Origin of the sequence: Corynebacterium sp. HMSC061H03 (assembly GCF_001838215.1) — a bacterium.
In the GTDB taxonomy this organism is placed as follows: domain Bacteria; phylum Actinomycetota; class Actinomycetes; order Mycobacteriales; family Mycobacteriaceae; genus Corynebacterium; species Corynebacterium jeikeium_D.
The window spans coordinates 1-57,671 of sequence record NZ_KV836061.1 but is presented as its reverse complement, the minus strand read 5'-3'; the positions used below and the strand labels follow the sequence as shown (position 1 = coordinate 57,671).

45 protein-coding genes and 1 tRNA gene (1 of these 46 running past the window's edge) are annotated in these 57,671 nt (G+C 58.1%); 19 read left to right on the top strand and 27 right to left on the bottom strand.

The window, feature by feature from the left end; genetic code table 11:
- Window positions 1–319: the start of an arginine--tRNA ligase gene (gene argS, locus HMPREF2787_RS03885; protein WP_371441142.1), read on the bottom strand. Its footprint begins 1,283 nt before the window's first position; 319 of the gene's 1,602 nt are visible here — the first part of the coding sequence; the start codon lies at window positions 317–319; its stop codon lies off the left edge, out of view.
- A gap of 263 nt (window positions 320–582) precedes the next feature.
- Here argS and HMPREF2787_RS03880 point away from each other — a divergent pair, with 263 nt between their 5' ends.
- From HMPREF2787_RS03880 to HMPREF2787_RS03865, 4 genes are all read left to right on the top strand, one after another.
- Window positions 583–1,371, top strand: a complete 789-nt coding sequence (locus HMPREF2787_RS03880) for a (Fe-S)-binding protein (RefSeq protein WP_042388597.1) — start codon at window positions 583–585, stop codon at window positions 1,369–1,371.
- The gene (locus tag HMPREF2787_RS03875) at window positions 1,371–2,951 is read left to right on the top strand and encodes a LutB/LldF family L-lactate oxidation iron-sulfur protein (protein ID WP_070858442.1); all 1,581 of its coding nucleotides are present in this window, start codon (window positions 1,371–1,373) and stop codon (window positions 2,949–2,951) included. The genes HMPREF2787_RS03880 and HMPREF2787_RS03875 overlap by 1 nt, the downstream gene beginning before the upstream one ends.
- A gap of 2 nt (window positions 2,952–2,953) precedes the next feature.
- Window positions 2,954–3,682 (top strand): LutC/YkgG family protein, encoded by a 729-nt coding sequence (locus tag HMPREF2787_RS03870; RefSeq protein ID WP_076771929.1) that lies wholly within the window; start codon window positions 2,954–2,956, stop codon window positions 3,680–3,682.
- Between the two features lie 92 nt (window positions 3,683–3,774).
- Window positions 3,775–4,797: a pirin family protein gene (locus HMPREF2787_RS03865; protein WP_070858441.1), complete on the top strand. Its 1,023-nt coding sequence runs from the start codon at window positions 3,775–3,777 to the stop codon at window positions 4,795–4,797.
- Between the two features lie 196 nt (window positions 4,798–4,993).
- On the opposite strand, the gene HMPREF2787_RS03860 is transcribed toward HMPREF2787_RS03865, so the two are convergent.
- The 10 genes from HMPREF2787_RS03860 to HMPREF2787_RS03815 form a co-directional block, all read right to left on the bottom strand.
- Window positions 4,994–5,066 (bottom strand) — tRNA-Arg (locus HMPREF2787_RS03860).
- A gap of 93 nt (window positions 5,067–5,159) precedes the next feature.
- Window positions 5,160–5,951, bottom strand: coding sequence for an ABC transporter ATP-binding protein (locus tag HMPREF2787_RS03855; protein WP_070858440.1), 792 nt, complete (start codon window positions 5,949–5,951; stop codon window positions 5,160–5,162).
- On the bottom strand, window positions 5,951–7,126 hold the full coding sequence (locus HMPREF2787_RS03850) for a FecCD family ABC transporter permease (RefSeq protein WP_038628438.1): 1,176 nt from the start codon (window positions 7,124–7,126) through the stop codon (window positions 5,951–5,953). The genes HMPREF2787_RS03855 and HMPREF2787_RS03850 overlap by 1 nt, the downstream gene beginning before the upstream one ends.
- Window positions 7,127–7,156: 30 nt before the next feature.
- Window positions 7,157–8,359, bottom strand: a complete 1,203-nt coding sequence (locus HMPREF2787_RS03845; RefSeq protein ID WP_070429338.1) for an ABC transporter substrate-binding protein — start codon at window positions 8,357–8,359, stop codon at window positions 7,157–7,159.
- Window positions 8,360–8,528: 169 nt separating this feature from the next.
- Complete coding sequence (locus tag HMPREF2787_RS03840; RefSeq protein ID WP_070437896.1) at window positions 8,529–8,981, bottom strand: MarR family winged helix-turn-helix transcriptional regulator; 453 nt, start codon at window positions 8,979–8,981, stop codon at window positions 8,529–8,531.
- 70 nt (window positions 8,982–9,051) lie between these two features.
- Complete coding sequence (locus HMPREF2787_RS03835) at window positions 9,052–9,543, bottom strand: MarR family winged helix-turn-helix transcriptional regulator (protein ID WP_070595719.1); 492 nt, start codon at window positions 9,541–9,543, stop codon at window positions 9,052–9,054.
- 14 nt (window positions 9,544–9,557) lie between these two features.
- Window positions 9,558–12,215, bottom strand: a complete 2,658-nt coding sequence (locus HMPREF2787_RS03830) for an ATP-binding protein (RefSeq protein WP_070858439.1) — start codon at window positions 12,213–12,215, stop codon at window positions 9,558–9,560.
- Window positions 12,216–12,218: 3 nt separating this feature from the next.
- On the bottom strand, window positions 12,219–13,394 hold the full coding sequence (locus tag HMPREF2787_RS03825; protein ID WP_049190081.1) for a metallophosphoesterase family protein: 1,176 nt from the start codon (window positions 13,392–13,394) through the stop codon (window positions 12,219–12,221).
- A 2-nt stretch (window positions 13,395–13,396) separates the two neighbouring features.
- On the bottom strand, window positions 13,397–14,455 hold the full coding sequence (locus HMPREF2787_RS03820; RefSeq protein ID WP_070858438.1) for a hypothetical protein: 1,059 nt from the start codon (window positions 14,453–14,455) through the stop codon (window positions 13,397–13,399).
- Window positions 14,455–17,694: a DEAD/DEAH box helicase gene (locus tag HMPREF2787_RS03815; protein WP_070858437.1), complete on the bottom strand. Its 3,240-nt coding sequence runs from the start codon at window positions 17,692–17,694 to the stop codon at window positions 14,455–14,457. The genes HMPREF2787_RS03820 and HMPREF2787_RS03815 overlap by 1 nt, the downstream gene beginning before the upstream one ends.
- A 326-nt stretch (window positions 17,695–18,020) precedes the next feature.
- Here HMPREF2787_RS03815 and HMPREF2787_RS11360 point away from each other — a divergent pair, with 326 nt between their 5' ends.
- From HMPREF2787_RS11360 to HMPREF2787_RS03800, 4 genes are all read left to right on the top strand, one after another.
- Window positions 18,021–18,155: a hypothetical protein gene (locus tag HMPREF2787_RS11360; protein ID WP_255468811.1), complete on the top strand. Its 135-nt coding sequence runs from the start codon at window positions 18,021–18,023 to the stop codon at window positions 18,153–18,155.
- Between the two features lie 118 nt (window positions 18,156–18,273).
- Window positions 18,274–19,797, top strand: a complete 1,524-nt coding sequence (putP, locus tag HMPREF2787_RS03810) for a sodium/proline symporter PutP (RefSeq protein WP_070858436.1) — start codon at window positions 18,274–18,276, stop codon at window positions 19,795–19,797.
- A gap of 97 nt (window positions 19,798–19,894) precedes the next feature.
- Window positions 19,895–20,536, top strand: a complete 642-nt coding sequence (locus HMPREF2787_RS03805; RefSeq protein WP_070858435.1) for an HNH endonuclease family protein — start codon at window positions 19,895–19,897, stop codon at window positions 20,534–20,536.
- A 108-nt stretch (window positions 20,537–20,644) separates the two neighbouring features.
- Complete coding sequence (locus HMPREF2787_RS03800) at window positions 20,645–21,145, top strand: hypothetical protein (protein ID WP_049172012.1); 501 nt, start codon at window positions 20,645–20,647, stop codon at window positions 21,143–21,145.
- Window positions 21,146–21,322: 177 nt separating this feature from the next.
- Here HMPREF2787_RS03800 and HMPREF2787_RS03795 read toward each other — a convergent pair whose 3' ends face one another.
- On the bottom strand, window positions 21,323–23,494 hold the full coding sequence (locus HMPREF2787_RS03795) for a DEAD/DEAH box helicase (RefSeq protein ID WP_083326652.1): 2,172 nt from the start codon (window positions 23,492–23,494) through the stop codon (window positions 21,323–21,325).
- A gap of 711 nt (window positions 23,495–24,205) precedes the next feature.
- On the opposite strand from HMPREF2787_RS03795, the gene HMPREF2787_RS03790 reads away from it, so the two are divergent.
- Window positions 24,206–25,138 carry a bile acid:sodium symporter family protein gene (locus HMPREF2787_RS03790; protein WP_070858433.1) on the top strand — a complete coding sequence of 311 codons (933 nt, stop codon included), beginning with the start codon at window positions 24,206–24,208 and terminating at the stop codon, window positions 25,136–25,138.
- On the opposite strand, the gene HMPREF2787_RS03785 is transcribed toward HMPREF2787_RS03790, so the two are convergent.
- The 5 genes from HMPREF2787_RS03785 to HMPREF2787_RS03765 all read right to left on the bottom strand — a co-directional run bounded on the left by HMPREF2787_RS03785 (window position 25,135) and on the right by HMPREF2787_RS03765 (window position 31,253).
- Window positions 25,135–26,517, bottom strand: coding sequence for an MFS transporter (locus tag HMPREF2787_RS03785; protein ID WP_070858432.1), 1,383 nt, complete (start codon window positions 26,515–26,517; stop codon window positions 25,135–25,137). The two genes, HMPREF2787_RS03790 and HMPREF2787_RS03785, sit on opposite strands and share 4 nt — an antisense overlap.
- A 52-nt stretch (window positions 26,518–26,569) precedes the next feature.
- A complete protein-coding gene (locus tag HMPREF2787_RS10845; protein ID WP_005509735.1) occupies window positions 26,570–27,571 on the bottom strand; it encodes a DNA cytosine methyltransferase in 1,002 nt (333 codons plus the stop codon).
- A 164-nt stretch (window positions 27,572–27,735) separates the two neighbouring features.
- Window positions 27,736–28,665, bottom strand: coding sequence for a NaeI family type II restriction endonuclease (locus HMPREF2787_RS03775; RefSeq protein WP_070601566.1), 930 nt, complete (start codon window positions 28,663–28,665; stop codon window positions 27,736–27,738).
- 110 nt (window positions 28,666–28,775) lie between these two features.
- Window positions 28,776–29,915, bottom strand: coding sequence for a trypsin-like serine protease (locus tag HMPREF2787_RS03770; RefSeq protein ID WP_070603707.1), 1,140 nt, complete (start codon window positions 29,913–29,915; stop codon window positions 28,776–28,778).
- A 255-nt stretch (window positions 29,916–30,170) separates the two neighbouring features.
- Window positions 30,171–31,253, bottom strand: coding sequence for a S1 family peptidase (locus HMPREF2787_RS03765; RefSeq protein WP_246824187.1), 1,083 nt, complete (start codon window positions 31,251–31,253; stop codon window positions 30,171–30,173).
- Window positions 31,254–31,530: 277 nt separating this feature from the next.
- On the opposite strand from HMPREF2787_RS03765, the gene HMPREF2787_RS03760 reads away from it, so the two are divergent.
- On the top strand, window positions 31,531–32,085 hold the full coding sequence (locus tag HMPREF2787_RS03760) for a hypothetical protein (RefSeq protein ID WP_070603706.1): 555 nt from the start codon (window positions 31,531–31,533) through the stop codon (window positions 32,083–32,085).
- Between the two features lie 28 nt (window positions 32,086–32,113).
- On the opposite strand, the gene HMPREF2787_RS03755 is transcribed toward HMPREF2787_RS03760, so the two are convergent.
- The gene (locus HMPREF2787_RS03755; RefSeq protein ID WP_070601567.1) at window positions 32,114–32,944 is read right to left on the bottom strand and encodes a hypothetical protein; all 831 of its coding nucleotides are present in this window, start codon (window positions 32,942–32,944) and stop codon (window positions 32,114–32,116) included.
- 198 nt (window positions 32,945–33,142) lie between these two features.
- A complete protein-coding gene (locus HMPREF2787_RS03750; protein ID WP_246824186.1) occupies window positions 33,143–33,964 on the bottom strand; it encodes a (2Fe-2S)-binding protein in 822 nt (273 codons plus the stop codon).
- A gap of 129 nt (window positions 33,965–34,093) precedes the next feature.
- On the opposite strand from HMPREF2787_RS03750, the gene HMPREF2787_RS03745 reads away from it, so the two are divergent.
- From HMPREF2787_RS03745 to HMPREF2787_RS03735, 3 genes are all read left to right on the top strand, one after another.
- Window positions 34,094–34,960 carry a hypothetical protein gene (locus tag HMPREF2787_RS03745; protein ID WP_070858431.1) on the top strand — a complete coding sequence of 289 codons (867 nt, stop codon included), beginning with the start codon at window positions 34,094–34,096 and terminating at the stop codon, window positions 34,958–34,960.
- A 105-nt stretch (window positions 34,961–35,065) separates the two neighbouring features.
- The gene (locus HMPREF2787_RS03740) at window positions 35,066–38,902 is read left to right on the top strand and encodes an ABC transporter ATP-binding protein (protein WP_168168049.1); all 3,837 of its coding nucleotides are present in this window, start codon (window positions 35,066–35,068) and stop codon (window positions 38,900–38,902) included.
- 103 nt (window positions 38,903–39,005) lie between these two features.
- The gene (locus HMPREF2787_RS03735) at window positions 39,006–42,674 is read left to right on the top strand and encodes a multifunctional oxoglutarate decarboxylase/oxoglutarate dehydrogenase thiamine pyrophosphate-binding subunit/dihydrolipoyllysine-residue succinyltransferase subunit (RefSeq protein WP_070858429.1); all 3,669 of its coding nucleotides are present in this window, start codon (window positions 39,006–39,008) and stop codon (window positions 42,672–42,674) included.
- A 352-nt stretch (window positions 42,675–43,026) separates the two neighbouring features.
- Here HMPREF2787_RS03735 and HMPREF2787_RS03730 read toward each other — a convergent pair whose 3' ends face one another.
- Window positions 43,027–43,782, bottom strand: coding sequence for a type 2 periplasmic-binding domain-containing protein (locus HMPREF2787_RS03730; protein ID WP_070858428.1), 756 nt, complete (start codon window positions 43,780–43,782; stop codon window positions 43,027–43,029).
- A 43-nt stretch (window positions 43,783–43,825) separates the two neighbouring features.
- Here HMPREF2787_RS03730 and HMPREF2787_RS03725 point away from each other — a divergent pair, with 43 nt between their 5' ends.
- Window positions 43,826–45,049, top strand: a complete 1,224-nt coding sequence (locus HMPREF2787_RS03725; RefSeq protein ID WP_070858427.1) for a magnesium and cobalt transport protein CorA — start codon at window positions 43,826–43,828, stop codon at window positions 45,047–45,049.
- Window positions 45,050–45,092: 43 nt separating this feature from the next.
- Here the strand turns inward: HMPREF2787_RS03725 and HMPREF2787_RS03720 are convergent, their stop codons facing one another.
- Window positions 45,093–45,575 carry a YflT domain-containing protein gene (locus HMPREF2787_RS03720; RefSeq protein ID WP_042388577.1) on the bottom strand — a complete coding sequence of 161 codons (483 nt, stop codon included), beginning with the start codon at window positions 45,573–45,575 and terminating at the stop codon, window positions 45,093–45,095.
- Window positions 45,576–45,894: 319 nt separating this feature from the next.
- Here HMPREF2787_RS03720 and HMPREF2787_RS03715 point away from each other — a divergent pair, with 319 nt between their 5' ends.
- Window positions 45,895–47,028: an Mrp/NBP35 family ATP-binding protein gene (locus HMPREF2787_RS03715; protein ID WP_070858426.1), complete on the top strand. Its 1,134-nt coding sequence runs from the start codon at window positions 45,895–45,897 to the stop codon at window positions 47,026–47,028.
- A 248-nt stretch (window positions 47,029–47,276) separates the two neighbouring features.
- Here the strand turns inward: HMPREF2787_RS03715 and tatB are convergent, their stop codons facing one another.
- The 4 genes from tatB to sigE all read right to left on the bottom strand — a co-directional run bounded on the left by tatB (window position 47,277) and on the right by sigE (window position 50,376).
- A complete protein-coding gene (gene tatB, locus HMPREF2787_RS03710; protein ID WP_070858425.1) occupies window positions 47,277–47,849 on the bottom strand; it encodes a Sec-independent protein translocase protein TatB in 573 nt (190 codons plus the stop codon).
- A gap of 110 nt (window positions 47,850–47,959) precedes the next feature.
- Window positions 47,960–49,279 carry a S1C family serine protease gene (locus HMPREF2787_RS03705; RefSeq protein WP_048732851.1) on the bottom strand — a complete coding sequence of 440 codons (1,320 nt, stop codon included), beginning with the start codon at window positions 49,277–49,279 and terminating at the stop codon, window positions 47,960–47,962.
- Window positions 49,279–49,671, bottom strand: coding sequence for an anti-sigma factor family protein (locus HMPREF2787_RS03700; protein ID WP_246824185.1), 393 nt, complete (start codon window positions 49,669–49,671; stop codon window positions 49,279–49,281). The genes HMPREF2787_RS03705 and HMPREF2787_RS03700 overlap by 1 nt, the downstream gene beginning before the upstream one ends.
- Before the next feature lie 51 nt (window positions 49,672–49,722).
- Window positions 49,723–50,376, bottom strand: a complete 654-nt coding sequence (sigE, locus tag HMPREF2787_RS03695; RefSeq protein ID WP_049171940.1) for an RNA polymerase sigma factor SigE — start codon at window positions 50,374–50,376, stop codon at window positions 49,723–49,725.
- A 158-nt stretch (window positions 50,377–50,534) separates the two neighbouring features.
- On the opposite strand from sigE, the gene HMPREF2787_RS03690 reads away from it, so the two are divergent.
- Window positions 50,535–51,209 (top strand): O-methyltransferase, encoded by a 675-nt coding sequence (locus tag HMPREF2787_RS03690; protein ID WP_049189280.1) that lies wholly within the window; start codon window positions 50,535–50,537, stop codon window positions 51,207–51,209.
- Window positions 51,210–51,547: 338 nt separating this feature from the next.
- On the opposite strand, the gene glgC is transcribed toward HMPREF2787_RS03690, so the two are convergent.
- Entirely contained in the window at window positions 51,548–52,765 is a 1,218-nt protein-coding gene (glgC, locus tag HMPREF2787_RS03685; RefSeq protein ID WP_070858424.1) for a glucose-1-phosphate adenylyltransferase, read from the bottom strand.
- A gap of 112 nt (window positions 52,766–52,877) precedes the next feature.
- Here glgC and glgA point away from each other — a divergent pair, with 112 nt between their 5' ends.
- The 3 genes from glgA (at window position 52,878) to budA (ending at window position 56,680) form a co-directional block, all read left to right on the top strand.
- Window positions 52,878–54,074, top strand: a complete 1,197-nt coding sequence (gene glgA, locus HMPREF2787_RS03680) for a glycogen synthase (RefSeq protein ID WP_070642254.1) — start codon at window positions 52,878–52,880, stop codon at window positions 54,072–54,074.
- A 202-nt stretch (window positions 54,075–54,276) separates the two neighbouring features.
- A complete protein-coding gene (locus HMPREF2787_RS03675) occupies window positions 54,277–55,800 on the top strand; it encodes a glycoside hydrolase family 5 protein (RefSeq protein WP_070603695.1) in 1,524 nt (507 codons plus the stop codon).
- Window positions 55,801–55,930: 130 nt separating this feature from the next.
- Window positions 55,931–56,680 carry an acetolactate decarboxylase gene (budA, locus tag HMPREF2787_RS03670; protein WP_083326651.1) on the top strand — a complete coding sequence of 250 codons (750 nt, stop codon included), beginning with the start codon at window positions 55,931–55,933 and terminating at the stop codon, window positions 56,678–56,680.
- 3 nt (window positions 56,681–56,683) lie between these two features.
- Here budA and HMPREF2787_RS03665 read toward each other — a convergent pair whose 3' ends face one another.
- Entirely contained in the window at window positions 56,684–57,559 is an 876-nt protein-coding gene (locus HMPREF2787_RS03665; RefSeq protein ID WP_048732862.1) for a methyltransferase domain-containing protein, read from the bottom strand.
- Window positions 57,560–57,671: the final 112 nt, after the last annotated feature.

Below are 57,671 nucleotides of genomic sequence, written 5' to 3'. Positions count from 1 at the left end.
TCACGTCGAGGTTGGAGTTGAAGTCGGCATGACCCCACTTCTCCCCCGCTGCCAGGACGTCCTCGACGATCTTGCCCTGGGCATCGGAGGCCAGGCGGATGTTAATAAAGCCCGGGCCTGCGATGGTTGCTTCATCGATACCCTCAGAGGCGCCGAGCGCTGTGGCAATTTCAGTTGCCAAGTCACGCGGCACCATACCGACACGCTTGCCCAGCTGCATAGCGATATTGGTTGCATAGTCGCCGTGCTCAGGGTTACGCGGACGCTCGACAGTCGGGTTTTCCGGCACGATAGAGACATCGGCATCGTGGGAAGTCAAAACCTCGACGGTGACTTTTCGGACTAGTACAGCAAGATCAGCAGGATTCACGATTGCCTATCCTATTAGGTCAATCGCAGTCGTGGAAACATCAGCCACCAAAAGATTCATTTGAGGGGCATCTGCAGGTCGTGGAGTCCGACTGCAACTAGCCATTTTCACGATCCAGGCGAATTTGCGTTGAGAACAGATTTAATCCGGGCCTAGGCGTAGCATTCAGGTAGGAAATTATTGCCTTATCCTCAACCCATTTTGGAGCGACCGTGAAAGTAGCACTTTTCGCGACCTGCATCGGGGACATGATGTTTCCGGATGCAGTGAGTGCGACCGCCAGAGTTCTCACGCGCCTAGGATGCGATGTGGTCTTTCCACCACAACAAACCTGCTGCGGCCAAATGCACGTCAACACCGGGTACCAGAAGGAAGTCCTTCCTCAGCTGGACACCTACGCTGATGCTTTTGCAGATTCCTCGATTGATTACGTTGTCGCCCCGTCCGGTTCCTGCGCCGGCGCCGTTCGCCACCAGCATCCGATGATTGCGGGCCGCTACGGTACCCGTGCCCAAGTCCACGCGGCACAGGCCTGCGCGAACAAGACGCTGGATCTCTCCGAGTTCATCACCGATGTCGCTGGTGTGACTGACGTCGGTGCTTACTTCCCCCACTCAGTGACCTACCACTCCACCTGCCACAGCTTGCGGGTACTCAAGGTGGGTGACCGTCCGTGGCGGCTGCTCAGCGCAGTCGATGGAATCGATCTGCGCGAGCTGCCTGGCGCGGCGGAGTGCTGCGGTTTTGGCGGCACCTTCTCGGTGAAGAATGCGGAGACCTCCGCTGCAATGGTTGCCGACAAGACAGCCAATATTCGCGCTACGGAAGCGGAGTTCGTCACCGCTGGCGATGCTTCCTGCTTGCTCAATATCGGTGGCGCGTTGCGTCGCCAGGACTCTGGCGTGCACGCCATCCATATGGCCGAGATTCTGGCCTCCACCAAGGAGACCCCGTTTGATGTGCACAACCGCCAAGAAGCTTCCCTGCGAGGTGAACAGTAATGGTCGCAGTTAACGTCGGCATGCCAGCCCTTCCTCCCCGCGCGCCGCACAACGTCGGGCATCTGCGCGGTACGCGCGGGTTCACGGCCGCAGCGCACGAGGAGCTCAAGAACACTCGCATGCGCGAAAATGTCGGTCATGCCACGCGTTCGATTCGTCAGAAGCGCGCGCATGTCGTAGCCGAGAAGAATGACTGGGAGCAGCTGCGGCTCGCGGGCAGCCACATCAAGCGCGATGTTATGGCGCGTCTGCCGGAACTGCTGGAGCAGTTTGAAGAGTCAGTTACGAATGCCGGCGGTCACGTCCACTGGGCGCGCGATGCCGCCGAGGCAAACCGCATCATCACGGACTTGGTGAAAGAGACCGGCGAAGAAAAGGTCGTCAAGATTAAGTCGATGGCCACACAGGAAATCGGCTTGAACGAAGCACTTGCCGACGCCGGCATCACCGCCCGCGAAACCGACCTGGCGGAACTCATCGTTCAGCTTGCCGACGACATGCCGAGCCACATCCTGGTTCCTGCTATCCACCGCAATCGCGAAGATATCCGCGAGATCTTCCTCAATGGAATCCCCGGAGTCGACCCGGACCTGAAAGCCAATCCGGCCGATCTCGCCGAGGCATCCCGTAAGTTCCTGCGCGAGCAGTTTATGGAGGCCAAGGTTGCGATTTCCGGCGCCAACTTCGGTGTGGCCGAAACCGGTACTGTGGCCGTCGTCGAGTCAGAGGGCAACGGCCGTATGTGTCTCACGCTGCCGGAAACACTGATTTCGGTGATGGGTATTGAGAAGCTGCTTCCCACCTTCCAGGATCTGGAAGTCTTCTTGCAGCTACTGCCACGGTCGTCGACAGGCGAGCGTATGAATCCCTACACCTCTCTGTGGACGGGAACGACCGACGGCGACGGCCCGAAGAATTTCCACATTGTGTTGCTGGACAATGGGCGCTCGGCCACTCTTGCAGATCCGATTGGGCGTGAAGCGCTGAAGTGCATTCGCTGCTCGGCATGCCTGAATATCTGCCCTGTTTATGAGCACGTGGGCGGTCACGCTTACGGTTCGGTCTACCCGGGTCCGATTGGTGCGATTTTGTCCCCGCAGCTCACTGGCATGGATTCCTACGATGATCCGAATGCTTCGCTGCCCTATGCGTCTTCGCTGTGCGGGGCTTGCTTTGAGGTCTGCCCGGTGCGAATTGACATCCCTGCGGCACTGCTGGAGCTGCGTCACCGTAAGGTCACGGAGCACCGCCCGCCGGTGGAGGGCAAGCTGTTTGCCACGCTCGGGTTCATCATGGGCAATCAGAAGCTGTGGAACATGAGCGCAAAGATGGCCTCCCTCGCCCGCGTACTCGGTTTGAAGGACGGCGAGATTCACGCCCTGCCGCTCTTCCTCAGCGGGTGGTCGGATGCGCGTGATACCCCGGTTCCGCCGAAGAAGCCGTTCCGCTCACTGTGGGGTTCGAAGGATTTCTCGGCGCAGCTGGCACGCGAATCGGCCCATCAGGTTCCAACGAAGATTAATGGGCTGTCGGGTTCTGATCAATCTGACTCGTCCGACACATCCGGCAAGGAGGCCTAGCGATGTCCCACTCCTCAGCATCCGCAAACATTGCCAAGAGCGAAATCCTCGAGCGTATCCGCAATGCTCAGAAAATCGCCTTCGAAGGCCGTGATTTGGCCTCTGACGTGGGCATCATCCCTGGCGAGCCCGGCGCGCATTTCGACATCCCACGCGACTACGAGCGCTCCTCCGACCTGACGGCCAAAGAGATTATTTCGCTTGCCGACGAACGCATCGCCGATTACAAAGCCGACGTGCGCCGCTGTGGCAGCTCGGCAACCGACATCAATGAGGCTGTGAAGAAGGCAATTGCTGATGTCGGGGCGTCGTTGATTGGTATTCCCGAGGGTCTAGACCGCGAGTGGGTTGCGGGGTTGGAGTCTGGTGGAGGTAAGGCCACTACCGAGATTCGCGTCGATACCGGTTTCACCGCCGAAGAGCTGGACGAGCTCGATGCGATTGTCACCAGCTCTGCTGTCACCTGCGCCGAGACCGGCACCATTTTCCTGGACGGTTCGGCTACTTCTGGCCGCCGCGCGCTGACCTTGGTGCCGGATATTCACATCTGCGTTGTCCCTGCTTCCACGGTCGTCTACGGCATTCCGGAGGCATTTTCCCGTCTACGCGAGAGTGATCCCACCGCTCCGATCACCATGATTTCGGGGCCTTCTGCGACCTCGGACATCGAGCTTGCCCGAGTCGAAGGTGTCCACGGGCCGCGCACGCTGATTGTGATTATTGCTGAGTAGAGACAGTCGGGTCGGTCCTTGGCTAGCATTTTTGATTGACACGCCAACATTTTGTTGTGGATGATGAATTTAGCTAGCCAAAGGAGCCTGTCATGAGCGCAATCATTCAAAAATTCTCCGTATCCGATAATCCGCAGCTTCCAGGTATGGACCCATTCCTGTTTGCCGTCCACCACTATGACCTATATCCACAGGCCAAGGGCCAAACTATGGCTCCCGATGCCTCTCTGCTCGGCCGTAATATCGGCATGGACTTTTCCGGCAAGGACGGCTGGTCCATGTACCACGGCACAACCGTCCCCGGCTTCCCCTCCCACCCACACCGCGGCTTTGAAACTATCTCGATTGTCGAGGAAGGTTACGTCGACCACACCGACTCCGAAGGTGCACAGGCTCGTTACGGCGATGGCGACACTCAGTGGCTGACCACCGGCGCAGGCACTGCGCATGCTGAAATGTTCCCGCTTCTGCATAACGACGGCCCCAATCCTCACCACATGTTTCAGATTTGGCTGAACCTGCCGCCCGAAGGCAAGGGGGCAAAGCCGCACTTCCAGATGTTCTGGGCAGAAGACACTCCGCATGTCACCGGCACTGATGACAATGGCCACGGCTACGACATAAAGGTCATCGCGGGCGCATTCGGCGATACTCAGCCGCTTGCTCCACCACCGGAATCCTGGGCCGCTGCACCAGATTCCGATGTAGCCGTGTGGGTGCTGCGTTTGCAGCCGAACGCACAGCTAACGTTGCCACCAACCAAACATGCCGAGACAATTCGGACTCTCTACTCTCTACGCGGCAGCCTCACTATCGAGGGCGAAACGCTGGTGCAAGAGGGCGCAGTGCTGCGCTCAACCGAGGCACTGGACATTTCTGCAGGTGACGAGGGGGCCTTCGCGCTCATGCTCCAAGGCCGACCAATTGGCGCTCCCGTGTATCAGCATGGCCCGTTTGTCGCGAATAGCCGCGAAGAGCTCGTTGAGGCATTCGATGCCTACCAGCGTGGCGAGTTCGGCGCATGGCGGTTTGATTCCAACGATCCGGTTGCACCCTTTGAAGAGGGGCGCTTTGCCCGCTATCCGGACGGTACGGTTCGTCGCCCGGTCAATTAACCGGGATCCCCCGACGGGCTGCACATGTGAAACTGTGTGAGTTTATGACACTTTCAGGCCATTTTTTTGGGTCATTTTTGTCATAAACGCAGTCAGTAACTCGGATTGGCCCGCTTCCGCCAGGTACACCCGAAACAAAAATCCCTCAAGCAACCAGGCGAATCTAATCGAACCTAACCGCTTAAGGGATAAGACGTGCCCCCGAGAGGAGTCGAACCTCCGACCTTCGGTACCGGAAACCGGCGCTCTATCCACTGAGCTACGGGGGCGTGTGGCACAAGTACAACAAGTGCAACGAGAAGAGATGTTACCACTTGGCTGGGGCGATTAGCGAAATGCCCCGCACCCCAGCCAAATCCGCACTATGCGGCCTCAGAAACCTGGTCTTCCTCAATAGGACACACCACAGGAACGCCTCCATCATTAAGCACGCGGGCTCGAATTCCATAGACGCGGGCCAAAAGATCCGGTGTGAGAACGTCAGCAGGACTCCCCTGGGCAACCACGTGGCCGTCGTGAAGCATGACAAGCTCATCGCAGTAGCGGGCTGCGAGATTGAGATCGTGGATTGCGACGAGTGCCAAGGAGCTCCGTGAGGCGACCTCCGCGCGGACGAGCTGTAGGAGTTCCACTTGGTGACGCAGGTCGAGGGCGGAGGTGGGTTCGTCGAGAAGCATGACCTCGGGATCGCGAACAAACATCTGCGCGACCGCGACGAGCTGCCGCTGACCGCCGGAGAGCTCGCCGACGAAGCGGTCGGCGAGGTGTTCGATACCAACCTTTCGGAGAGCTACCGCCGTGTGCTCAATCTCTGAGCCACGTACCCGCAGACGCCCGGCGCGCCGCCCGGAGACCAGTACCGATTCGAATGCGGTCAGCGAGGCGCTGGCCGGTAGATCCTGCGGTACGTAGCCGACGACTTCGCGCAGTTCGGAACCGATAACCCGTTCATTGTCACGGGTCAGAACAATCTCCCCGGACATGGGCTTTCGAATCCCCGCCAGCGTGGTCATCAGTGTGGACTTGCCCGCAGCGTTTGGCCCGAGCAAACCCGTCACCGTACCTGGCTTCAGCGTGCGTATTGACGCCCCGCGCAGCACCTTTCGCTTGCCATAGCCTGCAGCTACGTCATTGACATCGAGAAATACGCCCATTAGTTCCACACCGTCCTCTTACGCAGAAAAACCAAGCCAACAAAGAATGGGACACCGACGATTGCGGTAATGATGCCAATCGGCACTGCCACACCCGGCACCACCGTGATGGATACCGCATGAGCTGCCGCAAGCAGCGCCGCGCCTGCCGCCATCGATGCCGGGGCAAAGAAGCGCTGTTCTTCACCGACCAGCATGCGTGCAATGTGTGGGCCGACCAGTCCGATGAAGCCGATGATGCCGGCGAAGGCCACTGCGGTTGCTGCCAGCAGCGAGGCTACAATCAGCGTCGCAATGCGCAGCCTATCCACATTGATGCCCACGGCTTTTGCTCGGGCATCGCCAAGCCGCAACACCGTCAGCGCCCACGCATAGCGGATAGTGAACGGAATAGCGATTAGCAGCGCCGCCGCAATGATGCCGTTGGCCACCCAGTTCGCGCGCTGTAGCGAGCCCATCGTCCAGAACACAATCTGCTGGAGCGCCTCGGTAGTCGCGCGGTATTGCAACAGCGCCAACAGCGCTTGGAATAGAAACACCAGACCAATGCCGAGCAGAATCATCGATTCCTTACCCGAGCCGCGCCATACCGACGCCGCCGCCACAATCGCCACAGCGACGACGGATGATACCCAGGCCACGGCCGCCAGGTTGAACTGCGCATGCGGAATAATCACCCAGCCCAGCACAATCGATGCCGCCCCACCGAACGCCGCTGCAGCCGAGATACCGAGCGTAAACGGCTCCGCCAGAGGGTTATCGAGGATTGTCTGCATCTGTGCACCGGCAAGCGACAGCGCTGCACCAATCAGCACTGCCATCACCGATGCAGGCAGACGCAGCTTCCACAGCACCGTACGAGTGGTTTCGTCCACATCATTCGGGCTCACGATGCCACGGACGACGTCCCCCACGCTCAGTGCCATCGGCCCCACAATCGTCGCCACCACAAACGCGCACACGGCCAGCCCCACCAGCACCGCAATGATGGCGATTTTCCGTGCCGAGCGTCGTCGGTACTGTCGCGCAGAGTCGTAGGTCGTGCTTGACGACGGACACTCGTGCTGTTCGGTGGCGGGCTGCGACTCTTGACCTCCACTGCCGTTGGTGGAGGTGGACTCGCGGGGTTCGTCGTCAAGCCCTGACGCGGGAGCGTGCAGATTGGTGTAAGTCATCGGATTCCTTCTTCGATGGTGGAAGATGGGTTACTTGGTCGGCTCCAGCGCGGTGAAGAAGGTGCCGCTGAGTTCGAAGGGCAGGTAGTCCTTGTGGAACTTGGCGAAGTCAGCGACCGGGTCGAGGTCAGCGAACTCCTCTGGGTGAATCCACTTGGCGAATTGCTCGAGCGCGAAGACGTTGTACGGCGAGTCGTAGAACTGGTGGAAGGCGGCGTACAGATCACCCTTCTTCGGCGCGGTCAGGGTGTCAAAACCCGGAGTCTTCAGCAGGCCTTCCAGAGTGCGCTGTGCGGTCTCTGGGGTGGCGGTGTAGCCGAGTTCGACGTGTGGCAGCACTTCCGGCTTCTTCGGATCGAGCGCCCAAGAACCACCGGTGGCGATGATCTTCTCCGGCTGGACGGACAGGACCTTCTCTGCGGTCACGTCGCCCGATTCGGTGTCGAGGAGGCTGTCTCCGAGGTTCTCACCGCCGGCTGCTGTGACAAGGTCACCGAGGTTGGACTTGTTGACGGTCGAGCAGCAATCCTTGAGACCGGCTGCTCGCCAGACGAAGGTCTTTGGCTTGTCTTCGAGCTTGGCGGCACGTTCGGTGATCTCGTTGACGCGCTTTGTGTAGAAGTCGGTGAACTTCTTGGCATTGTCCTGCTCATCGACGATCTGGCCGAGGAGCTCGACGGACTTGGCGGTATTCTCCAGGGGCTTTTGCCGGAAGTCGGTGAATACGTACTTCAGACCTGCCTGATCGAGCTTGGTGAGGAAACCGGACTGCTCCGCGGCCTTCTTGTGGTCAAGGGTCATGACGACCACGTCTGGGTCGTGGGAGATGAGGTTTTCAACTGTGACATCGCCCTTGGCGATATTGCCGATGGTCGGCATGTCTTTCAGCTCGGGGTTCGTCTCGAAAAGCTTGGTTTCAAACGACGGTGCGCCCGAATGCAAATCGCTGCCCATGGCGACAACGTGGTCACCCGGGTTTTCTTGGTCAAGCATCGCGGTGACAAACATGGCGCGGCCTTCACCGAGCACGACTCGTTCTGGCTGCTTGTCGAAGGTCACAGTGCGACCTGCGACATCAGTGACAGTGAGTTCTCCTTTGTTGTCGGCAGCCTCGTTCGACTCTGCGTCCGCACCGCATGCTGTAGCGACGAAGCTCAGCGCTGCACACCCGATTGCGGCCAGAGTTTTGGTCTTTGGCGCGGTTTTAGCCTTGGCGAAAATATTGACTCTCATGCGTTTCAGTTTCTGCCTTGTTTATTTCTGCGTAATTTTTGGTACTTAGGGTGCACAAAGAGAAGTGAACAGTCACCCCTTTGCTTTAGGCACGCCTTACCTTACAGCTTGAAACGTAGAGAAAAAAGCGCCCTGCTAGTGGTTGTTTTACTAGCAGGGCGTGGAAGTCTTACTTCCTTTCGAGAACCGACTGGAAGCACCTCAGCATCACTTCGCGGTCTTCATTAGCAAGTGGTGAAATAACTTCCTGGCGAACAGTGTCTACATAATCCGGCGCCGCCTCGGCAAACACGTGCCGACCAACGCCTGTTAAGACGACGACATAATCCGAGTCCGGGTCTTCGCCGTGGTCTTCGGTGTGAATAAATCCGCGCTTTTCCAACCTGTTGGTATGCAGCAGCGCGCGGGGATGGTTCCACTTCAGTCGATCACAAATCTTGTCAACATGCAGAATCCCATCCTCTACCTCATGCAGAGCGATGAGCAGGGTAAAGTCCGCGAACGTCAGCCCGGTTCGAGTGCGTAGGCTTCGCTCGATATTGCGCTCTACCTCGCGAAAAGCAGCTACCATCGACTGCCAAAAGAGCTGTTCATCATCACTCAGCCATTCAAATGAGTTCATACTGCTCTAGGCTAATGGTGAGAGCCTCGTAGCGGAGACAAATGAGAAAACACTCACAAAAAACTTCTGGCTACTCTGCTTTTCCGTCGACTGAATCGGTGACCGTAGCATTGGCGGTCTCTGCAATCTTATCGAGCACAGCGGAAATCCCCTGATAGTCGATATTCTCACCGAGCACATCAAACAAAACATGGCGCACAAGCTTCACATGGTTCGGCGCCGCCTTCTCAATCACGGTTCGACCGTGTTCAGTAAGCGTGACATCAATACCACGGTTATCGCAGGCGCAGCGTTCCTTAGTTACTAGCCCGCGTCGCTCCATGCGAGTAATTTGATGCGACATTCGGCTGCGGTCCCATTCCAGGGATTCGCACAGGGTGCGCATGCGCACTACATTGTCTTCAGTCTCGGAGAGAACAACCAGAACCGAAAAATCTGCAGTGGAAATATCGAGAGAATCTTGCAGCTGAAGGTCGATTGACCTGTCAACGGCCCGTTTAGCGTTCAGAATTGAGCGCCATAACCGCTGCTCTTCATCACTTAACCACGGAACATCTTGCATATGTACAGAGCCTACTATCTTGAAACCAAATCCTGAATTTTCATAAACTCCGCTCCTGTCACACGATCAAAGCGGGCTTCATCGCACGTCAGGACTAATACCTGCATATCGCGCCCCGCTTTGGCAAGAGCATTATTCATCCGCCGCAAACGGTGTTCGTCTGAATAACCTAATGCATCATCAATAATCACCGGAGCGCCCTGCCCGCCCTCCATGACACCGGCAACGGCCAAGCGCAGCAGAATGTCCAGCTGCTCCTGCGCTCCACCAGATAGCTCATCGACATCGAACTTGCCATCGGCATTGGACCGTGACTCAATCTGCAAGTCCTCATTCATCGTGAACTGAGTTCCCGCACCGAACACACCGCCACCGTACTCTTCGAGCTTGCGCAGCAAGGGGTCAGCCAGCGCATTCCGCGATGCCACGCGTGCCTGTGTCATTACCTCCATGAGAGTCTTGGCGGCAGCTGCACGTCGACGCATTGAATTCCGATCTCGCTGTGTTCGCTCCACTACTCCCTCAGCTGCTGCCAGTTTCTCATTCGCGCTGTCGAAATAGTCCAAGTGCACCCGAATCTCTTGCCGACGCTTTTCCAGCTCAGCCAGGCGATTCTCAACTGCATCCCGTCGCTGCTTAGCGCCCGCGAGCGATGCTTCCACGTCGTCGGCATCCCGCTGCGCCAGCTCCTTCTGAGCCGCAGCCAGTTGCTCTTCTGCCGCCTCATAGTCCTTGCCTCGGTTTTCCACCGCAGCAAAGATCTCGGCGTCCGAGGCTTTTTCTCGCGTCGCCGTGAGCGAATCTTCGCGGACCTTCAGAACGGACCGAGCCCCTTCAAGCTCGCTGCTGGCCTTCGTATAGTTGGCGTATGCAGGACGCTTCTCCAGCTTCGACAAGCGCATATCAGCACTGTCGCGCTCCGACTCGGCATCCCTACGCCCCACTGCAGCTTCTTCCAGCCGGGACTTTGCCGATACCAAGTCAATCTCCGTCGGCGCTTCCTCGCCCGCAAGTTCCCGATACCGCTCGCCGTGTACTCGTGCTTCTTCCTTCGCATCGTCCAACTCTGCTGTGAGCTGGTGATACTCCACGCCGTCGGACACCGCAGTTATGGATGTCTCCACCTGGAATTTTGCTTTTTCCGCTTCACGACGTCGTGTGTGTGCCTTTTGTGCTTCCGCGACAGAATCAGCGCCTGCCGCCTCAAGCTGTTCTTTGAGCGATGTCTCTGCTTTTTCTAGCTTGCGCTGCTGCGAATCTGAGCCGTCTCCGGGCTGGATAGCAACCGTGACGTCGCCGACTTCGATGGCCAATGGCTTAGTTACCGCCCGTTGAACTGTCTCAGCCTCCGGAGCTAGCCCCACTTTCTCGCCCTCGACCGTGACCTCCTGCGCGCTACTAGCCGAGAGCTGCACACTCGGGCTCGACGCCTCCAGCACAGCGGTGGCTGTTGCAACTTCGCGTTCGCAGGTCAACAGTTTTTCCATTACCTCCTCGGTAACGGAATTCCGAGCAATTACCTCGTTGTGCTCTGCCAATTGCGCGCGGAGCGCATCGAGTTTTTCCACTCGTTTCGACAGGGCTTCAACCAAACCGCGCTTCTCTCCCAATGCAACTTCAGCTGCGGCCAGTTCTTCTGCCTTTCGAGCTTCGCGGTACGTGTTTACAACCGCATCGCGATCTTCCTGCGCCTTCTTTAAAGCTGCGACCTCCTTATCGAACGCTTCCTTAAGTTCAGCAACTCTCTTCTCTGCGACGGAATGCTGGTCCTTGGCATCTTGTGCCTGCTGAATGAAGGTTTCCCGCTCTTGCTGAGCCTGTTTAGCTAAGTCCAGCTGCTGCTTCGCCGCTGCGGAGACCTCCTGTGCCTGGGACACGGCAACCCTGAACTTTTCGAGTTCTTCGAGTGCCTGCGCCCAATGCTCGACTTCGTTTTTGGCTTCTGGCAACGATGCCCGCTGCGTGTGTTGGCTTTCTTCATTACGAGCAGCTTCCTCATTGAGCGCTTCGAATTCTCGGACCTTTTTCGCCGCTTCGTCGCGCACCTGCTGGGCTTCCGCCAGCTCCTTGTCTACGTCGGTAAGCTGCTTGCGCTCTTTGCCATTTTTTTGGAAATAGTTGCCGTATTCAGCTTCAACGGCTTCAAACAGACCTACCTCTTCTGCGGTTTCCGCGCGCTGCCCCGATGCCGACTGCAGTGCGCTTGTGACCTGCGCATAACCGCCCAAGGAGAGTGTCTTTTGCGCTTGTCCCTGTTCAGCAACGAAAACCTGCCACAGGTTCTTGGTGTCTGCATTGTGCATTCGGGCGGCCAGCCACTCTTCCGCCTGGTCATCTTTAAGAACCTCGGCTGTCGGAGAGTGGACGGTGACGATTGTGCCGGTGTCCTTGGTGCTACCAAAGATCTTGTCCAGCGTAAATTCGTAGCCGTCAAGCTCCAGCCGGAGCTTAACCTGCGGCTTTTCCTGGCTGGAGTGACTGTTCAGACTAAGCGCTTCGCTTGACCTGGACTTCCATTTTGTCGTCAGCGCAACGTGAATAGCTTTGGCGATTGTCGTCTTACCCGACTCGTTTTCACCGGAAATCACTACCACGCCCCGCTCGGCTAGCCCTGTGATTGAGAGTGAATCAATCGCACGTACATTGTGTAATTCGATGTCGTGAAAACGCATGATTTATTCCTTCTCTCCGGCCAGGCGCGCCAGCAAGCGAAGCGCATCGGCTGCTGCGGTGGTTTCAGATTCTGATAGCGGGCTGCCGCTCTCGGTTCGCCCTTTGCTCAAGACCGTTAGTTTTTCTGCAGCTATGAGCGGATAACCGGTGAGATTGAGATTAGAGATATCCCCCTCGGACGGAACCACCGTCAAATCGGAACCACTTTCCCGGCGATAAAGTGCAGCGAAAAGCTGTTGATACTGCTCAAGTCGATTTTCAAAGGTAGTCGACTCCGACAGTGTCACGGTTCCTCGCAATGAATACTTCACCGCTGTGTCTGTCTTCGCCTCGATACCGTCCAGTTCAGCAAAGAACTCATCGAGGTCTTCCGCGCCAGTGATATCCATGTCAATGGCATGAAAAGCCCACTGCCCCACTCGGTGGGAGGCCACGGTAACTGAGCCCTTTTCGGGGCCGCTCTCTACAATGTCGACGACGAGTGCATTGCCGGAATCCCGTTCTTTGTCGTCGTACGCTGTGGTTTCGTGTGCGCCGGAGAAATAAACTCTGCCAGCATGATCGAGTTGGCTCGTGGAGTGGGAATCCCCCAGCGCAACATAGTGCAACGCCCCGCGCTCAATAGCTTGTTCCAAGCTGGTCAGATCAATGGTGGCTCCTGCATCAGCACCAAAGCCTTCTACTTGGCCGTGTGCGACCATCACTCGGATTCCATCGGCGGGCTCAAGCTCCGTGGCTATTTCCGCCACGATGTCGTCTGCCGAATACTTGCCGCGCACTGGCACGCCGATGAGTTCCACCCCGTCACGGATGGCAATGGGCGCGCTGTCGCGAATTACGTAAACTCCTCGGTCTTCCAAAGATTCGAAAGCACTACGTCGATAAATGGAAGAAGCATCAAGCGCATCATGGTTGCCGGGTAGGAGATACACCGGCACGGGTAGCTTGGCGATTCGCTCAAGAGCCCGCAAGAACACCTTGTCCGGCAATGTGTTGGAATCGAACACGTCTCCAGCGACGACAATGAACTCAGCGCCTTCGCTGGTCGCCAACTCGCCGATGCGATCGATGGCGTTGAGGCGACTTTCGTGGAACCTAGCTTGGGCTTCACCGCCGTCGAGCTCTAGGAACCACCGAGTCATTCCCAGTTGCCAATCTGAGGTGTGAATGAATTTCATGACTAGCGCTCCTTTTGTCCCAGGCTCAGCGATTCCTGCAGATGTTGCCAACAATCTTCCAAATCGGCGACTGCACGAATGGTCTCTCTCGAAATTACGCAGGTTGGCTGCAATGCTTCATGCAGCAAACTGCGGTCGGTAACTGTTAGTGGGTCAATAACCTCGAGCGAAGGAACATTGACTCGTTCCAAGTCATTGCCCCAGTAATCGGCTTCGACAGCGAAAAGTTCGGCAACCTTCTTCTGCTCGTTGTCACCGCTATCTTTTCCACCAGCGTCATTCGACTTCTGGGCGGTTTTATTGGGATTCTCCCGAACCGCGCCACCAAGCCCGAGGCGCTTCGGCGCAGTCCGGTTTCGCAGCTGTGTTAGTTCCTGAAGCCGGCGTTGCAATTCGCGCTGCGGATAATCGCGCAGCTGTAGTAGCGACAGCGGATCGCGGTCGATATCAGCGACAAGTTGAGCGGCAACTGCAACGGTGTGCTTACACACAGGTGCCGGGTCCGGGCAGGTGCATTCGCTGTAAATGTGCTCTTCGCCATCGCACAACAGCATTTCCATCTGCTCATACGGCAACTCGCCGTGCTCAAACTCTGTGAAGGCCGACGGATTGTTCACCAACCACCGCAGTACGTCGTCAGTTTGTTTCTGCTCCCGCCGTGGGAACCGAATAAAGACTGAAAATGGTTCCGGCTGGCTGCCCTGCACTTCACCGATGATGTAGCCATCCGCGATTCGAAGCCCCAGCACATTGCCGTCGAACCTGTACTTCTCACCTCTGTGAACACGACCCGAATCAGCGCCACGGATGATGAACTCCCACACCCACCGGGCAAAAGTAGTACGTGGCTCGACCGCCACGCGCGCTGCGGTTCCACGTCGCTGCTGTCCGGTAAATGCACCAGCCCAGTCCTGGGTGGCCAGGAGCTTTTCAATCGTCGAGCTGGTTGCTGGCGCGCTTCGCGCCGTAGTCCTTTTACGACCACGCTTTCCAGAGGGCCCCTTGCCAAACTCGGCAAAGATGACATTGTCGCCCCATGTCACGTCTCCGTCACCGGCCATCAGTACCACCTCTTCTGGACTCTAAACGGGGTCACATTGTTGGGAATCGAATCGTCATCCGAGGTTGTGGAGTCCGATGCCGTGCCCTCCGGGTTCACCCCATCAGTCACCGTCCCACCGGACTTTGACTCCGCTGCGTCCATCGATTCACGCAGTGCCTGAATCTTGTCCTTGTCCAATTGCCACAGAGACCGCAAACGGTGAAAGTCCATCTCCGTCAGCTTGGTTTCACCAGCACGCACAACTGCATCCGCCAGTTCTGCCTTCTCGAAAATCAGCTCGTCGATACGCTCTTCCAACGTTCCCACACTGACCAGCTTGTGCACGTGTACGTCTTTACGCTGACCGATGCGGTAAGAGCGGTCCGTGGCCTGGTTTTCAACTGCTGGATTCCACCACCTGTCAATGTGAATGACGTGGTTGGCGGCAACCAGGTTGATGCCAACACCTGCCGCGAGAGTAGACAGCAAAATGATTGGTGGGCCGTCCGGGGCATTAAACTCTGCCACTACTTTCTCGCGCTGTGCCGGAGTCATTGCCCCTTGGATAAACGGAATGTCCACGCCCAGGCGCTTGCTGAAATGAGGGGCGAGCATCTTGCCGAACTCCACGAACTGCGTGAACACAAGCGCGCGTTCACCGTTTTGGACAATCTCATCGACGAGCTCTTCCAGCCGTGCAACCTTGCCCGAGCGATGCTGCCCATGATTAAGCAGCCCTGAGCCGTCGTGCTGGTAGTGCGCTGGGTGGTTGCAAATCTGCTTCAACTTCATGATGCCGCCGAGGATGATGCTCTTTCGCCCGAAGTTGCCAGAGCGATTCCGCTTCGAGCGCTTGAGCTTGTCCTCGATGTCCTTCACAGCTTCCTGATACAAGAAAGCCTGCTCCGTCGTGAGAGGAACCATCTCCACCTGCTCATTCTTCTTGGGCAGGTCCGGCGCAATAGCTGGATCCGACTTGAGTCGGCGCAGAATAAAAGGTGCTGTAATCGACTGCAATTGCAGTAGCATTTCCGCATTCCCATCACGCTCGATGGGAATCGCAAACTTGTTGCGAAATGCATTCGCCGACCCCAGCATGCCTGGATTACAGAAATCCATGATGGTGCGCAGCTCGCCCAAGTCGTTTTCCACCGGAGTACCAGTCATGGCGATGTTGTGCCGCGAGCCCAGGCTCCGCAGCGCTCTGGATACCTGGGCGTTGGGGTTCTTAATTGCCTGCGCTTCGTCAGCAATCACATGATCCCACTGCACTTGGGACAGTTCGTTCACATCGCGGGTAGCAACACCATAGGTCGTCACAACAACATCGTGTTTCCCGATAAATTCCTGTAGTTCTTCACCATGAGGACGGTTTGAACCATGCAGCAGCCCAACCTTGAGCTCTGGAGTGAACTTTGCCGCTTCTGCTGCCCAATTGCGCAGCACACCTGTCGGAACGACCAGAAGCGAAGCCTTGTGCTCTTGATCCTTCGCATCCGCTTGACGACGGCAGCGCTCATACTCCAACAGCGCCAGAATTTGCACAGTCTTACCAAGCCCCATGTCGTCAGCGAGAATGACACCAAAGCCGCGGTTGGACATATCCGCCAGCCACTCCACACCGCGCTGTTGATACTCCCGCAGCTCACCGACAAAACTCGGTGGCACCTCGACCGACTCTGCGAGGGCCGTGGAACCGTCTGAGTACTTCGACACCAACGCCTTGAGCCAAGAGGGATCCCTGGGGGCGACTGGCACTGCTGCTGGAGCTTGAGACTCCAAGCCACCGTCGAAGACCAGCTCTTTCAGGGTGGCTTGCCCCTTACCGGTCTCCTCCCCGGCCTTGGTCTGCTCCACCAAAAACTTCAGGGCTTCTCTAGCTACCTCTGGGTTCGCGTGCACCCAGTGGTCTCGCAGATGCACTAGCCCCGTACTCGATGCAGCGAGCTCACGCATTTCCGCTTCCGTCAGTACGGCATCCCCCACGGCCAGCTTCCACTCGTAATCCACCAGTTGGTCAAATCCGAGTTTCGGTTCCGAACGGCGCCCAGCAGGCCCCGTCGGATCTAACTGGACGACTTCAGTGTGCAACTGCAGGGTGGTCTCCACTGACTTCCAGTTCGGCGGCAGCATCACATCGATATCGACCTTTGCCAGCTGCGAGATGCCATCAGTCATAAGCTCTATCAGCTGCTCTGAGGTCAGCAGCAGATCTAAGCCCGGGTGGCCCGCTGCTTTCGCATATTTGAGCGTCGGGAATGCCTCTTGTGCAGCCAATAGCTGCGGGCGAAGTAGCGACAGCACGGACCGGCGACACATTTCTGGGTTCAGGCGCTCTGGAGCTGCGACACCGATGCGGTAGTACATCCGCAATGGCCATAGAGTCTCATGTTCCACCGCAGCTGAACGAGGATTGAGGCGAGTTACTGAGCCGCCTTCGTCATCCGCTCGATCCCGCAACTCCAACAGCTGCGGAAGATCCACATCCGGCAAGTCTTCCAGCTGGCCTTCAAAACCAACGGGTTCCTGCACCATTAGCTGCAGGCGAACATCCTCACCATCGGCCGACAGCCTCCACTTTGCCAGCGACTGCGCCACCCCCGGTGTCGCACGCCCCAGGGACTCCGACTGCAACAACGACCGCACGAAACTCTGACGCTGTTCTGCCGGTTCATCCAAATCGGCCAGGAGCGCGTTGGTGACCCAATGAAACATCCGATTGATGAAATCCTCAGCCACCGTGGCACCTCCGTTATCAATCAACACCGGTGGTGTACGGGAAATGACCTGACTCTGCCAGGCAATCTCACTCAACCCCTCCGACATCCGCCACGTCGGCCACCACTCATTGTCTTCCCACGTCAGCGCCACCAGTGCCCGCCCAGAGCGTGCGAAAGCATCCAATCCCTGTACAACATCTACAAAGAACCTAAGATCCGGCGCCATCGCCGCCGAGGAAACTTCCTCCTGCAATTGCACCAGTGCTGTCACAGCAGCCCATGGCGGGAACACCCATGTGGGTACCGTTTTCTCTACTGCCCGCCCCTTCGGTGTGCGCAGTTTTAGGGTCAGCTGCGCTCGACTCCCCCGGTCCAGGACTGCAAAAAGCCGACGCTGATGCGCCGGGACTTCCAGCAAATCCACGTCCGCAATAATCCGGTGCCCCTCTGGCCGCTCCACCCATAGGTGAAGACCCGAATCATCCTTCCAGACCGCGTGCAGCAGCAACGGCACCGCTGACTTAGCAACTTGGCCCATTACTTCCTCCCCACTGCTTGCTCAGCCATCACCGTCTAATCACCCGGCGACTTCGCCACCAGATATTTCTTCAATGAAGATTCTGCCACGCACCCCGGAGCAGCTTTTCCATCACACCACAAAATTAGCACGCGTGTTCGAATTATGCATCTTGCAAAAATTACTTCACCTCCACCCAAATACCCCTTTTCCCAGGTAATTTGTCGCACTTAACCGATTTTTAAAGCCTTTTTCAACGCTTCTTATCTTGCAATGCAGCGCATCACATGCAAACGTCGTATGAGCTACAAGAATTAAAAATGTGTGACTCGTGCAATAGTTCTGCCATGGTTCGCAAGTGCCAGTGGGCTCCGCTGACTGTCGTAGACAGCCTGGAAGCTGAAGTTGTGTTTCATTGCGAATCGCAGGTTCCGCTGTTTCTGTCGGCCACTTTCTGGCTCGATTTTGCTGCGACGCTGTGAACGTCGTCAAGCGGACGGACTCAATTGAAATTGAGTGATGCGCCAGGAAACTGTTTCCGGCGTGCTGGGCAGTGCGTGAGTCCGACTGTACGCCTAATAAATAATGAGGAGTTGCCCTGTGGACCAACAAACATGGTTCATCATCGCACTAGTCATTTATCTGCTGTTGATGGTCTACATCGGTTGGACCGGATGGAAAAAGACCGCAGAGTATGACGAATACATGATTGGCGGTCGCGGTCTGCATCCGTTCGTCGCAGCACTGTCAGCGGGTGCATCGGACATGTCCGGCTGGCTGCTAATGGGTCTGCCCGGCGCGATTTACCTTTCAGGCCTGAATCAGACCTGGATTGCAATCGGCCTGGTCGCAGGCGCATGGTTGAACTGGAAGTTCACCGCACCGCGCCTGCGTAGCTACACCAAGATTGCTCGTAACTCGATTACCGTGCCGTCGTTCCTGGAGAACCGTCTGCACGATACGTCGAAGGTGCTGCGCGTTTCCGCAGGCCTGATTATTCTGCTGTTCTTCACCTTCTACGTCTCCTCGGGCATGGTCGCAGGTGGCCGCTACTGGGAGTCGACGTTCGGTGGCAGCTACCTCGTCGGCATGCTGCTGGTTGCGGGGATCACTGTCGCATATACCCTGTTCGGCGGCTTCCTTGCTGTCTCCTACACGGACGCGGTGCAGGGCATCATCATGTTCATTGCGCTGCTGACGGTTCCGACTGTCGGCATCATCTACCTGATTAACAACGGCAACTCCTTCTCGGACATCTTCAGCTTTGCTGCTAACAACCCGTACCCGGGCAGCGAGGGACAGCCGGTTGAGACCTTCTTCGATCCGTTCGCCGGCATTCCGCTAATCACTATTATCGGTCTCCTCGGCTGGGGTCTGGGCTACTTTGGCCAGCCGCACATTATCGTCCGCTTCATGGCTCTGCGCAGTGCAAAGGACGCAACTGAGGGGCGCCGCTGGGGCGTTGGCTGGCAGGCACTGTGCATGCTCGGCTCGGTCCTCGTGGCCCTGACCGCAACTGTTTTCTTCGCTACGAACCCAGATGCTTCGGTCACTGATGCGTCTTCCTACGAGACCATCTTCCTGGACATGACCCGCATCCTGTTCCACCCGCTGATTGCAGGCCTGATTCTGACTGCAGTGCTGGCAGCAATCATGTCCACCATTTCCTCGCAGCTGCTGGTGTCTTCCTCCGCGCTAATCGAGGACCTGTTCAAGGCAACGGTCAACAAGTCCCTGCGTCCGAAGACCTACATGGCTCTCTCCCGCGTCGCCGTCGCGCTGATCGCCATCATCGCCGCAATCATCGCTGCTAACCCGAACAGCTCCATTCTGGATCTGGTTGGCTTCGCGTGGGCTGGCTTCGGCTCGGCATTCGGCCCGGTGCTGCTGGCCGCCCTCTACTGGTCGCGCCTGAACACGCCAGGTGCTGCTGCCGGCATGATCACCGGTGCGGTTGTCTCCTTCGCATGGGGCATGAGCTCGCTCAGCGACACTCTCTACGAGATCGTCCCGGGCTTCGCCGCTGCAACTGTCGTGATGATCATCGTCACGCTGGCCACGAAGGAACCGAATGAGAAGATCAAGGAAGAGTTCGACCACGCAGCAAAGCAGGCTCTGGTCTAACGCTTCGATCTAAGCTTGGCCTCCGCTAGCCCCACAGGCTAGCCCCGGCGCATACCTACAAGGGAACCGAAAAAGTATTTTTCGCGCCCAACTAGGTATGCGCCCTTTTTTATTTGCCATCCTAGCCGCTGTCTTGACCGCCGCCTTTGTCTCATCCTTTGCACTTACGCGAGTTCTCGTCACCTCCTCCCCCGCGGGCTCGGAGACGGAAGCCGTCGTCAAGCAACTGCGCACCGTACGCGTCGTCGCCGACCGCCCCACCGTCACCGGATACAAGCGCGAGCGCTTCGACGTCTGGGCAGGTTCTGCCGATTGCAATACACGCCATAAAGTGTTGGCGGCGTGGTTCGGGGGCTCTGCGTGTTCGCTTGACGACGGCTCCCCGCGCGAAATCCCTGACCCTTACACGGGTGACCCGGTTGGTGCGCATGAGGTCGATATCGACCACATTTATCCGTTGGCAGCGGCGTGGGATTTCGGAGCCTACGCCTGGGATCCCGAGAGGCGTCGGCAATTTGCCAACGATATCGAGACCAACCTCGTGCCCACGCGAAGCGCGGTCAACCGGGATAAAGGAGATGCCAGCCCGGCGGAATGGCTTCCCGAGGATGCGAAGGCGTGTGACTACTCGCATCGTTACTTAGCGGTGGCCATTAAATGGGACCTGCCCGTATCGTCGGCAGACTGGAAGGCGATGGCCACTGCGTGTGGAATCCGCGCGAGGAAAGGCACGAAATAGAGAAAATAGTGCGAGCACGTTAAGTTAAGGACTGGTCTTAATAAAGAAATATCCAGGCCACTCCTCGCTTGAACGCGAGGCCTACATTCAGTCGTGGAAAGGTAATACGTGCAAAACGTAGTTCTTATGGTTCACGTCCTGGCGGCAATTCTGCTGCTTGGACCGGTGACTGTCGCAATTTCGATGTTCCCGAAGCTCGCGCTTGCAGCCCGCGGCGGAGAGGCAGGAACGGTCGGCGCCGCGCGCACCATGCACGCCATTTCGCGCACCTACGGCATGTGGTCGCTGCTCGTGCCGCTGCTCGGCTTCGGTGTCATGTTCACCGATGTGTCGACCTACATGAAGTCCGGGGCAATGCACGCCGCAATCCTGCTGGCTATCATCGCCTGGGCACTGCTGTTCTTCCTGGTCATTCCGCGTCAGCGTCTGATGATGGCCGGCCTCGGCATCGCTGACGAAGACGAGGACGCTGACGATCCGGAGTTCATCGAACGTCGCAAGAAGGCTGAAGAGCTCGACTGGGACAAGCAGAAGGGCCAGCTGGCTATGTTCTCCGGCATCTTCTCCCTGCTGTGGGTTGTCGCCGGCATCCTGATGTTCTTCATCTAGAGCTCACGCTCAGACACAATAAAACTGCCGGTGCGCCTGTACGTTTCGGCCCGACTTTTAGGGCTTGGAAGTACATGCGCACCGGCAGTTTTTTTTATTTTCTAGGTCAGCGCCAAGGGCGGTCGTCGGTTGTCGCCTGACGACGCTCCCCCCCCCAGCTCACCTCACCTAGCAGGTTTAGCGGCGTCCGCCTCGGTAACCACCGCGACGGTCATCACGGCCACCACGGTAGCCACCGCGACCGCGACCGCCACCACGACGGTCATCGCGACCGCGACCACGGCCACCGAAATCGTCACCGTCATCGAAGTTTCCACGGTAGCCACCACGGCCACGGCCACCACCACGACGGTCATCGCGACCGCGACCACCACGGTATCCTCCGCGACCGCGGCCGCCATCACGACGATCGCCACGGTAGCCACCACGGCCACCGCGGTAGTCATCGCTGTCGTCGACCGAGGTGCCGTCGTCAAGCTTCAGCCCAATGAGCTGGCCGGAGATGCGAGTATCGGAGAGGTTGTTGATGACTTCTTGCGGCAGGTTGGCCGGCAGTTCGACCAGTGTGTGGTCGCCACGGATGTCGATGTGTCCGAAGTCCTTGGAGGACAGGCCACCCTCGTTGGCGATGGCGCCGACGATGGCACCCGGGCGGACGTGCTGGCGACGACCGACGCTGATGCGGTAGGTTGCGGTGCCCTCGCGGTCGAATTCGACCAGGTCAGCGCGCTTGCCCTGACCGCGCTCACCGCGGGAGCGACCATCGCGGCCACGGTTGCGGTCGCGGTCGAAACGATCACGGTCACGGTCGTTACGACGGCCACGCGGCGGTTCCTTCATTAGGAAGTCGCCCGACTGTGCCTGCGCAGCGATAGCGGCGGCGATATCAACCAGTGGGGTGTCGTGCTCTTCTGCGTACTCCTCGATGAGCTCACGGAAGACCGGAACCTGCGAATCAGCAAGCGCCTCGGTCAAGTCATCAGCGAACTTCTGCTTGCGAGAGTCGTTGACCTCATCGACGGTCGGCAGCTTCATCTCGTGCAGCTGCGACTTGGTTGCACGCTCAATCGAGCGCAGCAGGCGTCCCTCACGCGGGGTGACAAAGAGCAGTGCCTCGCCGGAGCGGCCAGCGCGGCCGGTACGACCAATGCGGTGGACGTAGGACTCGGTGTCGTGCGGAATGTCGTAGTTGACCACGTGGGAAATGCGGTCAACGTCCAGGCCACGAGCAGCAACATCGGTTGCCACCAGGATGTCCAGGCGACCGTCCTTGAGCTGATCAATCGTGCGCTCACGCAGAGTCTGCGGGATGTCGCCGTTGATGGCGGCAGCGGAGAATCCGCGGGCACGCAGCTTCTCGGCGAGCTCCTCGGTCTCGTGCTTGGTACGCACGAACATGATCATCGCTTCAAATTCCTCGACCTCGAGGATGCGGGTCAGCGCGTCCAGCTTGTTGCGGTGGCTGACCATCAGGAAGCGCTGGCGAATATTGTCCGCAGTGCGAGTCTGGGACTTGACGGTGATCTCTTCCGGCTCCGTCAGGTACTGCTTGGACAGGCGACGAATCGAAGCCGGCATGGTAGCCGAGAACAGTGCGACCTGCTTGTCATCCGGAGTGTCGGCAAGAATGCGCTCGACATCCTCCTGGAAGCCCATCTGCAGCATCTCATCGGCCTCGTCCAGTACCAGGAAGCGCAGGTCGGAGATGTCCAACGAGCCCTTTTCCAGGTGGTCGATGACACGACCCGGCGTGCCGACGATAATCTGTGCACCTCGACGTAAACCCGACAGCTGCACTCCGTAGGACTGACCACCGTAGATTGGCAGGACCTGAATCTTGCCCAGGTGATCAGCAAACGACTGGAAGGAATCCGCAACCTGCAGTGCCAGCTCACGGGTCGGAGCGAGCACCAGCGCCTGCGGTGCGCGGACGGAGCGATCAATGCGAGCCAGAATCGGCAGCGCGAACGCCGCGGTCTTACCGGTACCAGTCTGAGCCAGGCCGACGACGTCGCGGCCGCTCATCAGAGTCGGGATAGTTGCAGCCTGAATTGGGGACGGAGTCTCAAACCCAACCTTGCGAACTGCATTGACAATGTCATCGGGCAGCTCAAGCTCATCGAAGCCGACGGTGTCGTCGTCGTTGTCGTCTTTGTTCTTTTCGGCCTTCTTCTCGGCCTCGGCAGTCTTTTCTACCTTCTCGGTCTTTTCCTCAGCGGCCTTCTCTTCGACCACCGGTGCTTCCTCGGCCACTACATCCTCGGCCTTCACAATTGCGTCCTCGCGCTGGTTTTCGCGCTGATCCTCACGGTTTTCCTCGACGCTGCCATTCATTTCATTATTAGCCATTTGGGGCTCTTCCTGGGCCTTTTTGCCCGCACATTCAATATTCAACAGTTGATTACTCACAGTTGGGTCGCACATACATGACCCGCCCAATTTACGTTCTAGTTTTCAGTGCTCTCACGTCGGAATTGCGATGACATCGCTTCTCTTGCACATACTTCGAAAAATTGCGCCCAAACCCAATTCAGCTTTTACTTCCGAGGAGGGGCGCCCATCATGCACTATGCACTCTCAAGCGTTTCACCAGCGAATTTATACCGCTGCCAGATTCTCTGCGACATTGTCGTCAGGATTTCACACCGACTGCCCAGACTACGCCACCGTCGGTCAAAAAACCATTTCCCGTCAGCAAGGTCACAACACAAGGTGGTCGATTTCTTGGATGAGGCCCGGCGCTGGGGCCGTCGTCAAGCGAGCACATTGCACCCACTTCGGGGCGCCTATTTTGCAATTTGCCGGGGTGAGGTGGCTAACATTTTCCCTACACGTTTGTACACATATCAGCTATTTTCCGCCGTGGAACACCCACCGTTCGGCGGATTTTTGCAATTTCGCAACGTATAAACCCAAGGTCACTAGAGAATGTCCAGCAATAACAACGCACCAGAAACGCAGCCGTCTTCGCCCCGGCAGTCCCCGCTAAAACCACATTCTCCCGAGGAGACTTCTGGGAATGGCGGGCAGCCGGATACACAGCCGTCGAAGCTCTCGGCAATGATTGAAGTTCTCGGGTTTCCGGGCTTTATTTTGGCGGGTTCGGCGCTGGCATTCTTCTTCCCCGCCCCGTTTACTCCGCTGACGGATTACATCACGTACTTCCTGATGATCATCATGTTCGCGATGGGCCTCACCCTGACCATCCCGGACTTTAAGCAGGTCGCTAAGCGCCCGTTGGCGATTCTCTTCGGCGTCATTGCTCAGTTTGTCATCATGCCGCTGCTAGCGATTGCCGTGGCTAAAGCCCTCGGTCTCAACCCGGCACTCGCTGTTGGTCTGCTCATGCTGGGCTCCGTCCCCGGCGGCACCTCATCGAACGTTATCGCATACCTGTCGCGTGGCGATGTCGCACTGTCCGTCGCCATGACCAGTGTGTCGACGCTGGTCTCGCCGATTATGACGCCGTTTCTTATGCTCGTGCTTGCCGACGCGCACACGGAGGTCGACGGCCTCGGGATGGCCTGGAGCCTCTGCCAGACAGTCCTCCTGCCAGTGATTGGCGGTCTGATTATCCGCTTTGTGGCCGACTCGTTTATTAATAAGATCCTCCCGATCCTGCCGTGGATTTCCATTCTCGGTATCGGTGGCGTGGTCTTCGGTGCCGTGGCCAAGAACGCTGAGAGCCTGGCGAACATTGGCCTGATTGTGTTTGTGGCTGTGATCATCCACAACGTCCTGGGCTACGTGCTCGGCTTCTTTGCAGGCCAGCTGGTGGGGATGCCGACTGCGGGCAAGCGCACGGTGGCCGTGGAGGTCGGCACACAGTCCGCTGGCCTGTCCTCCGGTATGGCAGCGAAGTTCTTTACCCCGGAGGCAGCGCTTCCCGGCGCGGTGGCCGCTGTGGTGCACAACATTACTGGCGCTATCTACGTGGCTATTTGCCGAAAGCTCGATGAAGGCAAGGAAACTAGCAAATCCGCTTCTGCTTAAGCTGTTTTCGCTTCGGCTTCTTTGGCTCCGCTGTTCGACGAGTGGGCTGGTAGAGTCTCGCGCCCGAAGATCCAACCCACCATTGCGACCAGCGAAATGACACCGCAAACAAAGAAACCGGCCTTGAACCCTGCGGCATCCACAATTGCGCCGACAATCAGCGGGCCGGAAATCGCTCCGAAGTCCTGAGCCATCTGGAAATTGGCGAGCACCTTTCCACCTTGACGGTTGGCGCCGATGACGTCGGCAAGCACGGCCTGCTGCGATGGATTGATCATGCCAGCGCCGAAGCCCGCGAGGACGGAGAGAATCAGTAGCGGCATGGCGCCGCTGCTAAATCCGATAGCGCCAGTGAATACGCCGTTGATTAACAGGCCTGTGATGAGCAGTGGACGACGGCCAATGCGGTCGGAGAGACGGCCGGAAAACTGCAGTGCCGTAACATTGCCGAGCGCGAAGGCCGTCAGCGCGAAACCAGCTGTGGCAGTGGCGGCTACGGCCCCATCGCTGCCTGGTTCTGGTGCGCCGACATGGGAAAACGTTGCCGCGGCGAACAGCGGGACAATCGCGACGCGCACGCCGAAGTTCGACCAACCGTTGGCGAAGGCTCCGATTAGCGCGCTTCGATATGCCGAGTCGCGGATTGCCTCGGAGAACTTCAGCACCGGGGTCGTGCGCTTGGGCACTACGTGGCGAAGATGCTCCGCACTCAGCGACATGCCCACCACAATCGTTGCCACAATCAGCGCGCCACCGTAGATGAAAAACGGCACCCTCATGCCCCATGCGCCCATCGCAGCACCAATGATTGGTCCAAAGACATTGCCCAACAGGAAGGCTGTGCCGTAGGCAGCCGAGCTCTTACCGCGGATCTCCGGCGGTGAAATCCGCACAATCAGCCCCATTGCCGAGACCGTAAACATCGTCGAACCGATGCCTCCGAGCGCACGAAACGCCAGCAGTTGCCAATATGTCTGCGCAACACCAACAAGCAAAGTCGAGAACGCGACGATACTGATGCCGGTTAGGTACGTGCGCCGATATCCGAGCTTCTCTACCAGTGAGCCCGATGCCGGCGCGAAGATTAGCCGGAAAATGGAGAACGAACTGACCACGAAGCTGGCCGCGAACACCCCCACATCGAAGCTGCGCGCGTACTGCGGCAAGATCGGTGCAATCAGACCGAAGCCCAGCGCAATGATGAACGCAGCGCTGACTAAGATCCAGATTTCTCGCGGAATCGGCTGCTTTGTCCGGTCTGATTCCCCCGGCTGAGGGCCTAGGCCTTGTGCTTTGCTTCCCACCCCCGACGCAATGTCTGGCTGAGATTCGCACTTTGCTCTACGACGAAGCAGGTCGCGCGAACGGGAAGCTGACAAGGTAACGGTCCTTTCTTGCTCAGTTGACCGATTTCAATAAAAGACTCGACTCTTATACAGCTATGACCTCTTGAATCGGCACCTGTGCTGTGTTTTTATTTAGTGCATTTGAAATCGAAGTTCCCAATGCTCTTGCCACAGGAGGCGGAAATGCATTTCCGACCTGTCTCCAGGCAGCAGTTTTCTTTCCAGAAATTTTCCACTCCGGTGGAAAACCTTGAATTAGAGCTCCCATAGCAACTGTAAGCCGTGGAGGTTGATCCACTGGATCGTCAGCGGCAGGCGGATACTCCGCGATTGACGACCCCTTAACCCCTAGCTTGGCCCATGCTTCTCTTGCACGCGAAGGACCAACATCTGGGCCACCATGCTTCTTAGATCCGCCAACGAGAGTCGGCGCAATTTTATTCGCACGAGCTGCCCAACTTTCCGCTCCTGGCCACCCCTGCGAAGCCATCTCCGCATAAAGCGTTTCACCTACTGTCGGGGCTTCACCTTGCGGTTCAGGCCAGTGGAAAAATGGAGCATACTCCTGTTTCACAGCTACCAACACAAAACGAGGACGGAGTTGCGGAACACCGTGTTCCGAAGCATAAATTAATCGCCAATGTGGTTCATATCCAAGACGATAGAGTTCGTTAAGAACGGACTCTCGGTAATTCTTAAACCGTGGTTGCGACAACCCCTTCACGTTCTCCAAGAGCACTGCTTTCGGGTCGGCCAAAGCAATAATCTCAAGCGCTTTTGGGAAAAGATCTCGCTCGTCATCAGCCCCGAGCTGCTTTCCGGCAATTGAAAACGGTGGGCAAGGCACACCCCCAGCCACTAGATCTACGCCTTTGAAATCCGCACCGTTTAAGTTGAGGACATCGTCCTCGCGAACATTCCAACGCTGTTTTGCTGCAACGAGATCGTTGTCCCTATTCAAACGCAGCGTATTACAGGCATCTCGGTCGTTCTCTACTGTGCATACATGATAGAAACCGGCTTGCTCAAGCCCCAAAGCTTGGCCACCAGCACCGGCGCAAATCTCTAGCGATGTGAATCCACTCATCTCTAACGCCACCTCCTACATCGCCAACCAATGGTTCTTCGAACTGGAAGCTACCCGATGCTCAGGATCCACCACGAGACATAATTCGAACATCCATTCGATACCGTGCTTAATAACGCTTTCTACCCTACTACCCCGACTGATTTTACGGTCAACAAACCCGATCAGAATGAAATAGGTGCCTGTACCACCGGGTCAGTGCTCGTAGCTACTCGCCAAGACTGACCGTCAATTTCCACAGCGCCCCGCCCCCGATGAGAATCAGTAACCGACACAACTCTCAGCGCAATCAACTCATCGGAACGCAGTTTCACACCAGCCAACTGCTCCGCGATTTCCATCTGCCGCATATACTTTCCGGTTAAGATAATTATGCCCTCAGCTGCCAGAGCTGTACGCGCACCACCATTGCCACGCACACGCTTCATGTAGTCGCGCTGTTTCGCCACCGTTGCAATATCTTCTCGATTGATGACCAATCCGAGCGCCTGCCGGAAAAACTCGTTAACTCGCTTTTGCCCAGATCGATTGGCGAAGATCTTCTCACGAGCACTTTCCGGCAAATGAAGCAATCGATTTATGGGCAGCGGAGCGTCATCAAAGATCCAATCAATTCCAGATCGAGCTGACCGAGTAAACGTCCGCTTCCGATCACGATTCCCACCTTTCGTCAATTTGTCCGACGAAGCTCGCTCAACACAAACACTGAAACAGGAATCCTCATCAGAGGAATGCAGTCCAATAATAATCTCGTTTTCGGCTTCTACCGGGATCATCCACGACCCCTTATTCATGGAAAACTTGCAGTCTACGTCGATTCCAGCGATCCGATAATCAAGATGTTTCTGTATGCCGTCATCGATGATCTCCGCAAACTCATGACGGATAGCGATTTCGATCAATGTTCCAAAATGGGTCTTCTCAGTCTTGTAAAGCTGTTCCCAGCGGTAACGTCCTGTTTTCTGGCCGTTATATAGCAAGTAATAGGTTTCCCTAAAAACCTTTGCAAACCGATCCCCTTCTGGATCCGCATCACGAATTAGTGCCTTGACCTTTTCGACCTCCGAATCGGCAGCACTGGTTATCTTTTGCATAGTTAAGGACCTTAAGCCACAAACCCCCTACCCCGCCACCATGGCGGAATAGGGGGTTAAACGGAGCGTCGTAAAGCGAACGCCCTATCTACGAGACTGCGGTGACCTGATTAGAACAGGCTCGGCAGGTTCGCCTGCGAGGAAATGCTGTCGGCTGCCTGTGTTGCCTGAGCGGTCGCACCAGACAGCTCCGGGATCGGCAGCTCCGGGAGAGCTGGGCTCTCCGAGATGATGTCAGCAATTTCCGGTGGGACCTCAACGCCCTCTGGGAGCAGCTCGCCAATCGGCCCCAGATCCGGCTCTTCCTGCGGGACGTGCTGGTTGGTGTACTGGACGTCCTCGTCAATCGTGCGGAACTCAGACTGCGGTTCAGTGGAAGTCTCTACCTTGAAGCGCTCGTTAACCTGGCCGTCTGGGATGTCGTACTGCTCTTCAAGAGCAACGTCAATCGGCTGGAAGCGGCTCAGCGGGCCAATACCCATGGAGTTAACGCCGATGGCCTCGCGAGTCTCTGGGTTGTAGGCGTTTCCGCCCGAATCGCCGTGGTCAATCGGAGCGATGGCCCAGACACCGTTGCGGACACGGAAGGCCTGGAAGCCGCAACCGCGGCCAGTACGGGAACCGTCAGTGCACACGGGCTCACCGAAGTTGTCGACGGAGATCTCCATCGGGTCGAGAGTGCGCTTGTCCTCGATACCGACGATTTGAACCGGCTCGCCATGGACGTTGCCGAACTCATCCACAGAGTGGGACATAGAGGTGGTCTTGATGTCGTCCTGAACCTCAATGATGCCGTAGTCACCGCTATTGAAGAGCTCGTTGAAGAACTCCGGCATAGTGGTGTTTTCGTCGAAGTCGCTCTCTTCCGGCATGACATCGGTGCCCATGTAGTCCTTGTTGACCAGCTTGTCGCCGTCCTTGGTTGGGATGAAGAACTGGCCGGTGACCTCTTCGCCGGTTTCAGTATCCTTCGCCACAACACAGTGACCGGCAGTCATGATGACACGATGCGAAACGCCATTCTGATCCACAACGGTGCCGGGAACTCCCAGAGAGCACATCGGGGACTGAACATGCCGTCCGTCGATGTTCTTACTGCTCGGGAACGGCATTCGCAACGGCGAGCCCGGGCCGATGACAACATCCGAGTTTGCCGGTGCAGCCTCAGCTACCGCGATTCCGGGCACAAAGCCACCTACAGCTACCGACAGTGCAGCCGTGAGTGTGGCGACCTTCTTCGAACTGGCCATAGTGTGCGCTACTCCATTTCTGTACAGAAAACTTGTCCCACTCAGTGTATTAGGGACACCTTTACAAAGCTCTCCAAAAATGAAACCTAGGGTGAAATTCTCAGTCGAGGAACCGGTGATTCGCCTTCATTTCACACTCATTAGACATCAAAAAGTTTGCTCAACAGCAATGCAAGAGCCAGAACCATCCGCCTTGGATGATTCTGGCTCTCTTAACGGTTCGGGGGTGATTTTTGTCAGATTCTCAGACTGGTGCTAGCTCTCAAAGCTTGGAAGCTGAATTTCTGCCAACTGAGGCGACTCAGACAGATGTGACAATTGTGGTAATTGGGGCGATTGTGGCAGCTCAGGGACTTGCGGTAACTGTGGCAGCTGGTCCACGAGATCGACTAGCTGCGGTACAGAACCTTCCTGTGAATCCTGCGAATCCTGCACCCGGGCATACTCCTGATCAGCCGCCATATCCTCGTTGAGGGTGCGATAGGTGGAGTCGCGCTGAGCCGTGGAATCCGATACCTCAAAGTGGTCGTTTACTTGACCGTCGGGAATACCGTAGGCCTCCTGGATGGCAATATCCGCGGGCATCACACGCGAGACCGGACCGAAGGTCATCGAATTCACGCCAATAACTTCATTTGTGGTCGGGTCGTAGGCATTTCCGCCAGAGTCACCGTGATCAACGCCAATACCAACCGTCCAGATGCCGTTTCGAGCTCGGAATACCTGATATCCACAGGCTCGTCCGGTGCGCATACCGTCCTTGCAGATAGGCTTGCCAAGATTATCGAAGGAGACTTCGCCACGCGGCAGGTCTTCATTGTCCTGAATGCCAGTCATCACTACCGGCTCCCCGTAGCTCTGACCATTTTCATCAATGGAGTAACTTGCACCGGTAGTCTCTACGTCCGGATCCAGGTTGATTATTCCGTAGTCCGCGCCATTAAAGCCTGCCGGCAACGACTCCAGTCCGGCATCTTCCTGCGGCAATTCCCAACGATGGGCACCTGCGGTACCAATGCGCTTATCACCTTCAGTGGTTGGCACATACACCTCACCAGTGACGATTGGCAGACCTATATCCGGAGCATCATTCAGGCAGTGCCCTGCGGTCAACATGACCCGATGCTTCTCCCCGTTGCGGTCCGTCACCGTCCCCGGAACACCCGCCGAACACATCGGCGAGTTGATATTTCGATACCCATCCCACGGACTTCCCTCCATGGGGGTTCGAATCGGGTCACCCGGACCAACCACGACAGCATGTGCAGCGACCGGGGCCACCAAGGACAAAAGTGCTGCGAAAGCCGCTACCGCCAGTCGACTTCTTGCGTGCTTCATTGAGACGAATCTTTCAAATGTTTAGTTTTCCTTTAGGGCCACCACTCACACTAATCCACCACCCCACCCCCAGAAATAGTGTTTTCTCAGACTCTTGGGCTTTTACAAAAGTCGTTATCGAATCGTTTCCACAACCCCACGCGTCCCTGCAATAACACCAGACACCTAGCCAATTGACTACCCCCACTTGGGTAGCCCACTGATGCTAATCTTATTTCGCACACGCGTTCTATACGTTCGAAAATATGAGTCCGGGGTGTTCGATAATTTGTGAGCCATGAGTACAACAAACGAGTTTCCCATTCACCGTCGCCTAGCCCTTCCCCCGCTATCCGCTACCTACCGTGCAGAATGTTTCGAAGACCTCGCCCTCATCCGCACAATCCTCTGCCACCCCACCATCGGCCGTAGGCATTCGCCCGGCGCGCTGGATCACTCCTTCTCGCTTTCCGACGGGCCTGTGGTCACCGTCCGAGCGTCACGGATAGCGCTTCCTCGCGCACTGGTCTCTCAGCTTGCCGACGTGCACGCGGAATACTTCGTCCTGAAGGATGAGCCCATGTTCATGTACTCCGTTTCCGTCAAGGTGGAATCCTCATCGGAGGTAGTCCTCCGCGGAATTGGCGGTTCGAATCGGACACGGGAAGAAAACCGCCGACGCACTCGGGCTGTAGCCGAGGCTCTCCATCGTGCGCAGGACTGCAGCAAGATACACGAAAACGGCACTGACCTCGCACTCCCCGGGCGCCGTTATAGTTGGATCGGCACCAGGGACGCGCGGCCACTGCCGTGTCCTAGCGAGCTCTTTTCTTCTCGCTCATCAGCGGCTTAGCACTAGTCACAGCACTGCCGCAGTATAGCTACTCGCTGTCGTCGCCTTCTTCGTCGTCCTCGTCGTCATAGTCGCCATCGTCGTAGAGGTCATCATCGTCCTCGTCGTCATCATCCTCGTCCAAGGAGGCAACGTGATCAGAGTAGATGTACTCTGCATACCCGTCATCGACGGGTGCCAGCTGATCTTCCCATTCCTCTGCGCGGTCTACTACGAGCGCAAGGACATCCATCAGCTTGTCAAAGTCCTTGAAGGTGCCCAGTGTCAGAACCTCATTGCGCAAGGTCTGGATATCAGAGTAGAGGTCAGCGAACATCTTGCGACGGTCATCATCGGTGAGAACCGTTTCGGTGTCCGAGTCCCAGAACTCCGCGATGGCCTGGTCGACGATGTCGTCCAAGTTCGCGTCCTGGGAGATGAAGCGGACGTGTGCGCTGGGCTCGTTGTTGTGGGCAGTTACCAAAACCTGCACCAACGAGGAGGTACCAACTTCGGAGGTAACCAGAGTTGCCTCTTCGGGGTCCTGTTCAAACTCCAGGTCAGCAATGCGGTCATCGTCGCCATCGAGCAGAGTGCGAAGCAGGCCAACAACCTGGTCAGTAGCTACATGGTGAGCGACTGCTGCGACGGCGTCTTCGACGGAGAATACAGCGGAGACCAGAACAGCTTCGAACTCGTCGTCCTCATCATCCACATCGGCAGCGGCTACGTAAACTTCGGCAGCCGGGATGTCCTCATCAATGGTGACGAACTGAACCTCCAGGTCAGAGGTAATGGGAACGAAGAGGGTGTCATCGTTGACACGGCTTTCAATGCCCTCGCGGTCCAGTGCCGCAGCAATCTGCTCGAAAAAGCTCATGGGTGGAATCCTCCCTTGAAAGATAATTGGCCTCTACCCGCAGCCAATCGTAGCGACAAACGCGCAATCATGGGGTGGCTCATGCCCCCGGCAATTGCTGCGAAAGATCGCGCCGGCAGCGTGCGTGCTGCTGCAAAGCCGCCAACGCGGTCCGTTGAGGAGCAGGCCGCCAGCTGTCGATTCTCGAAAACAGAGCGCTCAGTAGCGTGCCCAGAGTTGATGGCGTTCCTCACGAGAACGTTTTGGACAGGAGACACACAGATCGGCATCTGGGCTGTGATAAATCATGCAGCAAGTAGCTCTCTCCAGGTGAGTAACTACATCGAAGTCCGGTTCTTCTCCCGCTTCAGCAGCGGCTTCATCCCAGGGGCGCACCTCGCCTCCGCAGGAATCCATGAAACGAGGAAGAGGGACCCGATGTACTCGCTGTATTCCCTCAACGACATGTTTGCCAATAAGCGCTCCACGCCAGGGCTCCATCAGCTCATTACCGGCGGATATTGCGGCGTTAGCTACGGCATCGGCAGCCACGGCCCAAAGAGGGGCAGGCTTGATTTCCCCGACTTCTCCAACAACCTGAGCCAACGGCTCCAAGAAATGAGCCAGTGCTTCGCCGGAATCCTTCAGCTCATCCGCATCCTCAGCGGAAATGCTTTCAAACTGTTGAGCTTGGAACCCAACCCAATAGTCATCTCGAAGAAATGTGAGCCAAGAAGACCACTGCCACACTGGAACTCGATCGGACACCAACACGCATGCCAGCGATGGCCCTACCAATGCTCCGCACATGGACCACCACCACAACTGGGCCTGGAAACGGGTATCCACCTCAACCTCGGGCATGGGAAACAGCTTTCTCCCAGCCTCAATTCCGGCGGCTACAGCTTCGGTAGAAAGGTGCCACTCCGCAGCGCCGTCGTGAGGCGTGACATCTGCGGAAAACCGAGGAAAGTCCGCCAAAAGCTGGGAGTACTCGGGAGGCAATGCGGCACCCCGCGTGACATCGTTCACCAGTCTCATCCTTCTATCGACTGTGTTAATCGCCGTACACCTGTCTATTTTTCCACCGACTACGGAATTTCCCCACAGCTCAGTAGTGTTTATATGGGCATATGGCTCTCAACGGACCCGTTTAGGAGGTCTACTACTTTGTTCCAAAAGACGAAGAAGGATTCAACTCGCACAGTAACTGATGCGGTGAACTCAACCCCCGAAGCGATCGAACGTGATGCCGGAAAACTGGGAACCCTTCTTATCCAAACCCTGGATAAGACCATGAGCTGGCAGTCGTCTGCCATCACCGGGTACGTCAGTTCCCTGCACAAGCGCAAAAAAGATGAAACTCCGGCGCAGGTACAAGAACGTATTGATTCCCACTACCTCAACCTGGTCACCGGCACCGGTGGTGCCGCCGGCGGCAGTGCGGTTCTTCCCGGCGTCGGCATGATTACGGGCTTGGCTGCGGTTACCGGTGAATCGCTGCTGTTCCTGGAAGCATCAGCCTGGTACACACTGGCCTCAGCAACCCTGCGCAATATTGACATCACCAATCCGCAACGCCGTCGCACGCTGATTCTTGCGGCCATGAGTGGTTCTGAGGGGACAGCTATTATGGCCTCTCTGCTTGGCGAGGAATCGCTGCGGAAGCAGACCAAAACTTCCGTGAATTCTCTACTGCCACGGCTTGGTGTTCCGCAGCTGGGTGCAGCAAACCGCCTGCTGATTCGCGAGGCACGCAAGCGCTTGATGAAGAACGCTCGTCTGGCCATCATCGGTAAGATTTTGCCATTTGGAATTGGCGCCGTGGTTGGGGCCTCCGCAAATCGCAAGCTCGGTGGCATTCTTATCAGCTCCACTCGCGCATCTCTGGGCCCACTTCCCCAGGATTGGTCGGACTTTGAGCGAAAGCTACCGGCTAAATCCAACACCTCTGAGGACTCGAAGAAGGACTCAAAGTCATCTAGGTTCTCTATTCCCTCGGCGCTGAAGTGGCCGAAGAAAAAGAAGAATAAGTAGTTCCTCTTACCCGATTACCCTTCAGCGACTTACCCTTCAGCGACGTTTTTCAATGGAAGAGCGGTACCCACCATGGCCCAGAGCAAACCCCTCAGAACCTCTCCCATGAAGTTCTTGTGGAAACAGTCTCTTCACAGGCCACTACCGCTCTATGGCGTCGTTGTCGCAGCGCTAATCGTTGTCGGGCTGGAGTCCGTACTTCCGCTTCTCACTAGAGATGCCATTGATGTGGCAACGGGCTCTTCCGATGGCGGTGTCCCCGCGCGCCTACTGCCTTCCCTAACTCCCCTGCAGGCAGTCATTTCCGTCTTTCTGGCCATCGCGTTAGTACGCTTCGTCGCCCAGGTGGGGCGCAGATTCTTCTCCGGCAAACTCTCCATTGATGTTCAGCACGACCTGCGACTAAAGATCCTTCGCTCCCTACAAAACCTCGATGGTCCAGCACAAGACCGAGTCAACACCGGCCAGGTTGTATCGCGGTCAATTTCCGACCTCCAGGCAGTGTCCGGACTACTGGCGATGTTGCCGTTGACACTGGGATCCGTCGTCAAGCTGTTCATCACAATCGGCATCATGCTCGCCCTCTCGCTGCCCCTGACACTGGTCGGCCTCGCCGTGGTGCCAGCGATTGTCTACATTGCAGTGAATTCTCGTGACAAACTCCATGCCGCAACCTGGGCTGCCCAACAGCAAGCAGGCGAGATCGCCGGACAAGTCGAGGAAACCGTTTCCGGCATCCGCGTTGTTAAGGCGTTTGCGCAGGGTGACAACGAAGTTGCGAAGATGGAGCGTAACTCGTCGCTCCTCTATTCCCTACGCCTGCGAGCGGCAAAACTCAGCGCTCGATTCCAACCGGCGCTACAGTCGTTGCCGCAACTGTCCCTCGTCGGAAATATCGCGGTCGGTGGCTGGCTCGCGATTAACGGACACATCACCCTAGGCACGTTCGTAGCTTTTGCCACGTATCTCACCAGCCTGACTGCCCTGTCGCGTCTGGTCTCCAACATGGTCATCTCGATACAGCTGACGTCGGCAAGCATCGACCGCATTTCCGATGTCATCGACGCCCGACCAGACAACCCCGAACCCACCGACGCGCTCCTCCTCCCCGACGGCCCCGTTGGCATCAGCTTCAACCACGTCACCCACAGCCGTGGCGGACGCACGCTTATCGACGATGTCTCATTCTCCGTCGCGCCAGGGTCGACCTTAGCGTTGATTGGCCCACCGGGGTCCGGAAAGACTATCGCCACGGAGTTACTCGGCCGTCACTATCTGCCGGATTCGGGAACTATCACTATCGATGCGCCCAGCCACGGCACATCCACAGATACCGCGCGCATTCTCTCCAGCGACGTATATGACGCTATTACTGTCGTTCCGGACACTCCTTATCTATTTGCGGGCACGTTGCGTGAGAACATCGCATTCGCCAATCCCGCGGCGTCCCAGGAAGAGATTGTCGCCGCAGCGACCGCCGCCCAGGTCAACTTCGTCGACGACCTGCCTCAGGGGTGGGACACAGCCATCGGCGAGCGCGGGCATAATCTCTCCGGCGGACAAGCTCAACGCGTCGCGTTAGCACGGGCATTCCTCGCACGGCCTCGAGTTTTGGTTCTCGATGACGCGACCTCAGCAATCGATGCTGCAACAGAGTTGGAAATCTTCAACGCGCTGACCTCGCAGCTGGCGGATACGACTATCGTCATCGTGGCGCATCGATCTTCCACTCTCGAGCAGGCGGACCACATCGCCATTTTCGAAGACGGTGCCATCACCGGCATTGGCACCAAGGCCGAACTGATTACTTCTCATCCGCGCTTCACCGAGCTGATGGACATCGACCAGAGCGCCTACCCCGAAATCGAAAACCTTGTTCTCGACCCCATCGACAGCGAAGACCCCAGCCCCGAGGAACTCTGGCCCGACGAAACCGCTCCAACCGCCGACGACTCCACGTCAGACACCGCTGCGCGGCTTCCCGGAGGTGCCACTTCTCAAATGAGCCGCGGGGTTGGCCGAGCCGGAGGCGGTCCAGGTGGACCTGGTGGTCCAGGTGGCCGCGGCGGCGGTCGTGGTGGCATGGGGGCGGCTCTCGCCAATGCTCCTGCGACGCCTGAGCTTCTCGAGCGTGTGCGAAACCTCCCACCCGCTACCGAAAAACCGCATGTGCCCGCTGCGGCACTCGACAACTCCGAGACTTTCTCTCTGCGCCAACTGCTCTCCTATGTCCGCGGCCTATTTATAAGTGTCATTGCGCTGCTCGCTCTCATTGCCGTTGCCGATCTGGCGTTCCCCATGCTCGTGCGCTACGCCATTGACCACGGCATCAGTGAGCACAATGAGGCCGTGCTGTGGGCCTGCGCCGCAGGTGGCTTGGCGACGGTCCTCATCAGTTGGCTTGCCGTAGCCACAAATGCTGTTATTACTGCGCGCACTGGTGAGCGGCTGCTCTATGCCCTGCGTGTGCGCTGCTACCGTCACCTGCAGTCGCTTGGCATTAACTACTTCGAGGCCAATCGCTCGGGCGCCATCATGACGAGGATGACAACCGACATCGATGCGCTCTCCTCTTTCCTGCAAACGGGACTGGCAGAAGGGGCAATCGCCGCGTTTACTCTGCTCGGTGTCACAGCACTGTTGCTTGCCACACAGGTGTCACTCGCCGCGGTGGCGTTGGCATCGCTTCCCATCATTGTGGTGGCCACCCTGGTATTCCGCCGAATCTCCTCGCGCCTATACAAGTCTGCACGCGAGCAGCTCTCCTTGGTCAACGCTTATTTTCAGGAGACCATTGGTGGGCTTCGCGAGATTCAGATGTACCACCGCGTCGCCGATATCGAATCTTCCTTTGCCGAGGAATCCAACAAGTACCGCGCAATCCGTCAGCGAGCGCAGCTGGCTGTGGCTCTATTCTTCCCCGGCATCAACTTCGTCTCTGAGTTGGCAACGGCCGCGGTATTGGCTGTCGGTGCCCAACAGGTTGCCTCGGGAACTACGACGCCCGGCGTACTCGTCGCCTTCACGCTGTACCTGGGAATGCTCTTTGGCCCGATTCAGCAGCTGTCCCATGTTTTCGACGGCTACCAGCAGGCGAAGGTCGGCCTCAATCGCATTGATGATCTCCTACAGACCGCCCCCATGCCAGATCACGGCACTACTGACGGCGCGTCCCGCGCAGCTGCTGGCGACTTGCGCTTAGACAAGGTGACTTTCTCCTACCCCGCCGCCAACTCTGAGCACGAACGCCCGCAGGTTCTCGATGCTCTCGATTTACAGATTCCTGCCGGAGAAACAGTCGCAATTGTCGGATCCAGCGGCGCCGGAAAATCGACAATCATTAAGTTGTTTGCCCGTTCCTACGACCCAGTTGGCGGCGTGGTGCGAGCCTCCGAAACTGACATCCGCGACTTCCCTCTTAACGATTGGCGACGAACCCTCGGCTATGTCCCCCAAGAATCACACCTGTTTTCGGGGACAGTAGCAACAAATATTTCCTACGGTCGGCCAGACAGCAGTCATGCTGAAATTCAGCAGGCCGCGAAAAACGTCGGTGCCCTCAGCACCATTGCCAGCCTGCCCGGTGGCTTCCACCACCCCGTCGGCCCAGATGGCCGAGGGCTCTCCTCCGGACAGCGTCAGCTCATCGCACTCGCTCGTGCCGAAATGATGCGTCCTGAACTGCTGCTTCTCGACGAAGCCACCGCGACACTCGACCCTGCAACAGAGTCGGCAATCCTTGAAGCCACTGACCGTGCGTCGCGTCAACGCTCGGCAATTATTGTGGCCCACCGCCTGGCTACAGCGGCTCGGGCCAACCGGATTTTGGTACTTGACCACGGGCGTATTGTCGAAGACGGCTCCCATGATGAGCTTCTAGCGGCGGGTGGCCAATACGCAGAGCTCTGGAGCAAGTACCATATGGGGAGCGCGACGGTGTAGTAATTCAGAATTTTCGTTATCCTTGAATGACACTTTGACGCTTGCGCTAATTAGAATAAACGTGAGTTAGTAAAACTAAGACGAAAAGAGGCGAGTACCTGCCGTGAGCAGCGACATGAGCTTCGGCCAGAACGAATGGCTGGTCGACGAGATGTACCAGCAATTCCAGAAGGATCCACAGTCTGTGGGTCAGGAATGGCGCGAATTCTTCGCAACCCACACCCCGTCCCAAAAGGGCGAGGACCTTTCCAATATGGCAAAGCCAGCAGCAGCCACGAAGGAGGAAGCTAAGGCAACCGGACGTCGTGAATCCAAGGGGGTCGAACCCACTAAGACCCCGAACAAGCCGGCGTCCCCGAAGCCAAAGAAGTCCCCAATGGATGCAGCAGCCAAGGTTTCGGCTGTTGAATCCGGCGAGGAGCCTCTGAAGGGCGTCGCACGGGCTATCGCTAAGAACATGGATGTCTCCCTGGAGATGCCGACCGCTACGTCGGTTCGCGATATGCCGGCACGTCTGATGTTTGAAAACCGCACCCTGGTTAACAATCATCTGGCACGCGCCCGCGGCGGCAAGATCTCCTTCACCCACATCATTGGTTACGCCATGGTGAAGGCTGTCATGCTCCACCCGGACATGAACAACAACTACAAGGTGGTTGACGGCAAGCCAGTTCTGGTTACCCCGGAGCACATTAACCTCGGCCTGGCCATTGATATGCCAGCTAAGGACGGCTCTCGTTCGCTCGTAGTTGCTGCTATCCGCGAGTGTGAAACCCTGACCTTCAAGCAGTTCGTCGACGCCTACGAGGACATCGTCGTTCGTGCTCGCCACGGCAAGCTGACCGGTAAGGACTTCCAGGGCGTCACCATTTCCCTGACCAACCCGGGCGGTATCGGTACTCGCCACTCCGTCCCGCGCCTTACCAAGGGGCAGGGCGCGATTATCGGTGTCGGCTCCATGGATTACCCGGCTGAGTTCGCCGGTGCTTCCGCGGACCGTCTGGCAGAGATGGGCATCGGCAAGCTGGTGACCATCACCTCTACTTACGATCACCGCATCATCCAGGGTGCAGAGTCCGGTGAGTTCCTGCGCACGATGAGCAATCTGCTTGTCGACGACAAGTTCTGGGACCACATCTTCCAGACCATGCATGTTCCTTACACCCCAATCCGTTGGGCGCAGGATCTGCCGAACACGGGTATTGACAAGAACACCCGCGTCATGCGTCTGATTGAGGCCTACCGTTCCCGCGGTCACTTGCTGGCTGACATTGACCCGCTGCGTTCTGACCAGCCAAATACTTCTGCTCCGAACCACGCTGACCTCGATATTGAGGAACACGGTCTGACCCTGTGGGATCTGGACCGTACCTTCAACGTCGGTGGTTTCGGCGGCAAGGAGACGATGACGCTGCGCGAGGTTCTCTCTCGCCTTCGCAACGCATACTGCCTCAAGGTCGGTTCCGAGTACGCTCACATTCTCGACCGCGAAGAGCGCGAGTGGCTGGAAGAGCGCATTGAGGGCGGCCAGCCAAAGCCGTCCCACGCTGAGCAGAAGTACATCCTGCAGAAGCTAAACGCCGCAGAGGCATTCGAGAACTTCCTGCAGACCAAGTACGTCGGTCAGAAGCGCTTCTCCCTTGAGGGCGCAGAGTCGCTGATTCCGCTGATGGACTCCGCCATCGACACCGCTGCTGGTGCTGGTCTGGATGAGGTCGTCATCGGTATGCCACACCGCGGTCGACTGAATGTGCTCGCAAACATCGTCGGCAAGCCACTGCGCCAGATCTTCACCGAGTTCGAAGGCAACATCGACCCGGCACAGGTCGGCGGTTCTGGTGACGTCAAGTACCACCTGGGTACTACTGGCCGTCACATCCAGATGTTCGGCGAGGGCGAGATTGACGTCACTCTGACTGCGAACCCGTCCCACCTCGAAGCCGTCAACCCGGTCGTTGAGGGTCTTGCTCGTGCACGCCAGGACAAGATCAACAAGGGCGAAGAGGGCTACTCCGTCATGCCGCTGCTGCTGCACGGTGACGCTTCCTTCGCGGGCCTGGGCATTGTCCAGGAGACCCTGAACCTCATGTCCCTGCGTGGTTACAAGGTCGGCGGTACCGTCCACATCGTGGTGAACAACCAGATCGGCTTCACCACTTCGCCGGACTCCGGTCGATCCTCCTACTACGCAACCGACATCGCCAAGGCATACGGCTGCCCGGTCTTCCACGTCAACGGTGACGACCCGGAGGCTGTCGTCTGGGTCGGCCAGCTGGCTGTTGAGTACCGTAACCGCTACGGCAAGGACGTCTTCATCGACCTGGTTTGCTACCGCAAGCGCGGCCACAACGAGGCCGATGACCCGTCCATGACTCAGCCGCTGATGTACAAGGTCATCGACGAAAAGGAAAGCGTCCGCGCTCAGTACACCGAGGACCTGATTGGTCGCGGTGACATTTCCGAGGAAGAGTACGAGGCAGTTCGCCGAGACTTCCACGACCAGATGGAAGCTGTCTTCAACGAGGTCCGCGCAGCACAGGACGCAAAGCCGGGCGAACAGTCCGGTATTGCAGGCTCTCAGCCGCTGCCGCATGGTCTGAAGACCGGCATCGAGAAGGCTGAAATCGTCGAGATTGGTCAGTCTTACGTCAACCTCCCTGAGGGCTTCAAGATTCACCCGCGTGTTGCGCCGGTCGCTAAGAAGCGCGCGGAGATGACTCAGGAAGGTGGCATCGACTGGGGTATGGCCGAGCTGCTGGCAATCGGCTCCTTCACCGGTGCTGGCATCGACGTCCGCTTCGCAGGTGAGGATGTCCGCCGCGGTACCTTTACCTCTCGCCACGCAGTTCTGATTGACTCCGAGGACGGTTCGGAATACAACCCGATCGACGCCTACGGTAAGTCCAAGAACGGTGGTCGCTTCATGATTTACAACTCGGCTCTGACCGAGTACGCAGGCATGGGCTTCGAGTACGGCTACACCCTGGGTAACCCGGACGCAGCAGTGTTCTGGGAAGCACAGTTCGGTGACTTCGCCAACGGCGCTCAGACCACCATTGACCAGTACGTTTCCTCCGGCGAGGCCAAGTGGGGTCAGACCTCCAAGCTGATTCTGCTGCTACCGCACGGCTACGAGGGCATGGGCCCGGACCACTCTTCGGCACGTATCGAGCGCTTCCTGCAGCTCGCAGCCGAGGGCTCCTACACCGTTGCTCAGCCGTCCGAGCCGGCTAACTACTTCCACCTGCTGCGTCGCCACGTCCTGTCCGACCTGCACCGTCCGCTGGTTGTGTTCTCGCCGAAGTCGATGCTGCGCAACAAGATGGCAGCGTCTGCTGTCGAGGACTTCACCAACCCGAACAAGTTCCGCTCGGTCATCGATGACCCGAACTTCGAGTCCAAGGACAAGTCCGGCATCAAGACCCTGCTGCTCTGCTCCGGCAAGATCTACTGGGAGCTGGAGAAGAAGCGCAAGAAGGACAAGCGCGACGATCTTGCAATCGCTCGCCTGGAGATGCTGCACCCGCTGCCGCACAACCGCCTCCGCGACATCTTCGAGTCCTACCCGGATCTTGAGGAAGTCCGCTGGGTTCAGGATGAGCCGGCTAACCAGGGTCCGTGGCCGTTCCTGGCACTGAACCTCCCAGAGGTTCTGCCGGATATGCCGAAGCTGACCCGCGTTTCCCGCCGTGCACAGTCCTCCACCGCAACTGGTGTGGCTAAGGTCCACCAGATTGAGGAGAAGGCTCTGCTGGAAGAGGCTCTCAAGTAGGTCTCATTGACTGGTCTTCGCCAGTTGGCGTGTAAACGCTAAGGGGTTCCAACCGAACGGTTGGAGCCCCTTTCTTGTTGCTTGGGCGATCGTTGCCAGGCATCAAGGGCGAATAGTCAAAAAGCGTGTCCGGTCGGCGTGCCACCGGGTCGGCACCATTTACTACTTAGTCCTCAATGCGAGTTACTGACTACGTTTATGACAAAAATGGCCCGAAAAATGGCTTGAAAGTGTCATAAACTCGCACAGTTTCACATTTGCAGCCCGCATTCATGGGTTAATCAACAAACTTGGCGGCAGCCAACAGCAGATACACGTCCGATACCGCCACAACTAGCCCCCGCCACGCCGACTACGCCTTATCCAACCACTCCTGAGCGACCAACTCAGGGCTGGTGCCACCAGCCACAGCCCGGGTCATCAGCTTTAAGTCCTCAGTGCTCAGCGAACCCGCAATTTCATTGAGCACGCGGACTCGATCATCTCGGTCCAACGCTGGCTTGACGTAGAAAGGCACAAGCCATTGCGGCAAGTCAGCCCCAGCATTGTCAGCTGACACATCTGCGCAGCCCTGTGCCATGCCCGCGTCGGTGGCCATTACTTCGCCCGGCAGCGACCGCGAAAATGCGTCGTAAACGCGGTCGCGCCACTCTCCGCTGAACTGCTTGTCCGGGGTGGAGTCGTCGGCGTATTCCTCCGCCAGTGAAGCCGCCGACGCAGGGTCGCTCAGGCCGAGTAGCTCACCTGTGCATCCGAAGGAGACCAGGACCGCTTCATTGCGTACGGCCCGCAACCGGTCGTCAGCATCGCGAATGCCAACGACCTCCGCTTGCCGACCTATCCTCTCAAAGCTCTGCGCATACACGTACGCAAGAGCTGCTTGCTCAGGGTTGCGTAGGTCTGCCCCGACAGTCACCACCGCCTCCTGCTCGGGAGGAACGGGCATCTGCGGATCCAAATCAGAACATGCGGCAAGACCGAACCCCGTCGCCCCAGTGACCAATGCCAGGGCGGTAAAAGTGCACGCAGTAGCCGTGGAGCTACCCTTGCACCCCATTGAGCGGATGCGAAAGTGGAACCCGGCGTTCGCACGTCTAAAATCAATCATCGACACCAGCGTAACCTACGAACGGATTGTGAGGTCACCCAGAATGGGCGAAGAGAAAAGCCGCAACATCAGCGCTTCGGCGAAGGCTCGCAATCCGCGAACGAGCTCGGCCAGTCAAAGCCAAAAACCGTCGGCCACAGCAAAACCCGGTAAAACCGCTCGGGCGACGAATGCGGCTAAATCCGCAGCGAAGTCGGCTGTCTCGAAGGTGACGCGCACCAACGGCTCGTCGTCAAGCATAGGAACAGGACAGTCGGGGGCGGTACGCGATGCCCTGCGCGATTGTGGCGTCTACATCGGCGGCAAGCGTTTGCCCGGCACCTACGACCATTTCTCCGGGCTGTCCGAGGTACGGAGTTTTGGTGAGGGCTTCACGTGGCTGTCATTGTCGCGCCCCAACGCGACACAGATGGACGCCATCGCCGAGCTTTACGGGCTGGATGAGCTGACGGTGGAGGACGCACTGACTAACCGCCAGCGTCCCAAGATTGAGATCCACGATGATCACGTGGTTTTTGTAATTCGCTCGATTCATTACTCCCCGGAAGGTCTCGCGGATGACGAAAATGAGATTATTCGCTCCGGCCAGCTGATGATTGTTATCGGCCCGGAGTACGTCATCACCATTCGCATGGGCATGCCGAGCTCGGATATGCAGCGCATTAGCGCACGCGTGGAGAACACCACCGACGCCATCGACTACGGCCCCGCGGGCGTGCTGTGGGCGCTGACGGACAATCTCGTCGATGCGTACCTGCGCATCGCGATGCAGCTGGAAGATCGCGTGGAGATTATGGAAGACGAAGTCTTCGAGCCGAACTTGGATTCGGATATTGAGGACATTTACATCCTCAAACGAGAGATTCTGGAGATGCGCCACGCGATCGATCCGCTGACACCGGCGCTGCGCTCCCTGATGAATCTGCGGGAAGACATCATGCCTAAGGACGTCAGCCGTTACCTTTCCGATGTTCTCGACCACCAGCTCGCCGCCGCGGACCTCGTCTCCGGACTCGACGAACGACTCTCCGCCCTCATCGACGCCGCCGCCGTGAAAATCCAGCTGCAGCAGAACCAGGATATGCGTACCATCTCGGCGTACGCGGCTATTCTCGCCGTCCCGACCGCCCTGGCCGGCATCTACGGCATGAACTTTGACCACATGCCCGAGCTGCACTGGGAGTACGGCTACTTCATCGTCCTCGCCATCATGTTCGCCATCGTGGCGTTTTTGGTGTGGGTCCTGCGCCGCAACAAGTGGCTATAGGCTCTGCTTCTGGCAGGCATCGCTTTACGACGGATACAGCAACCTACCCACGGTTCCCACCGAGCGCCCGCTGCGCCAACAGGTCACGGGCCCGCTCAGCATTGCGGGGATTGCACAGGACATCGTAGCGACGGGCAACAATCTCCGTAGTGCTCGAGAAATCCCGCTTGCCGTTTTGCATTGCGTACGGAACTGCGGCCAGCACGATGCCGAAGATGGCGCCCATACCGAGGCCAACAATCAGCGGACTAACCCAATCCTCCTGGAAAAGCCCCAGAATCAGGCCGAAGAACAGGCCCATCCACAGCCCGTACAGCGCGCCGCCGCCGAGCACCTTCGGCCAGGTCAGCCTGCCAACCACGCGCTCCACCTGCATCAGGTCAACACCGACGATGGTGAGGTCGGAAACCGGGAACTCATCGCGATCACTGAGCGAATCCACCGCCGCCTGCGCGTCGGAGTAGTTGGTGAAACTGCCCACCGGCCACCCCTCGGGTACCTGGCGCTGAGGCAACCGGGACTTCATGCTCTGTTCCCGGCCGCTCCCCCAACCGCTGCCCGCTTCCCCATTTGCCATCGGTACTCTCACCGTTCCCTTGCAGTTGTTGTCACAGTAAAAGGTGACTCAGTTGCTAAAAATATTGCTAAAACTATCGCTATAAAGCGTTCTATCAAGGACAACGTCAGACGGTTGGCAATTGTTCCACCGCCTGGTCCGCCGCCCGTTCCACCGCCACCGCGCTTGCCGGAAGGGTTGGTCGCTGTGACCGTCGTAAAGCGGCAAACTACTGATTTTGTCAGTAGTTCTTTGTCTTGCGGGGTCTCACGATAAGATTCACTACATAATGTCTACGATTACTGAAGCTGAAGTTCGCACCGCCCTGGCGCAGGTCGAAGATCCTGAGGTACGTCGCCCGATTACCGAGATTGGCATGGTCAAGTCCATCTCGGTGGCGGACAACAATGACGTGGCCGTGGAGATTTACCTCACCATCGCCGGTTGCCCCATGAAAAACACCATCATCGAGCGCACCGAAGAGGCGCTGAACGGTATCGAGGGCGTTGGCAACGTCACCGTCACGACCGATGTGATGAATGACGAGCAGCGCCGCGAGTTCCGCAACGCCGTCCGCGGCACCGCCTCCGAGCCTGTGATCCCGTTTGCCCAGCCGGACTCCCGCACCCGCGTGTTCGCCGTCGCCTCCGGTAAGGGTGGCGTCGGTAAGTCCTCCGTGACCGTGAACCTCGCCGCCGCGCTGGCCGCGAAGGGCCTTTCTGTCGGTGTCCTCGATGCCGACGTCTACGGACACTCCATCCCGCACATGATGGGCTCCGAGGAAAAGCCGCACCAGGTCGACGACATGATCATGCCTCCGCAGGCGCACGGCGTGTCACTGATTTCTATCGGACACTTCGTCGACGACAACGCACCGGTTGTCTGGCGTGGGCCAATGCTGCACCGCGCTATCCAGCAGTTCCTCGCAGACGTGTTCTGGGGCGACCTGGACGTCCTGCTTTTCGACCTGCCCCCGGGAACCGGCGACATCGCCATCTCCGTGGCGCAGCTCGTGCCGAACGCTGAGCTGCTGATTGTTACTACCCCGCAGATGGCCGCCGCCGAGGTCGCAGAGCGCGCCGGCACCATTTCGCTGCAGACCCGCCAGCGCATCGCCGGTGTCATCGAGAACATGAGCTGGATGGAAATGCCCGACGGCTCCAAGATGGAGGTCTTCGGCACAGGCGGCGGCGAGACCGTTGCCCGTCGTCTTACCCAGATCACCGGCGGAAAGGTCGACCTGCTCGGCCAGGTGCCGCTGGACACAGAGCTCCGCGAAGGCGGCGACAAGGGCACCCCGATCGTCCTGTCCAAGCCGGATTCGGGCGCGGGCGAGGCCCTGAACGCTATCGCTGACAAGCTGGTTGTTCGTCGCGAGTCGCTCGCAGGCAAGTCGCTCGGCTTGGGTGTGACGCCGAAGTAGGCCTTCGCTTTACGACGGTCACAGCGACGCCCCCCTCCCCGGTATTTTCGGTGCCGGGAAGGGGGCGTCTGCTTTTGCGGCTGCGGTGTCTGGGGCGTATGTGTTGCTGGTGGTGTTTTCGGTGGTGCATCCACCAAAGCGGCTGCATGCACTTACTGACTAGGTTTATGACACTTTCGTGGCAAAATTTGTGCTCAAAGTGTCATAAACCTAGTCAGTAACTTGCGGTCGGGAACGGTTTGCGACCGCTATAGGTTGTCGTCGTCGACCCAGGCCTGCACCCCACGGGGCTGCTGAGGTTGTTGCGGTTGTTGCGGCTGCTGTGGTGTTTGTTGCGCTTGCTGTTGGCGGGCCTGGGCAACTGGATCCTGCCACGTTCCCGGCTGCTGGGCTGGCTGCTGCGACAGAGCCGGCTGCACTGGCTGCTTCGTATTGGACTGCTGGTACTGCTGACCCGCAGGCCCGGCCGCTCCTGCCGCTCCTGCAGCTCCGGCTGCACCAGTTCCGCCACCACCCGCTGCGGGCTTACCGGAGAGCATGTCCAGGTAGGTGTCATCGCCGTCGAAAAGCGTCCTGGTGATGGCGGTCTTCGGGTTGAGACGACGGAGATCGTTGAGCTCCTGCAGCGGCTTGCGAAGATCATCGAAGTCTTCACCGAACTCGTCCGAGAGGTTATCGCGTGCGTCATTGATTGCGGTGCGCGCAGCCAGAAGCAATGCGCGGACGTCCTCAATTACCTTCGGCAACCGCTCAGGTCCGATGAGAATTAGTCCGAGGATAAAGAGGACAAGAATCTCGCCCCAGCCAACATTAGAAAACACGTTATACCACCTTAGTTACAGTGCACCTCGCATGCAGCATTGCGTGGCCAAATCCACCAAATCTGCTAAGTCCGCAGAAACCAGCCGAAACCGGCCGAAACCAGCGCCCCCTACTCCGGCGTGATCTTCGCCTCCAGCTCGGCTCCGTGACGAACGATCTTCAATACCGCCTCATTACCAGCGCCAACAGTCCACAGCGCCACCGTGAGCTCATCTGCGGACGATACCGCGCGGTCTCCCACAGCCGTAATCACGTCGCCTTCCTGCAGGCCTTCCCGGTCGGCAACACCTCCCGGCAGGATGCTGGCAATCTCGGCACCAGTCAGTGCGCCATTGGAAACCGTGCGCACTGTCACGCCAATCCCAGGATGAACCGGCTGCTCACCGGCAATGAGCTGCTCAGCGATGGCAACGGCTGAATTGATTGGAATCGCAAAGCCCAACCCCTGTGAGCCACCCGAGCTACTGAAAATCACCGTATTAATACCGATAATGGCACCGCGGATATCCACCAGCGGACCACCGGAGTTACCCGGGTTGATGGAGGCATCGGTCTGAATCGCATCGGCGTAGCCGTCCGTGTCAGTCCCTTCAGCGGCCAGGCGCACCGGCCGATTAAGCGCGGAGACAATTCCCGAGGTCACCGTGCCGCCGAGCCCCTGCGGCGAGCCCATCGCAATCACGGTGTCACCGACCGCAACCGCGTTGGAATCACCAAGCTGCGCCACGGTCAGCCCCGCAACATCTTCGACCTTAATTACGGCGAGGTCGGTCTTCGGGTCGCGGCCAATAATCTTGGCCGGCACTTCCTTCAGCTTGCCGCCGTCCCAAAACGTTACGGAGACCTGCATATCCTGCCGGTCCGCCACCGCCGAAACGACGTGGTTATTCGTCAAAATATGACCGTCACCATCAATGACAAACCCCGAGCCCACGCCCGAGACCTCACCGGCACTGACCGCAATCGACACCACCGCGGGACGAAGAGCCTCCGCCACCTTGCCGATTTCAGTCAAATCACCGTTGCCCGGCCGCCCCTCGATCTGCTGCAGCTCCACACGCTGGTAGTCCGAGCGGAAAGACTTGCCAGCCCATCCGCCAACAAAGCCGCCAACACCGCCAATGAGCAGCACCACGGCCGACGACGCCGCGATCACACGCCACGGCACCTCGCGGCCAAAAATCACTTCCCGCGCGCTGACGCGGGGAGCCGTCTTCGGGCGAGGCTTCTTTTTCGCTTCGGGTTTGCGGGCTGGACGCCCCGTCGTCATGCGTGACGACGAATCCTGCCACGGCGAATACTCTTGGGCGGTGGCACTGGTGTCGTCGTCAAGCTTCTGCCCTGGAGCACGCTGTAACCCGCCAGTTGCGGCGGCACGATCGGAGTCCGGGGCAAACGCGGAATCATCGAAAGAGCGATGTTTGCCCACTAGTGACTACCACCTTTACGAAAACCGCGAACAATCTGCTCCAACGCGGCACTCAGCGACTCCGGCGGACGGTGCGCGAGATGCCGCGCCGACCGATGGGGCTCTGAGTCCTCGCAACTGCCTGCGAAATCAGCAATACGAGCGCGCAGCTCAGCTGGAATGTGCAAGGGCGCGCTATCACGCAGACGCTTGGCCGCCTGCCGCTGCTTCGCGACCTCCCGGCGACATTCCGGGCATGCCATCAGGTGCGCCTGCGCACGACGCTCAGCTACGACCGACAACTCGCCGTCAACAAAAGCGGCAATTGCCTCGGTGCCGAGATGCTCCGTTGACAAAAAACGCATGTCATCGCCCTGCTGAATCACAGACTGCAGCACCTCCAGAAATCGCACCTATTTAACTAGCCCCACAATAGCCGCTCCCGCGGATTGAGTGCGGGAAATCTAGCCTGCGGTGACCGACTCCGGCAGCTCCTGTCGTTCCTTCTCCAGGCGCTCCAACGTCGCCCGCAAGCTGGAACGTGCCCGGTGAATACGCGAACGCACAGTGCCCATCTTGAGCCCAAGGGTGCTGGCAATTTCCTCGTAGGTCAGCCCCACCACATCACAGAGGACAACCACCGCGCGATAGTCCGGCTGCAGCTCAGCCAGCGCGATTTCCAAATCCGGGTCGAGCATCGCGTCATCGACGGCCTGCTCCGGGGTCTTCAGCGTACCCGGGACACGGTCGTAGTTCTCCGGCAACGCCTCCATCCGGATGACCTGCCGATGCCGGACCATATCCAAAAACAGGTTAGTGGTAATCCGATGCAGCCAGCCTTCAAAAGTGCCGGGACGGTATGACTTCAGCGAGCGGAACACACGCATGAATGTCTCCTGCGTCAGGTCTTCCGCGTCCTGCTGGTTACCAGTCAACCGATATGCGAGCCCATAAACACTATCCGCGTGGGCCTGAACCAGCTCCGACCACGACGGCATCTCCCCCACACCTGCGTCAAAAGCCGCGGTGCCGGACAGTTGCTCAGTTACGTCAGCGGACGCGGCGTCCTCGCGGCTGGCGCCTCCGCTGACTCGTTCGGACTTGACTCGTTCGGGCATGAAGTTCAGTGTTCCTTACCAACCTTAGGTTTGTAGTGACCTTACCCTGAAAATAGTTTGAGAGTCCAGACAAATTTGAGGCTTGTTTACCCACCTAGTCCGGCACTGACCGGCGCGCCCCGCTACCCTGCCCGAAGTTTTTTCCTACGCTATAAAGCGTGTCCGAAACGAGTTCTTCTGCTACCCCGCTATCCGCACGTGACGCTATTGCACAGCACGTCAACAACACGACCGTAGTCTCCGAGGCCCTTGAAAGCGCCCGAGTGAGCGCTCGCGAATACGGAGTTGCCGTCCCCGATACGATGACCGGCGCCGCTTTGACCTCGCTCATGGCTCTGACCAGTGCCCGCCGCGACGGTCACCCCGCCGCTGTCATCGCATCGCCTGCGGCAGGCGTCGTCGGTTTGCACCTGGCCGCGGGTCTCGGCGATGACGGCGTTCTCACCTGCATCGACCCGGAGCTCGAGCACCAGTCTCTGGCAAAGTCCGCTTTCCGAGCCGCAGGCATCCGCCCCAACCGACAGCGCTTCCTGCCCTCGCAGCCACTGGAGGTCATGGATCGACTGGCCGCCGACTCCTACGACTTGGTCTACTTGGACGTCGCCCCTGCGATCCTCCGCGCCGCCCAGGAAAAGGCCTGGCCGCTGCTTCGCTCCGGTGGCGCGCTCGTCCTGACCGGCGCGCTCCTCGACGGCACTGTCGCTGACTCGTCACGCACTGACCGTGACACCGTCGCTGCCCGCGAAGCCGACGAATATATGCTCCAGCTTGACGACGCTTACGTGATGCGCCTACCTCTAGCAGCTGGCACCACTGTGCTGGTGAAGAAGTAGTTTTCTACTGTTGGCCGGCCGGCTAGCGGCAGTGGTGGGCCGAGCCGAGTTACTGACTGCGTTTATGGCTGGTGGCGGCGGGTCGAGCCGAGTTACTGACTGCGTTTATGACAAAAATGGTCTGAAAAATGGCTTGAAAGTGTCATAAACTCACACAGTTTCACATTTGCAGCCCATGCCCGTATTCACAGGCGCACCCCATATTCACATGCGAAGCCCGTGATTTTTAGGGCTGCCAGTTTTGGGGCTAGGTAGCAACTAGGTAGCAAAAAGGGTTAGAAGAAAAAAGGCACGTACCCCACGGTACGTGCCTTTTCAGCCGGTCGGACTCAGACAGTCTAGATAACCTGGTTCTTACCAACGGCCACAACGCCACCAGCGCTGACTTTGAAGCGCTCTGCGTCCTTCTCCGGATCGACACCGATAATGGCGCCGTCGGAAACTACAACGTTCTTGTCCAAAATCGCGTGGCGAACCACTGCTCCGCGGCCGACGCGAACGCCTGGGAAGAGAACCGAACCCTCCACCGTCGCGCCATCCTCGACCACAACGTTGGTACTAATCACCGAGTTGCGGACCGTACCACCGGAGACAATCGAACCAGCACCGACCATCGAAGCCTGAGCAATACCGCCCTGGACAAACTTGGCCGGAGGCAGGTTCTCCTCCGAGAAGGTGTGGATTGGCCACTTCTTGTTGTAGAGGTTAAACACCGGGTGGACGGAAATCAGGTCCATGTTGGCCTCGTAGAAGGCATCGATGGTACCGACATCACGCCAGTAGCCCTTGTCACGTTCGGTCTCACCCGGAACGTAGCTATCCTTGAAGTCCCAGACGAAAGCTTCGCCCTCCTCTACCAGCATCGGAATGATGTTTCCGCCCATGTCATGGTCGGAGTTTTCATCTTCCGAGTCACGCTTAATAGCGTCGATAAGCGCGGAGGTAGTGAAGATGTAGTTACCCATCGACGCGAACGTCGAGTTCGGGTCATCCGGGGTGCCGGGCGGATCTGCCGGCTTCTCCAGGAACTCGGTGATTCGGTTGTTGTCATCGGCATCGATGGCACCGAATGCGCTGGCCTCAGAACGCGGGACGCGGATACCAGCGACCGTCACGCCAGCGCCAGACTCGATGTGGGCCTCCAGCATCTGCTGCGGATCCATGCGATAGACGTGGTCGGCACCGAAGACGATGACGTACTCCGGATCCTCGTCATAAACCAAGTTCAGCGACTGCAGGATCGCGTCCGCCGAACCGGTGAACCAGCGCTTGCCCAGACGCTGCTGAGCCGGCACCGGGGTGACGTACTGGCCGGTGATGCCGGACAGCTGCCACGCCTGCGAAATGTGACGGTCGAGCGAGTGGGACTTGTACTGGGTCAGCACACAGATCTTCAGGAAACCTGCGTTGACCAGGTTCGACAGCACGAAGTCGATAAGCCGATAGCTACCGCCGAAAGGCACGGCGGGCTTAGCGCGATCTTCCGTCAGCGGGAAGAGACGCTTGCCTTCGCCACCGGCAAGGACAATGGACAAAACATGTGGTTGACTCCTCACACCAACCAACCTATATGCGATTTACGTTCCTCGCTGCCAGTCTCCCCTCCCCACTACCCACACCCAGACATATCAAGCGACGGAAATTGTCAAATCTGGTTACGCTGGAACTATGCGTGTTGCCATGATGACCAAGGAATACCCTCCGGAGATTTACGGCGGAGCAGGTGTTCACGTAACTGAACTGACTCGTTTCATGCGCGGCCTCGACGGCGTTGACGTCGATGTGCACTGCATGGGTGCTCCTCGCGATGAGGCGGATGTATATGTCCACGGCGTTGACCCGGAGCTGAAGGATGCCAACGCCTCGATTAAGACGCTGTCCACAGGGTTGCGCATGGCCAATGCCGCCGCGGCAACCGACATTGATGTCGTCCACTCTCACACCTGGTACTCAGGCCTGGGCGGTCACCTCACCGGTCTACTCAAGGGCATTCCGCATGTGGCCACCGCGCACTCACTGGAGCCGCACCGCCCGTGGAAGCGCGAGCAGCTCGGCGGCGGTTACGACGTTTCCAGCTGGTCCGAGCGCAATGCTATGGAGTACGCAGACGCTGTCATTGCTGTTTCCGCGCGCATGAAGGACGCCATCCTGGATGCCTACCCGCGTATCTCCCCCGACAAGGTCCACGTTGTCCTGAACGGTATCGACACCGAGCTGTGGTACCCGCGCCCGACGTGGGAAGAGTCCAAGGAACAGAACGGCTGGTCTGTCCTGGAGGAGCTCGGCGTTGACCCGTCTCGCCCGATGGTCGCGTTCGTCGGCCGCATCACCCGTCAGAAGGGTGTCGCTCATTTGGTCAAGGCCGCATCGCTTTTCGACGACGGTGTGCAGCTCGTTCTGTGCGCCGGCGCTCCGGACACCCCGGAAATCGCGAAGGAGACTGAGCAGCTCGTCCATGACCTCCAGGAGAAGCGCGATGGCATTTTCTGGGTGCAGGACATGCTGCCGAAGGAGAAGATCCAGGAGATCCTGACAGCCGCGGATTCGTTCGTCTGTCCGTCCATCTACGAGCCGCTGGGCATCGTTAACCTTGAGGCTATGGCCTGTGGCACCGCCGTTGTCGCCTCTGATGTCGGCGGCATTCCGGAGGTTGTCGTCGATGGCGAAACCGGCACTTTGGTTCACTACGACGAGTCTGATCCGGAGGGCTTCGAGCGTGGAATCGCTGCCGCGGTTAACAACATGGTCGCCGACCGCGACCGCGCTACCAAGATTGGCCAGGCGGGTAAGAAGCGTGCTGAAGATGTGTTTAGCTGGGAGAACATCGCTGAGCAGACCGTTGAGGTTTATAAGTCTTTGATGTAGCTGGCTGTCTGCGAGACGCCACAGATGCGCGGTGGACGGAGTCTCCTCATAAGGCCCATCGCTTCCGAGAAGGAAGCGGTGGGCCTTTCTTAGCCTTTTTACTAACCCCGTTCAGGACATTTACTTATGCCCTTGCCCACTTTTCTAAACCTAATTTGAGTTTTGGCTGAATTTATCATTACTGGTCAATAGCATCCTGAGTATGAGATTCACTAAGAAGGTGGCAGCAGCTGGTGCCGCCATTGCCATAGCGCTAGCGGGTGCAGTACCGCATCAGGCGCTCGCTACAGAAGTAGCACCATCCCCTAGTACCGCTACCATCACCGAGCGTGGTCCCCTTGGGCAGTCCGGTCGCTGGTTTACCGATGGTGACGGCCGTGCTTTCCTCACTCAGGGGTCGAACATCGTCTACAAGCACGATCCTTACACCCCCGAGGCCGGAGGCTTTAACGAGGACGATGCTGACTGGCTCGTGCAGCAGGGCTTCGACTCCATGCGAGTCGGCATTATCTGGAAAGCAGTAGAGCCAAAGCCCGGCGAGTACAACGACGAATACCTGGATTCCATTGCCCGCACTATCTCTATGCTCACCGAGCGTGGAATCGCGGTCTTGGTCGATGCTCACCAGGACATGTACAACGAGAAGTTCGAAGGCGAATTTGCCCCGGATTGGGCTGTCATTGACGACGGCGTTCCCAGCCTTTTAAAGGTTGGCTTCCCCGCTAACCAGGCCCTCAATATCGGCCTCATTAGGGCATACGACAACTTCCTGAATAACCGCGAAGGGCCAGGCGGCGTTGGGTTGCAGGAGCGTTACGCAGCCATGTGGGGCCATGTCGCCAAACGCCTTGGCGACATGCCGGGACTGATGGGCTACGACATCATAAATGAACCGTGGCCAGGCTCCGCATACCCACTGTGCTATCTGGCTCTCGGCGACTGCGGCCCGGCTAAGGAAAAGCTCGATGAACTGCACCAGAAGGCTGCCAATCAGATTGTCGACAAGGACCCGGACGCTATTGTCCACTACGAGCCCTACTCCATGTGGAACACCGGATTGAACACGAATCCGGCAGCCCCGGAGGTTCCTGAAACCGCTGGTACGGCCCTCAGCTGGCATGTCTACTGCACCACGAATGCCCTGTTCAACACCTACACGGGCTGTGACTTCTTCGATGGTCGTACCTTCGACAATGCGGAAATTGTCTCATCCGACAACGGCTCGGCCACACTGCTGTCCGAGTTCGGTGCGACCGACGATGCCGATACCCTCAATGGCGTAATTTCGCTTGCCCGCCGCCACATGGTCGGCTGGCAGTACTGGTCCTACTGCGGATGCAACGACCCGACGACGCAGAACCAGAAGGAACAGGGCATGGTCTTCGACCCTACTGTTCCAGGACCTGTAGGTGCCGATGCCTTCAACCGCGACAAGATGACCATCCTCGCCGCTCCACACCTGCGAGCGGTCGCAGGCACCCCGCAAGCTACCGACTGGAACCGTGACACCCGTGTCTACCAGGCCAGCTGGAACAATAGCCGCGTCGACGGCACCGGAGTTTTCGCACCTGGTTCCACCAGCGAGCTCGTTGTGCCCTCAATCAACTTCCCGAATGGGTTCACAGTGAATGTCGAGGGTGGCCACGCCACTGTCGCTGCCGATGGCCAGACGGTTCATATCGTCTCCACTGCTGACAAGGTGTCAGTCACCATCCAGCCGAAGTAGAACCAACCGCTCGATTCACCAAATCACGCCCTGTGGATTCTTCCGCAGGGCGTTCTTCGTGCCGCAGGGTCCTCCCCCGCCATCGGACCTGCAACCCACCCCAGCTTGGGCTACAAAAATCGAGAATATAATGGCTTCCATGACCACTCACGAGAATTTTCCAACGGTCCGACACACAATTTTCCAAAACTCACTGATGTCCGCACTGCTCGATGGCATCTACGACGGCGAGATGACCATTGGCGAAATCCTTGGACATGGAAACTTCGGCATCGGCACCTTCGACGGTCTCGATGGTGAAATGGTAATCCTCGACGGTGTTTGCTGGCAGGTGCGTCACGACGGCTCCGCGACCCGGGCCACCATGGATCAGCGCAGCCCATACACGGTGGTGACCAACTTCGTTCCCCACACGGTGATGGATGCGCCGGAAAACCTGACTCGCAAGGAAATTAGCCCCATCATCGATTCCCTGGTACCGAGCCAAAACTTTATGTACGCACTGCGGATTACCGGCGAATTTGAGTGGGTGAAGACTCGAACCGTCGTAAAGCAGGAAAAGCCGTATCAGAAGATGGTTGATGCGACGGAAGAAGACGCGTCGGTTGATTTTGAGAACCTGCGGGGCACGATTGCGGGCTTCCGCACGCCGGTCTACGAGAAGGGAATTTCGGTGGCCGGCTGTCACGTGCACTTCCTTGCGGAAGGCGGCACCGGCGGCGGGCATGTGCTGGACTTTAAGCTGCGCTCGGGCACTATCGAGTTGTGCCCGGGCACTGACCTGCAGCTTCGCCTTCCGCTAACGGCGGAATTCTCGGATGCTGACCTGGATCCGGAAGACCTGGACGAGCAGATTCACAAAACCGAGGTCAAGGAGTAAACGCTAGTCTCCCGGGCGGCCAAGACGAGTGACGTAGGCACGGGCGGTGACGTGCATCTCTGCAGGTAGCGCCGCAATGCGTTCCTGCAGCACCTCCGGATGAATATGGCGTGCCGACGGGCTCATACCGATCTGCGCGGCGATTGCACCCTGGTTGAGGTTCATACCGAACTCCACCAGCTCCGGGTCGCCAACAGGCACGAGGTGCCCCTCTGCCTGGGAAATCATGCGCTCGACCTTGCCGCGCTCGACATCGATGATGCCCAGTGGCTCACGAAGCTCGCCCAAATGACCAGTAGTGGCCGTCAGAACCACGACCTGGCCGCCCGGCTTGAGCACGCGAGCGAACTCCTCCGCGTTGCGAGGTGCGAAGACGACTGTAAGCGCATCGATGGAGCCATCACGCAGTGGCAGACGCGCCCACGCATCGGCTACAACGGCGCCGAGGCGCGGGTGGCTCTTGGCCAGGTGCTTGGCGGCCGGCACAGACACATCAATGCCTACGCCACGGGAATTGGGAATGCTGTCCAGCGTGTGTGCGAGGTAGTAACCAGTGCCCGCACCGACTTCGCAGATGACTGGGCTGGCGGCCTCGGACACGTTGGCGTCGTCAAGCACGTCCTGGACGTTGCCTGTAACTGCCTCAACGAATGGAGCATAGTGGCCACCAGAGAGGAACTCCTCGCGGGCGGTAATCATCTTGGCGTCATCGCCGGTGTAGCGCAGACCAGCCCCACCGGCGAGCGTAACGTAACCCTGGCGGGCGACATCATAGCTATGTCCGGATTCGGACTTCAGAGTCATTCGTTCGGCATCACCAAACTTCAAATCAGTGCCATCGATGGGGTCAGCAAGCACATCAATGATGTCAGCTAGCACGTCGGTCACTCCTCAAACTGAGCTAGAAAAATAATTTTCACTATCTTAGCCCGTGTCGAGCTCAGCCAAGTAACTCCAATGCGAGTTACTGACTACGTTTATGACAAAAATG

Bases quoted from the DNA above. Each gene is read 5' to 3' on its own strand.
- HMPREF2787_RS03875 (WP_070858442.1), top strand. From the start codon at position 1,371: ATGGTCGCAGTTAACGTCGGCATGCCAGCCCTTCCTCCCCGCGCGCCG.
- HMPREF2787_RS03870 (WP_076771929.1), top strand. From the start codon at position 2,954: ATGTCCCACTCCTCAGCATCCGCAAACATTGCCAAGAGCGAAATCCTC.
- HMPREF2787_RS03865 (WP_070858441.1), top strand. From the start codon at position 3,775: ATGAGCGCAATCATTCAAAAATTCTCCGTATCCGATAATCCGCAGCTT.
- HMPREF2787_RS03855 (WP_070858440.1), bottom strand. From the start codon at position 5,951: ATGGGCGTATTTCTCGATGTCAATGACGTAGCTGCAGGCTATGGCAAG.
- HMPREF2787_RS03850 (WP_038628438.1), bottom strand. From the start codon at position 7,126: ATGACTTACACCAATCTGCACGCTCCCGCGTCAGGGCTTGACGACGAA.
- HMPREF2787_RS03845 (WP_070429338.1), bottom strand. From the start codon at position 8,359: ATGAGAGTCAATATTTTCGCCAAGGCTAAAACCGCGCCAAAGACCAAA.
- HMPREF2787_RS03840 (WP_070437896.1), bottom strand. From the start codon at position 8,981: ATGAACTCATTTGAATGGCTGAGTGATGATGAACAGCTCTTTTGGCAG.
- HMPREF2787_RS03835 (WP_070595719.1), bottom strand. From the start codon at position 9,543: ATGCAAGATGTTCCGTGGTTAAGTGATGAAGAGCAGCGGTTATGGCGC.
- HMPREF2787_RS03830 (WP_070858439.1), bottom strand. From the start codon at position 12,215: ATGCGTTTTCACGACATCGAATTACACAATGTACGTGCGATTGATTCA.
- HMPREF2787_RS03825 (WP_049190081.1), bottom strand. From the start codon at position 13,394: ATGAAATTCATTCACACCTCAGATTGGCAACTGGGAATGACTCGGTGG.
- HMPREF2787_RS03820 (WP_070858438.1), bottom strand. From the start codon at position 14,455: ATGGCCGGTGACGGAGACGTGACATGGGGCGACAATGTCATCTTTGCC.
- HMPREF2787_RS03815 (WP_070858437.1), bottom strand. From the start codon at position 17,694: ATGGGCCAAGTTGCTAAGTCAGCGGTGCCGTTGCTGCTGCACGCGGTC.
- HMPREF2787_RS11360 (WP_255468811.1), top strand. From the start codon at position 18,021: ATGGTTCGCAAGTGCCAGTGGGCTCCGCTGACTGTCGTAGACAGCCTG.
- HMPREF2787_RS03805 (WP_070858435.1), top strand. From the start codon at position 19,895: ATGCGCCCTTTTTTATTTGCCATCCTAGCCGCTGTCTTGACCGCCGCC.
- HMPREF2787_RS03795 (WP_083326652.1), bottom strand. From the start codon at position 23,494: ATGGCTAATAATGAAATGAATGGCAGCGTCGAGGAAAACCGTGAGGAT.
- HMPREF2787_RS03790 (WP_070858433.1), top strand. From the start codon at position 24,206: ATGATTGAAGTTCTCGGGTTTCCGGGCTTTATTTTGGCGGGTTCGGCG.
- HMPREF2787_RS10845 (WP_005509735.1), bottom strand. From the start codon at position 27,571: ATGAGTGGATTCACATCGCTAGAGATTTGCGCCGGTGCTGGTGGCCAA.
- HMPREF2787_RS03775 (WP_070601566.1), bottom strand. From the start codon at position 28,665: ATGCAAAAGATAACCAGTGCTGCCGATTCGGAGGTCGAAAAGGTCAAG.
- HMPREF2787_RS03770 (WP_070603707.1), bottom strand. From the start codon at position 29,915: ATGGCCAGTTCGAAGAAGGTCGCCACACTCACGGCTGCACTGTCGGTA.
- HMPREF2787_RS03765 (WP_246824187.1), bottom strand. From the start codon at position 31,253: ATGAAGCACGCAAGAAGTCGACTGGCGGTAGCGGCTTTCGCAGCACTT.
- HMPREF2787_RS03760 (WP_070603706.1), top strand. From the start codon at position 31,531: ATGAGTACAACAAACGAGTTTCCCATTCACCGTCGCCTAGCCCTTCCC.
- HMPREF2787_RS03755 (WP_070601567.1), bottom strand. From the start codon at position 32,944: ATGAGCTTTTTCGAGCAGATTGCTGCGGCACTGGACCGCGAGGGCATT.
- HMPREF2787_RS03750 (WP_246824186.1), bottom strand. From the start codon at position 33,964: ATGAGACTGGTGAACGATGTCACGCGGGGTGCCGCATTGCCTCCCGAG.
- HMPREF2787_RS03740 (WP_168168049.1), top strand. From the start codon at position 35,066: ATGAAGTTCTTGTGGAAACAGTCTCTTCACAGGCCACTACCGCTCTAT.
- HMPREF2787_RS03730 (WP_070858428.1), bottom strand. From the start codon at position 43,782: ATGATTGATTTTAGACGTGCGAACGCCGGGTTCCACTTTCGCATCCGC.
- HMPREF2787_RS03725 (WP_070858427.1), top strand. From the start codon at position 43,826: ATGGGCGAAGAGAAAAGCCGCAACATCAGCGCTTCGGCGAAGGCTCGC.
- HMPREF2787_RS03720 (WP_042388577.1), bottom strand. From the start codon at position 45,575: ATGAAGTCCCGGTTGCCTCAGCGCCAGGTACCCGAGGGGTGGCCGGTG.
- HMPREF2787_RS03715 (WP_070858426.1), top strand. From the start codon at position 45,895: ATGTCTACGATTACTGAAGCTGAAGTTCGCACCGCCCTGGCGCAGGTC.
- sigE (WP_049171940.1), bottom strand. From the start codon at position 50,376: ATGCCCGAACGAGTCAAGTCCGAACGAGTCAGCGGAGGCGCCAGCCGC.
- glgA (WP_070642254.1), top strand. From the start codon at position 52,878: ATGCGTGTTGCCATGATGACCAAGGAATACCCTCCGGAGATTTACGGC.
- HMPREF2787_RS03675 (WP_070603695.1), top strand. From the start codon at position 54,277: ATGAGATTCACTAAGAAGGTGGCAGCAGCTGGTGCCGCCATTGCCATA.
- budA (WP_083326651.1), top strand. From the start codon at position 55,931: ATGGCTTCCATGACCACTCACGAGAATTTTCCAACGGTCCGACACACA.